The sequence below is a fragment of the Flagellimonas aequoris genome, assembly GCF_003584165.1.
GTDB classification, from domain to species: domain Bacteria; phylum Bacteroidota; class Bacteroidia; order Flavobacteriales; family Flavobacteriaceae; genus Flagellimonas; species Flagellimonas aequoris.
Genome location: NZ_QXFJ01000031.1, coordinates 1 through 57,671, shown reverse-complemented (window position 1 = coordinate 57,671; position 57,671 = coordinate 1). Strand labels below are relative to the sequence as shown.

At 42.7% G+C, this 57,671-nt stretch carries 52 protein-coding genes and 1 pseudogene (1 of these 53 running past the window's edge); 35 read left to right on the top strand and 18 right to left on the bottom strand.

Features of this window, described 5'->3' with window-relative positions:
* The 3 genes in view from tamL to accD are tightly spaced (at most 54 nt apart) and all read left to right on the top strand, a layout consistent with a single transcriptional unit that may run on beyond the window.
* Positions 1-257, top strand: partial view of a translocation and assembly module lipoprotein TamL gene (gene tamL / locus D2U88_RS17980; RefSeq protein ID WP_313782659.1) — the end only. It extends 2,275 nt beyond the left edge of the window; only the last 257 of its 2,532 coding nucleotides appear in the window; its start codon lies off the left edge, out of view; the stop codon is at positions 255-257.
* A gap of 54 nt (positions 258-311) precedes the next feature.
* Complete coding sequence (gene fbaA / locus D2U88_RS17975) at positions 312-1,379, top strand: class II fructose-bisphosphate aldolase (protein WP_119641938.1); 1,068 nt, start codon at positions 312-314, stop codon at positions 1,377-1,379.
* A 28-nt stretch (positions 1,380-1,407) separates the two neighbouring features.
* The gene (gene accD, locus D2U88_RS17970; protein ID WP_119641937.1) at positions 1,408-2,268 is read left to right on the top strand and encodes an acetyl-CoA carboxylase, carboxyltransferase subunit beta; all 861 of its coding nucleotides are present in this window, start codon (positions 1,408-1,410) and stop codon (positions 2,266-2,268) included.
* Positions 2,269-2,305: 37 nt separating this feature from the next.
* On the opposite strand, the gene D2U88_RS17965 is transcribed toward accD, so the two are convergent.
* Positions 2,306-3,184, bottom strand: coding sequence for a hypothetical protein (locus tag D2U88_RS17965; RefSeq protein ID WP_147378619.1), 879 nt, complete (start codon positions 3,182-3,184; stop codon positions 2,306-2,308).
* A gap of 151 nt (positions 3,185-3,335) precedes the next feature.
* On the opposite strand from D2U88_RS17965, the gene rpsO reads away from it, so the two are divergent.
* The 3 genes from rpsO to D2U88_RS17945 all read left to right on the top strand — a co-directional run bounded on the left by rpsO (position 3,336) and on the right by D2U88_RS17945 (position 7,066).
* Entirely contained in the window at positions 3,336-3,605 is a 270-nt protein-coding gene (rpsO, locus tag D2U88_RS17960; protein WP_119641935.1) for a 30S ribosomal protein S15, read from the top strand.
* A 213-nt stretch (positions 3,606-3,818) separates the two neighbouring features.
* Positions 3,819-6,056, top strand: coding sequence for a polyribonucleotide nucleotidyltransferase (locus D2U88_RS17950; RefSeq protein WP_119641933.1), 2,238 nt, complete (start codon positions 3,819-3,821; stop codon positions 6,054-6,056).
* A gap of 146 nt (positions 6,057-6,202) precedes the next feature.
* Positions 6,203-7,066 (top strand): sigma-70 family RNA polymerase sigma factor, encoded by an 864-nt coding sequence (locus D2U88_RS17945; RefSeq protein ID WP_119641932.1) that lies wholly within the window; start codon positions 6,203-6,205, stop codon positions 7,064-7,066.
* A gap of 287 nt (positions 7,067-7,353) precedes the next feature.
* Here the strand turns inward: D2U88_RS17945 and D2U88_RS17940 are convergent, their stop codons facing one another.
* Positions 7,354-7,905 (bottom strand): conjugal transfer protein TraO, encoded by a 552-nt coding sequence (locus D2U88_RS17940; RefSeq protein WP_119641931.1) that lies wholly within the window; start codon positions 7,903-7,905, stop codon positions 7,354-7,356.
* Positions 7,906-8,296: 391 nt separating this feature from the next.
* On the opposite strand from D2U88_RS17940, the gene D2U88_RS17935 reads away from it, so the two are divergent.
* The 5 genes from D2U88_RS17935 to D2U88_RS17915 all read left to right on the top strand — a co-directional run bounded on the left by D2U88_RS17935 (position 8,297) and on the right by D2U88_RS17915 (position 12,224).
* Positions 8,297-9,565 carry a serine hydrolase domain-containing protein gene (locus tag D2U88_RS17935; protein WP_119641930.1) on the top strand — a complete coding sequence of 423 codons (1,269 nt, stop codon included), beginning with the start codon at positions 8,297-8,299 and terminating at the stop codon, positions 9,563-9,565.
* A 75-nt stretch (positions 9,566-9,640) separates the two neighbouring features.
* Complete coding sequence (gene rpe, locus D2U88_RS17930) at positions 9,641-10,300, top strand: ribulose-phosphate 3-epimerase (RefSeq protein WP_119641929.1); 660 nt, start codon at positions 9,641-9,643, stop codon at positions 10,298-10,300.
* Positions 10,300-11,268: a YpdA family putative bacillithiol disulfide reductase gene (locus D2U88_RS17925; RefSeq protein ID WP_119641928.1), complete on the top strand. Its 969-nt coding sequence runs from the start codon at positions 10,300-10,302 to the stop codon at positions 11,266-11,268. Before rpe ends, D2U88_RS17925 begins: the two co-directional genes overlap by 1 nt.
* A gap of 63 nt (positions 11,269-11,331) precedes the next feature.
* The gene (locus D2U88_RS17920) at positions 11,332-11,721 is read left to right on the top strand and encodes a hypothetical protein (protein WP_119641927.1); all 390 of its coding nucleotides are present in this window, start codon (positions 11,332-11,334) and stop codon (positions 11,719-11,721) included.
* Positions 11,722-11,750: 29 nt separating this feature from the next.
* Positions 11,751-12,224: a glutathione peroxidase gene (locus tag D2U88_RS17915; RefSeq protein WP_119641926.1), complete on the top strand. Its 474-nt coding sequence runs from the start codon at positions 11,751-11,753 to the stop codon at positions 12,222-12,224.
* 12 nt (positions 12,225-12,236) lie between these two features.
* On the opposite strand, the gene D2U88_RS17910 is transcribed toward D2U88_RS17915, so the two are convergent.
* The 5 genes from D2U88_RS17910 to D2U88_RS17890 all read right to left on the bottom strand — a co-directional run bounded on the left by D2U88_RS17910 (position 12,237) and on the right by D2U88_RS17890 (position 15,671).
* Complete coding sequence (locus D2U88_RS17910; protein WP_119641925.1) at positions 12,237-13,280, bottom strand: ATP-grasp domain-containing protein; 1,044 nt, start codon at positions 13,278-13,280, stop codon at positions 12,237-12,239.
* 4 nt (positions 13,281-13,284) lie between these two features.
* Positions 13,285-14,001, bottom strand: coding sequence for an NRDE family protein (locus tag D2U88_RS17905; RefSeq protein ID WP_119641924.1), 717 nt, complete (start codon positions 13,999-14,001; stop codon positions 13,285-13,287).
* The gene (locus tag D2U88_RS17900) at positions 13,989-14,474 is read right to left on the bottom strand and encodes a DinB family protein (protein WP_119641923.1); all 486 of its coding nucleotides are present in this window, start codon (positions 14,472-14,474) and stop codon (positions 13,989-13,991) included. The genes D2U88_RS17905 and D2U88_RS17900 overlap by 13 nt, the downstream gene beginning before the upstream one ends.
* A 2-nt stretch (positions 14,475-14,476) precedes the next feature.
* On the bottom strand, positions 14,477-15,094 hold the full coding sequence (locus D2U88_RS17895) for a LysE family transporter (RefSeq protein ID WP_182859216.1): 618 nt from the start codon (positions 15,092-15,094) through the stop codon (positions 14,477-14,479).
* A 124-nt stretch (positions 15,095-15,218) separates the two neighbouring features.
* Entirely contained in the window at positions 15,219-15,671 is a 453-nt protein-coding gene (locus D2U88_RS17890) for a YHS domain-containing (seleno)protein (RefSeq protein ID WP_119641921.1), read from the bottom strand.
* A gap of 298 nt (positions 15,672-15,969) precedes the next feature.
* On the opposite strand from D2U88_RS17890, the gene D2U88_RS17885 reads away from it, so the two are divergent.
* The 4 genes from D2U88_RS17885 to D2U88_RS17870 all read left to right on the top strand — a co-directional run bounded on the left by D2U88_RS17885 (position 15,970) and on the right by D2U88_RS17870 (position 20,815).
* Entirely contained in the window at positions 15,970-18,363 is a 2,394-nt protein-coding gene (locus D2U88_RS17885; protein ID WP_119641920.1) for a 7TM diverse intracellular signaling domain-containing protein, read from the top strand.
* Between the two features lie 360 nt (positions 18,364-18,723).
* The gene (gene sqr, locus D2U88_RS17880) at positions 18,724-19,971 is read left to right on the top strand and encodes a type III sulfide quinone reductase, selenoprotein subtype (protein WP_119641919.1); all 1,248 of its coding nucleotides are present in this window, start codon (positions 18,724-18,726) and stop codon (positions 19,969-19,971) included.
* Positions 19,972-19,997: 26 nt separating this feature from the next.
* Entirely contained in the window at positions 19,998-20,306 is a 309-nt protein-coding gene (locus tag D2U88_RS17875) for a TusE/DsrC/DsvC family sulfur relay protein (protein ID WP_119641918.1), read from the top strand.
* 32 nt (positions 20,307-20,338) lie between these two features.
* Positions 20,339-20,815: a DsrE/DsrF/DrsH-like family protein gene (locus D2U88_RS17870; protein ID WP_119641917.1), complete on the top strand. Its 477-nt coding sequence runs from the start codon at positions 20,339-20,341 to the stop codon at positions 20,813-20,815.
* A 122-nt stretch (positions 20,816-20,937) separates the two neighbouring features.
* Here the strand turns inward: D2U88_RS17870 and D2U88_RS17865 are convergent, their stop codons facing one another.
* From D2U88_RS17865 to hypA, 6 genes are read right to left on the bottom strand one after another with little or no spacing between them, the layout of a single operon-like run.
* Positions 20,938-22,680 carry a tetratricopeptide repeat protein gene (locus tag D2U88_RS17865; RefSeq protein WP_182859215.1) on the bottom strand — a complete coding sequence of 581 codons (1,743 nt, stop codon included), beginning with the start codon at positions 22,678-22,680 and terminating at the stop codon, positions 20,938-20,940.
* Between the two features lie 22 nt (positions 22,681-22,702).
* Complete coding sequence (locus D2U88_RS17860) at positions 22,703-23,431, bottom strand: leucyl/phenylalanyl-tRNA--protein transferase (RefSeq protein WP_182859214.1); 729 nt, start codon at positions 23,429-23,431, stop codon at positions 22,703-22,705.
* Complete coding sequence (locus D2U88_RS17855) at positions 23,397-23,663, bottom strand: HypC/HybG/HupF family hydrogenase formation chaperone (RefSeq protein WP_119641914.1); 267 nt, start codon at positions 23,661-23,663, stop codon at positions 23,397-23,399. Before D2U88_RS17855 ends, D2U88_RS17860 begins: the two co-directional genes overlap by 35 nt.
* A gap of 10 nt (positions 23,664-23,673) precedes the next feature.
* A complete protein-coding gene (hypB, locus tag D2U88_RS17850; protein ID WP_235855823.1) occupies positions 23,674-24,291 on the bottom strand; it encodes a hydrogenase nickel incorporation protein HypB in 618 nt (205 codons plus the stop codon).
* Positions 24,231-24,530, bottom strand: a complete 300-nt coding sequence (locus tag D2U88_RS19740) for a hypothetical protein (RefSeq protein WP_235855822.1) — start codon at positions 24,528-24,530, stop codon at positions 24,231-24,233. Before D2U88_RS19740 ends, hypB begins: the two co-directional genes overlap by 61 nt.
* Positions 24,531-24,581: 51 nt before the next feature.
* Positions 24,582-24,923, bottom strand: a complete 342-nt coding sequence (gene hypA / locus D2U88_RS17845; protein WP_119641912.1) for a hydrogenase maturation nickel metallochaperone HypA — start codon at positions 24,921-24,923, stop codon at positions 24,582-24,584.
* Between the two features lie 160 nt (positions 24,924-25,083).
* On the opposite strand from hypA, the gene D2U88_RS17840 reads away from it, so the two are divergent.
* From D2U88_RS17840 to hypE, 7 genes are read left to right on the top strand one after another with little or no spacing between them, the layout of a single operon-like run.
* The gene (locus D2U88_RS17840; protein WP_119641911.1) at positions 25,084-26,208 is read left to right on the top strand and encodes a hydrogenase small subunit; all 1,125 of its coding nucleotides are present in this window, start codon (positions 25,084-25,086) and stop codon (positions 26,206-26,208) included.
* Between the two features lie 10 nt (positions 26,209-26,218).
* Positions 26,219-27,952: a nickel-dependent hydrogenase large subunit gene (locus D2U88_RS17835; protein WP_119641910.1), complete on the top strand. Its 1,734-nt coding sequence runs from the start codon at positions 26,219-26,221 to the stop codon at positions 27,950-27,952.
* A gap of 13 nt (positions 27,953-27,965) precedes the next feature.
* Entirely contained in the window at positions 27,966-28,718 is a 753-nt protein-coding gene (cybH, locus tag D2U88_RS17830) for a Ni/Fe-hydrogenase, b-type cytochrome subunit (RefSeq protein WP_119641909.1), read from the top strand.
* A gap of 10 nt (positions 28,719-28,728) precedes the next feature.
* Positions 28,729-29,283, top strand: a complete 555-nt coding sequence (locus D2U88_RS17825; RefSeq protein ID WP_119641908.1) for a hydrogenase maturation protease — start codon at positions 28,729-28,731, stop codon at positions 29,281-29,283.
* A 1-nt stretch (position 29,284) separates the two neighbouring features.
* The gene (gene hypF, locus D2U88_RS17820; RefSeq protein WP_182859213.1) at positions 29,285-31,540 is read left to right on the top strand and encodes a carbamoyltransferase HypF; all 2,256 of its coding nucleotides are present in this window, start codon (positions 29,285-29,287) and stop codon (positions 31,538-31,540) included.
* Positions 31,541-31,543: 3 nt separating this feature from the next.
* A complete protein-coding gene (gene hypD / locus D2U88_RS17815) occupies positions 31,544-32,632 on the top strand; it encodes a hydrogenase formation protein HypD (protein ID WP_119641906.1) in 1,089 nt (362 codons plus the stop codon).
* Positions 32,633-32,639: 7 nt separating this feature from the next.
* Positions 32,640-33,665: a hydrogenase expression/formation protein HypE gene (gene hypE / locus D2U88_RS17810; protein ID WP_119641905.1), complete on the top strand. Its 1,026-nt coding sequence runs from the start codon at positions 32,640-32,642 to the stop codon at positions 33,663-33,665.
* On the opposite strand, the gene D2U88_RS17805 is transcribed toward hypE, so the two are convergent.
* On the bottom strand, positions 33,662-34,366 hold the full coding sequence (locus D2U88_RS17805; protein ID WP_119641904.1) for an urease accessory protein UreH domain-containing protein: 705 nt from the start codon (positions 34,364-34,366) through the stop codon (positions 33,662-33,664). The genes hypE and D2U88_RS17805 overlap by 4 nt on opposite strands.
* A 153-nt stretch (positions 34,367-34,519) precedes the next feature.
* Between D2U88_RS17805 and D2U88_RS17800 the strand changes: the two genes are divergently transcribed.
* Positions 34,520-35,671 carry an amidohydrolase gene (locus tag D2U88_RS17800; RefSeq protein ID WP_119642239.1) on the top strand — a complete coding sequence of 384 codons (1,152 nt, stop codon included), beginning with the start codon at positions 34,520-34,522 and terminating at the stop codon, positions 35,669-35,671.
* A gap of 652 nt (positions 35,672-36,323) precedes the next feature.
* Here D2U88_RS17800 and D2U88_RS17795 read toward each other — a convergent pair.
* Positions 36,324-36,779: pseudogene (locus D2U88_RS17795) on the bottom strand (IS3 family transposase); the annotation flags it as partial.
* Between the two features lie 78 nt (positions 36,780-36,857).
* Here D2U88_RS17795 and D2U88_RS17790 point away from each other — a divergent pair.
* A protein-coding gene (locus D2U88_RS17790) for an IS3 family transposase (RefSeq protein ID WP_119641902.1) occupies positions 36,858-38,026 on the top strand; the annotation gives its coding sequence in 2 pieces (ribosomal slippage) (positions 36,858-37,116 and positions 37,116-38,026; 1,170 coding nt in all).
* Positions 38,027-38,084: 58 nt separating this feature from the next.
* A complete protein-coding gene (locus tag D2U88_RS17785) occupies positions 38,085-38,510 on the top strand; it encodes a hypothetical protein (protein ID WP_119641901.1) in 426 nt (141 codons plus the stop codon).
* A 259-nt stretch (positions 38,511-38,769) separates the two neighbouring features.
* On the opposite strand, the gene D2U88_RS17780 is transcribed toward D2U88_RS17785, so the two are convergent.
* Complete coding sequence (locus D2U88_RS17780; RefSeq protein ID WP_119641900.1) at positions 38,770-39,471, bottom strand: LytR/AlgR family response regulator transcription factor; 702 nt, start codon at positions 39,469-39,471, stop codon at positions 38,770-38,772.
* The gene (locus D2U88_RS17775; RefSeq protein ID WP_182859212.1) at positions 39,468-40,406 is read right to left on the bottom strand and encodes a sensor histidine kinase; all 939 of its coding nucleotides are present in this window, start codon (positions 40,404-40,406) and stop codon (positions 39,468-39,470) included. Before D2U88_RS17775 ends, D2U88_RS17780 begins: the two co-directional genes overlap by 4 nt.
* Positions 40,407-40,721: 315 nt before the next feature.
* On the opposite strand from D2U88_RS17775, the gene D2U88_RS17770 reads away from it, so the two are divergent.
* From D2U88_RS17770 to D2U88_RS17735, 8 genes are all read left to right on the top strand, one after another.
* The gene (locus D2U88_RS17770) at positions 40,722-41,681 is read left to right on the top strand and encodes a hypothetical protein (protein ID WP_147378617.1); all 960 of its coding nucleotides are present in this window, start codon (positions 40,722-40,724) and stop codon (positions 41,679-41,681) included.
* A gap of 47 nt (positions 41,682-41,728) precedes the next feature.
* Entirely contained in the window at positions 41,729-43,060 is a 1,332-nt protein-coding gene (locus tag D2U88_RS17765) for a TolC family protein (protein WP_119641897.1), read from the top strand.
* 73 nt (positions 43,061-43,133) lie between these two features.
* On the top strand, positions 43,134-44,201 hold the full coding sequence (locus D2U88_RS17760; RefSeq protein WP_119641896.1) for an efflux RND transporter periplasmic adaptor subunit: 1,068 nt from the start codon (positions 43,134-43,136) through the stop codon (positions 44,199-44,201).
* Between the two features lie 83 nt (positions 44,202-44,284).
* A complete protein-coding gene (locus tag D2U88_RS17755) occupies positions 44,285-47,464 on the top strand; it encodes an efflux RND transporter permease subunit (RefSeq protein ID WP_119641895.1) in 3,180 nt (1,059 codons plus the stop codon).
* A 31-nt stretch (positions 47,465-47,495) separates the two neighbouring features.
* Entirely contained in the window at positions 47,496-48,044 is a 549-nt protein-coding gene (locus tag D2U88_RS17750; protein WP_119641894.1) for an HdeD family acid-resistance protein, read from the top strand.
* 111 nt (positions 48,045-48,155) lie between these two features.
* Positions 48,156-49,625 carry a cardiolipin synthase gene (cls, locus tag D2U88_RS17745; RefSeq protein ID WP_119641893.1) on the top strand — a complete coding sequence of 490 codons (1,470 nt, stop codon included), beginning with the start codon at positions 48,156-48,158 and terminating at the stop codon, positions 49,623-49,625.
* 62 nt (positions 49,626-49,687) lie between these two features.
* Positions 49,688-52,699: an AsmA family protein gene (locus D2U88_RS17740; RefSeq protein ID WP_119641892.1), complete on the top strand. Its 3,012-nt coding sequence runs from the start codon at positions 49,688-49,690 to the stop codon at positions 52,697-52,699.
* Between the two features lie 822 nt (positions 52,700-53,521).
* Entirely contained in the window at positions 53,522-54,130 is a 609-nt protein-coding gene (locus tag D2U88_RS17735; protein ID WP_119641891.1) for a glutaredoxin, read from the top strand.
* 30 nt (positions 54,131-54,160) lie between these two features.
* Here D2U88_RS17735 and D2U88_RS17730 read toward each other — a convergent pair whose 3' ends face one another.
* Positions 54,161-55,270, bottom strand: coding sequence for a hypothetical protein (locus D2U88_RS17730; RefSeq protein ID WP_119641890.1), 1,110 nt, complete (start codon positions 55,268-55,270; stop codon positions 54,161-54,163).
* Positions 55,271-55,702: 432 nt separating this feature from the next.
* On the opposite strand from D2U88_RS17730, the gene D2U88_RS17725 reads away from it, so the two are divergent.
* Entirely contained in the window at positions 55,703-56,053 is a 351-nt protein-coding gene (locus D2U88_RS17725) for a hypothetical protein (RefSeq protein ID WP_147378616.1), read from the top strand.
* 1,102 nt (positions 56,054-57,155) lie between these two features.
* Positions 57,156-57,503, top strand: a complete 348-nt coding sequence (locus tag D2U88_RS17715) for a plasmid mobilization protein (protein WP_119638764.1) — start codon at positions 57,156-57,158, stop codon at positions 57,501-57,503.
* Positions 57,504-57,671: the final 168 nt, after the last annotated feature.

The following is a 57,671-nucleotide window of genomic DNA, read 5'->3' as shown; positions in this document are numbered from 1 at the left end:
TTGCCGACGCCGGTAACATTTGGAACGTATTTGACAATGAGAATAACCCCGATGCTATCTTCACAGGCTTTTCCTCCTTGGCCGATATTGCCTTGGGTACGGGACTCGGTCTACGGTATGACTTCACCTATTTTGTCTTCCGACTAGATGTAGGCTTCAAAACCTACAATCCTGCAAAAGTGGGATCAGATCGCTGGTTCAATGGCTATAACCTCGGAAACGCCGTCTTCAATATCGGGATCAATTATCCTTTCTAGAGCAAATATTTTATTACTTTTGTCCTCTATTTTAATTCGAAACCATCTATAACTATGTCCCACAATATCAAGCCGGGCGTTGCCACCGGCGATGAAGTACAAGCAATTTTTAAGCACGCAAAAGAAAACGGATATGCCCTTCCCGCAGTAAATGTGATCGGTTCGGACACCATCAATGCCGTAATGGAAACCGCAGCCACTTTGAACTCTCCAGTAATCATCCAATTCTCTAACGGAGGTGCACAGTTCAATGCGGGTAAAGGACTTTCCAACGAAGGACAGAAAGCCGCCATCCTTGGTGGTATTGCTGGAGCAAAACACATCCATCAATTGGCCGAGGCCTATGGTGCCACTGTAATTTTACATACCGACCACTGTGCCAAAAAACTGTTGCCTTGGATCGATGGCCTTTTAGATGCCAGCGAAGAACACTTCAAAGCCACGGGCAAACCATTGTTCAGCTCACACATGATCGACCTTTCCGAGGAACCCATCGAAGAGAACATTGAAATCTGCAAAGGATACTTGGAGCGCATGAGCAAAATGGGCATGACCTTGGAAATTGAATTGGGGATTACAGGTGGTGAAGAAGACGGTGTAGACAACTCCGATGTGGACGATTCCAAATTGTACACCCAACCTGAAGAGGTTGCCTATGCTTATGAAGAGCTTTCAAAAATAAGTCCTCGTTTTACCATTGCCGCCGCTTTCGGAAACGTGCACGGGGTATACAAACCAGGAAACGTAAAATTGACACCAAAGATCTTGAGAAACTCTCAAGAATACATTTCTGAGAAATATGGCGTGGAGCACAACCATATCGATTTTGTTTTCCATGGTGGATCAGGTTCCACTTTGGAAGAAATCAGGGAAGCTATTGGGTATGGTGTCATCAAAATGAATATTGACACCGACCTTCAATATGCCTTTTTGGAAGGTGTTAGGGATTATGTTCAAGGCAAATCAGCTTACCTTCAGGCTCAAATTGGGAATCCAGAAGGAGACGACCAACCCAACAAAAAATATTATGACCCAAGAGTTTGGCTTCGTGAAGGTGAAAAGACCTTTATTGCCCGTTTGAAAAAGGCTTTTGAGGACCTGAACAATGTAAACACCTTGTAAACCCTTCGTTTAACTTAAATTTGATTGCATGTCGTCTTGGTTTAAAAGAAAGGAAAAAGGAATACAGACCGCAACAGAGGAAAAAAAGGACACCCCCAAGGGGTTATGGTACAAATCCCCAACAGGTAAAATTGTAGAGTCCGAAGATCTTGCCAAAAATTTTTACGTAAGTCCGGAGGACGATTACCACGTTCGTATTGGCAGCAAGGAATATTTTGAGATTCTTTTTGATGACAACAAGTTCCGTGAACTGGATGCCAATATGACCTCCAAGGATCCTTTGAAATTTGTGGATACCAAAAAATATTCGGATCGTTTAAAAGCCGCTGAGCAAAAGACCGGTTTAAAAGATGCCGTAAGGTGCGCCGTTGGTAAGTCTATGGGGCAAGATCTTGTGGTCGCTTGTATGGATTTTGCCTTTATCGGAGGTTCCATGGGTAGTGTGGTAGGAGAAAAGATTTCGCGTGCCATTGATGTGGCCAAAAAGAAAAAGGTTCCTTTCCTGATGATTTCAAAATCAGGTGGTGCCCGTATGATGGAAGCCGCCCTGTCGTTAATGCAGTTGGCCAAAACCTCTGCCAAACTGGCCCAGCTGGCAGAAGCGCAGGTTCCTTACATATCCTTGTGTACCGACCCCACCACGGGTGGAACAACCGCTTCCTATGCCATGTTGGGGGATATCAACATTGCAGAACCAGGAGCATTGATCGGATTTGCAGGCCCCAGGGTCGTGAAGGACACCACAGGAAAAGACCTTCCGGAAGGTTTCCAGACCGCAGAATTTTTAAAGGAACATGGGTTTTTGGATTTCATTGCGCACCGCAGTGAGCTGAAAAAGAAAGTCAATCTTTATATTGACTTGATTACCAACCAGCCCATAAGAGCATAAAAAAAAGCCCCGAGTTCGGGGCTTTTCTTTTTCATAGCTAGTTCTTAAATCTGCGGAGGGAAATTTCTTCTTGTGTACCATCAGGATAAGTTAATGTTCCAATGGCGTCACAGGAACCATCACCAAAATCAAGACTTACGGTATTGCCCAATCGGGTAATATCCAAAACTCCGCTTACAATAAATCGGCAGGACATTTCCCTTCTCAATGGCGTGGTGATTTCCTTGATGAATTCATTTCCGGCCCTACTCACATACGTTCTTTTACCTGTGATCAAGAAAACATTGTCGCCCCAAAAACCGGTACCGAATCCTTCGATCCATTCCCTGGTACGGGTTCCTGTGAACGATGCCACATCACCATTGGGCCAAGTGGCCACAAAAGAGGCATTGGCAGTTCCCTGTGGATTTCCATTTTCATTGCTTCGTACCCTAACAATGCTCGATGCTCCTTCCACTGCCACGTCATTGAAGGTAAAGTTTTCCAAAATCAGCTCAATGGTGTTGGATGCCGCTTCCAAATCCAAAGCATAGCTTATATGGATGATTCCACTTAGGGTATTGCCATTGTGAAGCTCGCAACCTTCACCAAAATCCAAGGTAACATCTTTGGTGGTATCGGTGATAACCACGGTAACAGTGACACATTCTGGCAAATAATCGGAATGGTAATTCCCTTTGGACATGCTGGCAATTTCATCGGCGGCGTACAGGTCTTCGGCAATGGCAGACACTTCTTCGGAAATCATTTCCGTTTCATCACTGTACTTTAATTCCGTAGCGGAAATCACCTCGGTGGAAGACAGGTCTTCGGTATTGGCCGATTCATCACTACAGGAAGTGAAGGTCAAAAAAAGACCACCCATCAAAAAAGCGGCCATTCGGTTCAGATGCATTGATTTAGTTTTCTTTTTCATAACGATTGAATTTTAAAGGTTTGGCTCTTTGACTTCCCTCTTTTGAAAAGGTTTAATTTCTTGTTAAAATTCGTAGATTCAAAAAAAGGCTTATCTTTGCACGCTGATTGAAAGACAATCGATACATAAAAATCATTTAAATAATATTGGAATGTATTTAACAAAAGAAGTAAAGGCCGAGATTTTCAAAAAACACGGCGGCTCAGAAGGCAACACAGGTTCTACGGAAGGACAGATTGCTTTGTTCACACACCGTATCAACCATTTGACAGAACACCTTAAAAGGAACCACAAGGATTACAACACCGAGCGTTCCTTGGTTCGATTGGTAGGTAAAAGACGTAGTCTCTTGGATTACCTAAAAAATAAGGATATTGAAAAGTACCGTTCTTTGATCAAAGAATTAGGTATCAGAAAATAATAACAACGGGGAGGCTTTGGCTTCCCCTTTGTTTTAGTTGGACGGGCTCCAACGACAAGTCCCGATCAAGGTCGGGCAAACACAAAAAGCTTCATATAGTTTTTCATTGGTCAGTGCCGAGAGGCAAACACAACAACAACACAACCCGACCGCCCGGATGGCGGTAGACCAAATGTTTAACGACCCGTACCATTTACGGGTAAGACAATTTTTATGATTCCAAAAACTTTTAAAGAGGTCATTGACCTTGGTGACGGTAGGGAGATTTCCATCGAAACCGGAAAATTGGCTAAGCAGGCCCATGGTTCTGTAGTAGTCCAATCAGGCAAATGTATGTTGCTATGTACAGTTGTCTCCAATTATCAAGCTTCGGATGTGGACTTTTTGCCACTTACCGTTGATTATCGCGAAAAATTTGCCGCTGCTGGACGTTATCCAGGTGGATTCTTCAAACGTGAGGCCAGACCTAGCGATGGCGAGGTATTGACCATGCGCTTGGTGGACCGGGTATTGAGACCTTTGTTCCCGAAAGATTATCACTCCGAGACTCAGGTGATGATCCAATTGATGTCCCATGACGAAAACGTTATGCCCGACGCTATGGCGGGATTGGCTGCTTCTGCTGCCATTCAATTATCAGATTTGCCTTTTGAATGCCCCATCTCTGAAGTTAGAGTGGGTCGAGTTGATGGTGAATTGATCATCAATCCAACCATGGAACAACTTAAAAATTCCGACATCGATATGGTCATCGGAGCTTCCGAAGATTCTGTGATGATGGTGGAAGGTGAAATGGGTGAAATTTCCGAAGAGGAAATGGTGGAAGCCATCAAATTTGCCCATGAGGCCATTAAAGTACAATGTGCCGCTCAGGTAAAATTGGCCGAGGCTTTCGGTAAAAAAGAGACCAGGGAATACGAACCTGAGACTGAAGATGAAGAGCTTCAGAAAAAAATCCACGACATGGCCTATGATAAGGTATATGCCGTGGCCAAGGCCGGTTCTTCCAAAAAAGAGCGTAGTGAAGCTTTTGCCGCCATCAAAGAAGAGATCAAAGCCTCTTTTTCTGAAGAGGAATTGGAAGAGATCGGTGGATTGGTTTCCAAATACTACCACAAAGCCGAAAAAGAAGCCGTTCGTAACCTTACTTTGGAAGAAGGACTTCGTTTGGATGGTCGTAAGACTACCGATATTCGCCCTATCTGGTGTGAAATTGATTATTTGCCATCCGTTCACGGTTCTTCCATCTTTACCCGTGGGGAAACACAGGCGTTGGCAACCGTAACTTTAGGTACTTCAAGAGAGGCCAATCAAATTGACATGCCATCTTACGAAGGTGAAGAGACTTTCTATTTGCACTATAACTTCCCTCCTTTCTCCACTGGTGAAGCAAGGCCTATTCGTGGTACATCCCGTAGGGAAGTAGGACATGGAAACTTGGCACAACGTGCCCTTAAGGGCATGATTCCAGAAGATTGTCCTTATACCGTTCGTGTGGTTTCCGAAGTATTGGAATCCAACGGTTCCTCTTCCATGGCCACCGTTTGTGCCGGTACTATGGCCTTGATGGATGCCGGGGTACAGTTGAAAAAACCTGTTTCCGGTATTGCGATGGGATTGATCACCGATACCGAAACTGGCAAATATGCCGTGCTTTCCGATATCTTGGGAGATGAAGATCACTTGGGAGATATGGACTTTAAAGTAACCGGTACCGCCGATGGTATCACCGCTTGCCAAATGGACATCAAAGTAAAAGGATTGTCCTATGAAATCTTGGTAAAAGCTTTGATGCAGGCCAGGGATGGCAGAATGCACATCTTGGGCAAATTGGTAGAAACTATTGCCGAGCCAAGGCCAGAGGTGAAATCCTACGCCCCGAAAATCATTACCAGAATCATTCCTGGTGAGTTTATCGGCGCCCTTATCGGTAAGGGTGGTGAGGTTATCCAAGACCTTCAGAAAAAATCCAAGACCACCATTGTTATCAATGAGGATCCAGACACAGAAGAAGGGATCGTTGAAATTTTGGGTACTGACCAAAATGGTATCGACATGGTATTGAAGAAAATCGATTCCTTGTTGTTCAAACCAGAGGTTGGCAGTATATATGAAGTAAAGGTTATCAAGGTTTTGGATTTTGGTGCCGTAGTGGAATATATAGAAGCCCCAGGAAACGAGGTGTTGCTACACGTATCCGAATTGGCGTGGGAGCGAACAGAGAACGTAACCGATGTGGTGAACCTAGGCGACGTAATCGATGTGAAATATTTCGGTATCGATCCCAAGACCAAAAAGGAAAAAGTTTCCAGAAAGGCCTTGTTGCCCAAACCGGAAGGTTATAAGGAGAGACCTCCTAGAGATGACAGAGGTGGCGACCGAAGAGGTGGTGACCGAAGAGGTAACGATCGCAGAGGTGGTGATCGCGACAGAAAACCAAGACGTGACTAACACGATCTTTATAGATTAAAAAAGCCCCGGGATAAACTCGGGGCTTTGTTTTTAAAAAAAGTTTATCAAAATGTAACTTTTTATTTTTTTCTACGTATAACCTAATGAGCTTCGGTTCACAAACTTAATTTGAAGGGAGTATTTAGATGAGACAGTTAAAGATTACAAAACAGGTTACCAATAGGGAAACCGCTTCGTTGGACAAGTATCTACAGGAAATCGGTAAGGTGGATTTGATTACCGCCGATGAGGAAGTGGAGTTGGCACAGCGCATTAAAGCGGGCGACCAGGTAGCTCTGGAAAAATTGACAAAAGCCAACCTAAGGTTCGTCGTTTCCGTGGCCAAGCAGTACCAAAACCAAGGTTTGACCCTTCCCGATTTGATCAACGAAGGGAACTTGGGATTGATCAAGGCTGCCCAGCGTTTTGACGAAACCCGTGGTTTTAAATTTATTTCTTATGCTGTTTGGTGGATTCGTCAATCCATTCTTCAGGCATTGGCCGAACAATCCCGTATCGTGCGTTTGCCTTTGAACAAGATTGGTTCCATCAACAAGATCAACAAGACGTTTGCTTTCTTGGAGCAAGCACATGAGCGTACCCCATCTGCCGAGGAAATTGCCAAAGAATTGGACATGACCGTGGAAGATGTGAAGCAGTCCTTGAAAAACTCTGGCCGTCACGTATCCATGGATGCGCCTTTGATCGATGGTGAGGATTCCAACCTTTACGACGTATTGCGCAGTGGGGAATCCCCTAACCCGGACAGGGAACTTTTGCACGAATCACTTCGTACAGAAATTGAGCGTGCATTGGAAACGTTGACCCCACGTGAGGCAGATGTTATCAGACTTTATTTCGGTTTGGCCGGTCAGCATTCCATGACCTTGGAAGAGATCGGGGAAACCTTTGACCTGACTAGGGAAAGGGTTCGCCAAATCAAGGAGAAAGCAATCAGACGCTTGAAGCATACCTCCAGAAGTAAGATTTTAAAGACATATTTGGGTTAATTTGTAACTTTAACCCAAATTAATTACAGTTAAACTATCCTTAAATTTGATTTTTGGCAGGAAAGTTGTAATTTAGTAGATATAACAGTTTATCATGACTGTTCGTTTTTTGATTGATGAATAAACTCCGGCTGATTACCGGAGTTTTTTCATTTATATACCTAGGTCTGCAACAATATGTTCCTCTTGTCCTTCTGACCAGATTAAACACTTGTTATTGTACACATTTTCACCAATTCATTACCGGAAAGATCTATTCAAGAGGCAAACAACATGTATAAAAAACATTATTTTAAATAACATCGAATTCCTACACCAACTAACAGTATAGCATTATTCAGATTGCTATTAAGGTGATAGAACCCACTTATTGGAACGAACAACGAAAAAGAATCCGTTAGGTAAAAATCCATTTCAAAAGAAGCAAATCCACCATAGATCATCCCACTTTTGGGGATTTGGTATCCATAGACAACATCCGTTTCACCTTTGTTGATGTACTCATAACCCGTGGATGCCCCACCACCGAAATACATAAATAGACCTCTATTTGGGCGAGACAGGACAGTAGTAAAATATCCAAGGTTCAAAAGGTAATCCTCATAGGGAAACTCAACTGTTGCATCTGGTTGTTCATTTGAAAATACGGCAGTGATTGACAGATGCACATAATCTGCAGCGCTACGATAATTATTGACGCTAAAGCTTATGCCATAACCATTTGCCTTATAGCTTGGGGCCAATCCAAAGGAAAAATTACCTCTTTGCGATTGCACTTTTTGAATCGGCAAAACCAAAAGTACCCACAGAGCCAAGCGGTATAAATATTTCTTCTTCATTCTTATTTGGAGATTGGGTCACCAGATAAATGGAACAAAACATTAAATCGAAATGGAGAGCTTGGGTCAGGTGCTCTTGAGGTTGAAGTAAATCTTTGAACATATGAACTGAAACCGAACATGTTCAAGTCATGAACCAAATTAAACAAAAAATAGGACAAATGGGATTGCTTACACAAATATTCTGAAACAAGTATCTGTAATTTACATATTTGATAGGATGTTTTTTCAAAGGACAAGACCAATTTAATTGACATACCGCAGTGGATCCTTCCGAACAGATTGCCAGGATTTTTCATTTTACCCCAATCCAAACTTCACCCACATTTTCAATAAAGTTTTCCAATCCGTTTAATTTGTTAACTTTCTGGTATTCAAATGAGTTTATATCATGAAACGAATACCTCAACTTTTTTTCATTGCCTTCTTGGTCATAGAAATGGTTATGGCGCAAGAGGAAACCCCGTCCGTTATAACCGAAATATCCAAAAAACGATTGGATTCGACCCTTAAGAGCTTTGTGGACAACAGGGACGTAGCCGGAGTATCCGCACTCATCTATGAAAAAGGGGAAGAAGTTTATTACAATGCCTTTGGATATGCCGACCTAAAGAAACGAAAACCTATGGAGCGCAATACCTTGGTGCAGATCTACTCCATGACCAAGCCAATAACAGGAACTGCGTTGATGAGTTTGTACGAGAAGGGAAAGTTCAAGTTGGACGACCCATTGGAAAAATATGCACCAGAGTTTGCCAACATGCAGGTGTACAAAGGTGTCGATTCTACCGGAAAAATGATTCTGGAGCCTATCAAACGACCCGTTACCATCAGGGATATTACAAGGCATACAGGTGGTTTCACGACTAGAAATGATATTCCAAGATTGAGTACAGCCCTTCGCCTTGCAGACCCTTTTAACTGGGAAAACAATCTGGACCAAATGGCCGCAAGGTTGGGAAGGGTTCCTCTATGGTTTCAACCAGAAGAAAAATGGGAGTACGGTCCATCTGTTGATATACAGGCTTTTCTGGTGGAACGCATTTCTGGCCAACCCTATGCGGAATACCTGCAAGAGCATGTCCTGGGTCCCCTAAACATGAAGGAAACCCGATATTTTGTACCCAAATCTGACCAAAAAAGAATGTCGGCAACCTATTCCCATGATAATCTGGGTTTTCTGGACCAACAGGATGACCAGGAATCCCATGCATACAATTATGGAAAATGGAATTTTACACCGGGAGGATGGGGCCTTACCTCAACCTTGGACGATTACATGACATTTGCCCAGATGCTGGTGAATATGGGATCATTGGACGGTGTGAAAATTCTTGAACCCGAGACCGTGGAGCTGATGGCCACCAACCATTTGGATGAAAACATCAAAGATCGATCATGGCTGCCCAGCAAAGGACAGGTGGGATTTGGAATTGACTTTGCCGTCAGGTTAAGACCACCTGCCTCAACAAAGGAGAACAATGGGGTTGTCGGGGAGTTTTTCTGGGATGGGGCCGCAAGTACCCTCTTTTGGGTAGACCCCGTAAACAAGCTTACTGCTGTTTTCTTTGTTCAGATATTTCCCTTCAATGGAACTTTGCACAAAAAGTTCAGGGATGCCGTTTATGGACCGCTTTCTATGGAAAACACGGGAAATTAAGGTAAGCTACACTTCAAAAATGGGGTATTGATTTAACATTTCACTACCTTTGTACGGAACTATTTTGGTCCACTCATGAGCGAAAAAATCATAGCACCTTCCCTTCTGGCAGCAGACTTTGCCAATCTACAACATGATATTGAAATGGTGAACCAAAGTGAGGCCGATTGGTTTCATTTGGATATTATGGACGGGCTGTTCGTTCCCAATATTTCCTATGGAATGCCCATTGTGGAAGTTATTGCCAAACATGCAAAAAAACCTTTGGACACCCATTTAATGATCGTAGATCCCGACAGGTATATCAAAACCTTTGCAGATTTGGGGATCAACCATTTAACGGTACATTATGAGGCATGCCCCCATTTGCACCGCACTTTACAAGCGATAAAGGCCGAGGGGATGAAGGCAGGTGTGGCCCTCAATCCCCATACTTCCATCAATCTTTTGGAGGATACTATCCAAGATATAGACATTGTGTTGGTGATGAGCGTAAATCCAGGTTTTGGGGGACAATCCTTTATTGAAAATACCTACCAAAAGGTCACGGACCTTAAAAATTTGATCCAAAAGAGGAATTCCAAAGCTTTGATTGAAATTGACGGGGGCGTAAACGCGGACAATGCCAAGAAACTGGTGGACCTTGGTGCCGATGCCCTGGTTGCGGGCAGTTTTGTGTTCAAAAGTGAGAATCCAACGGAAACCATCAAACAATTAAAAGAAGAAATAGCGTAATGCAGGAATTTGATGTTGCCATTATTGGAGGTGGACCCATCGGAATAGCTTGTGGATTGGAAGCCAAAAAAAAGGGGTTGAGCTATATCATCATCGAGAAAGGGCCCATTGTGAATTCCCTTTTCAACTATCCGGTGAACATGCAATTTTTTTCCTCTTCCGAAAAATTGGAAATCGGTGAAATTCCTTTCATCAGCAAAGAAGCCAAGCCCAAACGCAACGAGGCCTTGGAGTATTACCGTAGGATTGTAACCTCCAACAATTTGAACATCCATCTGTTCGAGAGGGTTTTAGATGTTGAAAAGCAAGGAAGCATCTTTTTGGTAAAAACAAACAAGGAAGATTACCAAGCCAAAAATGTAGTAGTGGCCACTGGATTCTACGACCTTCCCAATAAAATGAACGTACCGGGTGAAGATTTGCCCAAGGTATCACATTATTATGACGATCCCCATTTTTATGCCAGTCAAAAGTTGGCCGTTATCGGTGCGAGCAATTCTGCCATTGATGCCGCTTTGGAATGTTGGCGCAAAGGTGCCGAGGTCACTTTGATCATCCGCGGTCCGGAAGTGGGCCAACGGGTAAAATATTGGGTGAGGCCGGATATCATCAACCGAATTGAGGAAGGCAGCATCAAAGCGTATTACCATGCAACGGTCAAGGAAATCACGCCATCCGAAATCATCATCAACACCCCGGAAGGCGAAGTGACCTTGGAAAACGACTTTGTTCTGGCCCTTACCGGCTATATGCCCAATTTCGAATTTTTGGAAAAGTTGGGCATTGAACTTTCAAAAGATGAGAAACGTCTTCCCTCCTATAACCCTGAAACCATGGAGACCAATATTCCGGGGCTTTTCTTGGCCGGTGTGATCTGCGGCGGCATGGAAACCCACAAATGGTTCATTGAAAACTCACGGATACATGCGCCTATCATTATGGAAACCATTCACCGTAGTGCACCTTAGATTATTACTGTTTTTTTTTGCTAATTTTAAGGTACTGGTGAATTTTAAAATACCAGTTAGCATATGAGGATAGCCTATAAAAAAAGACACTTGAACGTTAATCTCATCCTCGGTCTTGTTTGGGCCATTGCTTTCTTTGCACAACGATTCACAGAAGATAGCATGAAATGGACAGACTACTTTTGGTTGGTTCTTTCTTTGACCTATCTGGGAATCTATGTATATCAAAAACAATACAAATACATCCGCTTGGAAAAGGGCATCATCAAGATTTGTTCACCGTTTGGAAAGCAAATGGAGTTGGACAAGATTCAAAAGATCAAAAAATTTGCAGGCGATTATATCCTGAAAGGACAAAACAAGGAATTGACCATCAACACCCAAATTATTGATCCAAAGTCTTTGTTGGAATTGGATACCGCTTTGCAACAGTTGAATGTGGAATGGATGTAAAAATTATTTAAGATAAAAAAGATTCGAACATGACCTTTTACGATTTTGAAGCGGAACGATTGGACGGCACCATGGAATCCATGTCCATCTACAAGGGTAAGACCATTATTGTGGTGAACACCGCCAGCAAATGTGGATTGACCCCACAATATGAGGGATTGGAAAAACTTTATGAAACCTATAAAGACCAAGGATTGGTGATCTTGGGATTTCCGTGTAACCAATTTGGAGGCCAAGAACCCGGCACCGCAGATGAAATTCAGGAATTTTGCCAGTTAAATTATGGTGTGAGCTTCCCCATGTTTGCCAAAATAGAAGTGAATGGGAAGAATACCCATCCCATTTTCAAATACCTTAAATCAGAGTTGAGCGGGCTTTTGGGCAGTAATATCCAATGGAACTTTACCAAATTCGTATTGGATAAAAAGGGTGTTCCTGTAAAACGTTTTGCCCCTATCAGTACTCCAGAATCGATGGAAGATTATATTAAGGAGATTTTGTAACGGATATTTTCATCAGGTTACCCTTAACTGTGCCTGAAGCATTCCGTTTGCTTTCAACATAGCCCTACCATCCTTAAAACTTAGGTACGAATGTCCTTTTTGATGGTTGAGAATGCTCACTTCGTTCATCATACCCCAGTGTCGCGTAACTTCTCGCCAGGCCCAAAAAAGGGAATGCTTAGGGTCGTAAATATGGGTAGCCTCCGCTCCTGCCCCATTGATTTCAATCACACTGAATTTTTTTCCTTCAGACAGTTCTTCAAAGGTATTGTAAAGCACATCCAACCGACCATAATGAAAATCTTTCATCGGGCCACAAATGCCATTAATGGTCTTGACCAGATCTTCGCTGATGAGATGGCTGATGTCCACAAATTTGGCACCACGGGTGTGACTTCCGTAGGGAACCAAAACAAACTCCTCGCCATTGGCGATTACCTTGTTCAACCCATCCCCGAACTTTCTTTTTAGGGCCTTCAACTGTAAATGGCTTCTTGGGTTGCTTTTGATGAGTTCCATCAGTGTGCTTGAGCCATCGCCAACAACCGATAGAAACTCCTTGGAGACCACCCCCGTGATCTTCCCCTGCTCTTCATCCGGTTTGCGCACATAGAAAATACCCACTTCTTTCCTGTAAGGAATAAGCTCCTGCACCAAAAAATTAGAGGGGCTCCATGAAACATAGTTTCGAAACTCATCCTTGTTATAGATTTTTTCCACACCGAAAGCCTTCATACCGATATCGGGTTTTGCGATAAAGGGAAACCCAATATCCGAGTCCAATACCTTTTCCAATGCCCATTCCGGAGATTGGTCCTTGGGAATAAAAACCGTTTTGGGAATAAATTGTGGAGGAATCATCTTATAGATTTCCATTTTGGATTCCATGGCCATACCACCATTCTTCATGGCCGGATTGGCCGTATTGAAAAAGAAAAGGGAACGGGCCTTGAAGGAATAATATAACCAGACGGGAAACAAAGGGTAATATATCATCCAGAAGGGCCAATATTCCCAATTTGTAATCCTATGCCATATCAATTTTAGAGAATCCATGGATCTACAGTATCAGTTGACGGGAAGAAAAAGGAACCTCATACCTCTTATCGTTCAACAGATCCACATGACGCATCAAGGTTTCTTCCTCATCCAGAACCACTTGGGTAACACTGAATGTTTTCAGGCCAGTTTCCCGATCAATGATGAAACCGTTCTCAAAATCATCATGGTTGTTGGAATGAAAATTCAATACATCCTGTGGCTTGATCAAGGTATTCTCCTTCGTAAATCTGTCGAACAACCTAGCCCGATGTTCGATTACAGCATCCTGATAAAGGGTGGCAGAAGACCAAATATGGTTTTTGGACTTGTCCAATGGTCTGAAATATTTTTGATTGCCATCCCATCTAAACTCCAACAGCCTAGAGTTGAACAATACCAAAGTAAAAGGCTCTATCCGACAAAGATCCATCTGTTCCAGCATCTGTTCGGGTTTTTTGGAACTGATGACATCCAAAACAATGAGTCCACGGCTTTTGGCATAGTTTCCATTCGGCAAGTGCCCAACAAAAGCACCGTTCAGCAAAACGGCCACCACCCCTACTTCATTCACCGCAAACCACGTACCCCCTGCCCTGGGATCTTTAGGAAACAAGACCCTCATGGGTCCAACGGTCTCTTCCTTGGGTTCAAGGGACCTTGGCCGGGATATATGTTCATCCCTATTGGAGGTGACCAAATAGGTATCCCCCTGTGACATGAAGCTTACTGTGCACATGTCTCCCTGTATTGCATGGTAGACGGGGCCACTCCAAAAGATTCTGGAAGTTGTATACTGGTAAAATGTTCAACACCCACTTTGATGAGGGCATGATGATGAATGGTATGCTCCAGGTTGTACATCACTTCCCTAAAATAGTTGGAATCCAAACAAGTTTCGGAACCTGCCAGTTCATAACTGATCTTGATGGATTTATTGGGACGGTCCAATTGTGCCTGTATATATTCCAACTGTTTAATGGCGAAGGAAAGATCCTGTTCAATTTTCAGGTCACGCTCCCTACGGTCGTAAGAGACATCGGCCGTTTCGTAACCGTTCAACAAACAGAGGTATAGTTCAATAATATGGCGCGTATGCTGGCCAATTGTGGAATTGGAAAGTACACTACATGACTGTGAATAACAATCCTTTGGTAGTCCCTGCAGGACCTCTTTGAATTGCTCTAAGGTATCCAAGGAAGATTTGAACATGGTTATTGGATTTTGTATTTGGTTCGCTTTTTGATGAATAGGAACAAAAGATAGAAAGAAAATCCAAGGTACATACATCCCATTAAAAGATTCGTCATCCTATTGTATTGTCCGTAATTATTGAAAATATATTTTCCTGCAGTGATAAATACTCCCAGTGCCATCCAGGTACCTAGACCAATTCCAATTAAATAAAAGGTATAATGGGCTCCCTTGGATTTTAAGACACCCCTATTGTCCAGTATTTTGTTCCAAGAAAACCAAAATGGAAGCTGCAGGGGATTCAGAGCACTCAACAAGAGCCCTAAAACAAAGGTGGATTTGATCTGAGGTAAAATCGAAGCTTTTGAACTTGCCCCAGCAATATTCGATGAGTCCAAAAAACTGGATATGGAAAGGTACATCAGCAAAAGAATGCCCAAGGGCAGTAAAAGGCGCACAAACTGGTCCCCAAATTGTAACCTTTCATGGCCGTAAAGGGTAAGCCTAACCATAATGAGTTCCACAAGAACCACCGCCAGTGCAAACCAAAAGGCCGGCATTGATCCTTGTGCAGCGGAGATATCAAAGGCGGTTAGGTTCAAGGTTCCAAAAGGCAATGCCCCTAAGAAACTTATCAATAACCCAGATAAAAAAACCTTTGCGAATTGAACCATACCGGAATTATCCATGAAATATCCCTTCAAAACCAGTAATGGATTGAAGGTCACATACTTTTTTGACGTAAAATCTTCCAAAAAGTTACTAATTCTTGATTTTTTCCCAGTTTACATCTGCTTTGGCTTGCAGGTCATCAGGAGACTCCTTTAGCCAAAGATCCAGTGTATTGGTGTTCCCTGAATTATAGAACAGGTACAACTTGCCATCCCTGATCTCGAAGGTTTTGGGATTCACATTGACCTTCTTTCCGGAAACGGCCACGGCATATGCACAGTACCCACCATATTCAGGCAAATACGCTTTGGGATCCGCTTTGAATTTCATCAAATTGGTTGCGTTGGAAAACTTGTAGTTCACACCATCATACTGGGCAGTAAACTCTTTTTGGCCTTCCAAGGCCTTTCCGTCAAAATAGGAAACCACATCATACCCATTGGCTGCATAACCTTTTTTGGTATTGTAATCGATGCTTTGTGCATGGGTCAGGGCTCCTATCGCCAAGAAAAGAGCTAAAATCGTTTTTTTCGTTTTTTCCATTATCTCGTCATTACATTGAGTGGATATGGAAAATTTAGTCCCAAGAAGAAAGCGTTCCTTTCAAGTCATTTTGATTTTTTAATCCATTAATAAGGACATACAATCAAGGAAAAACTGTTTAATCCAAGTATATTCAAGGATTCAGGAACCATACCACACATCGAAATATTATGCAGAACACCTTTATTTATTCACCAAAACCCCAACATGTCCTTCCTTTAAGTTGAATTATCGAACGAACATCGTTTGACAAACCAGATGTTACTTTCCCAAAGGGTAACATCCAAATGCCTACTTGATGCGACTATCTATTTTATGGACGGCCAAATTATTTTTGCATGCCGTTATACTAATGCTACCAAAAGTAGCTTTGTCCACAACTCTCATATTGGATGACCAAACCGATGCCATTTCCCTTCGGCCCAACACCTCTATTTTTATGGCGGGAACCAAGGATTTCGATTTTGAGGATATCCGGAACAACAATAATCTATCTTTCATTCCACTTTCCAGCTTAAAAGAGAACATTGGTTTTTCCAATGAAAACTACTGGTTGAAATTTGAGATTGAGAACCCCTCATCCAAGTATGGGGAATATTACTTGGAAACCGCAAGACCTATTACCGATGTGGTGGACCTATTCATTATCGATAGCCATGGCAAGGTAAGTAAACAGACCAGCGGGGATAAAATGCCATTCAACAAAAAAACCGTTCATCATCGAAAATCCATTTTTGACCTCAAGCTGAGTCCACACCAAAAGGTAACCGCCTATATCCATATTAAGAGCGATGGAGAAGTGGTCATGTTCCCATTGCAGCTCTATAAAAAGGACCAATTTTTTGACCTCACCTATAAAGAGCAGGTTTTTTATGGCTTCTTTTATGGCATATTGGTACTGGCCTGTATCATCTATCTATTTTTCTTTTTCGCATTGAAGGATCAAGCATTCATTTACTATGGTCTATATGTGCTCTTTATCGCCTTGATGCAGTTTTCATTGGATGGTTTTTTTCATCAATACCTAACACCAAGCGGTGGTTGGCTTTCGGACAGGGCAGTTTTGCTGACGGCTTTTATTTCGTTGTTCTTTTTTGGAAGATATGGCGACAAGTTCTTGAACCTTAAAAAGAACAGCCCTGTTTTGCATCGTGCCGGTAACTTTTTGAGCATTTTAAACTTAGTAGGAACACTGCTCTTGTTCACCATTCCTGGAGGGTTTGCCTTTTGTTACCCTTTGGCCAATGTCATTGGCATATTGGTATTGATCCATATGATCAGTTCCCTAGTGGCGGTAAAGCAAAAAAAGGTCTCTGTGGACCCCTACTTTATCATCGGTATATCTTTTTTGGTATTTGGCTTCGTGATCTTTATACTCAACAACTTCAATACCATAGAAAACTCCTTCTTCACCAACAACGGGGCAAAATTTGGGATCGGGTTTGAAATTATTTTCCTGTCCATTTCCATGAGCAACAGGATCCGAGATCTTAGGATGGAGAATGAGAAGAACCAATTATTGGCACTCCAACGTGCAGAGGACATGAACGAAATAAAATCTTCGTTCCTTTCCAATATAAGCCATGAGCTTAGAACACCGTTGAATTTGATCATGGGAGTGGCCAGTGCCCTACAGCAGAACGATAAGGATGAAGATCTGGAAGAAAAGTGCAGGTTGATCCTGAGTTCTTCAAAGAATTTGTTGGGCAATATTGAGGATATTTTGGACTTTACCGTGATAGAAAAAGGGGATCACGAGCTGAAAGAGGTCTCGTTTGAATTGCCATCTACCCTTGCCAAGGTCATCGCGGCACAACAGAAAAAAGCCGAGGCCAAAAACCTGGAATTCAAGGTATCCATCCCTCATACCTTACCAAACCGTATTGTGGGCGACAAAGTAAAATTGGTCCAGATTCTTGACCACCTGTTGGACAATGCCATTAAATTCACCAATGAGGGCTATGTGGAAATAAACATTGCCACAAGTTATAACGGTTCCAATGGGGTAACCCTGGACTTTACCATCAAGGATTCAGGAATTGGGATTTCCAAAGAAAAAATGAGCACGATTTTCGAGTCCTTCACCAAAAAATCCTTTATGGATAAAAGAGAATATAGTGGTCTTGGTTTGGGATTGTACATTGTAAAGAATTATGTGGACCTCCAAGGAGGAACCATAGATATTGCAAACAACACCAACCAAGGAATCATCTGTAAGCTTGGCCTCACCTATCAAATTGATGAAGAAACTTTGGTCATGGACAAAGTACCTGCCCATACTGCTGAAGATTTTGATATGCAAGAAAGCCAAATCCTGCTGGTGGAGGACAATAAAATGAACCAGACCGTGGTAAAACTGCTGTTCAAGAAATGGGAGAACATGAACCTGACCATTGCCAACCACGGCAAAGAAGCCTTGGAAATCATGGAAAATAAATCCTTCGATTTGATTTTGATGGACTTACAAATGCCCGAAATGGACGGATTCGAAACAACCGGTATCATCCGCAGTGGAAAGGCCAATTGTCCGCCCCAAATCCCGATTATTGTTCTCACCGCGGACAATACCAGTAATACCCGCAAGGAAATATTCAGATTGGGTGCAAACGATCTTATGACCAAACCAGTGAACGGCCCATTGCTCCATACCAAAATAATTAAGAACATATCCTTAAAAACCAAGGTGGCCTGACCAATCAAAGCCGTTAATCGGATAAGTCAACATTCAGATAGGATCCATCCTTTTGGTTAAGAATAAAACAGCATTTTTTGTTCACGTAACTGGTGAAACATCCTTCTTCTTGCCCTTCATACACATACAAAAGGATATTCCCCTAACGCCCCAAATTCCGGAGCCAACCAACACAAAAAGAAGATTTGCCATGGTCAAAGGAATAGGCTCCCACATGTAATCAAAATACATATTTAACTGTTTCATAGGCACTTATGTAACTTAAGTTACACAACTTTATGCCCGAAACTGACAATTGTCATATTCGCCGATCCGCCCTTTGAGTACTTTTACCATAGTAAATCACACAATCTATATATCATGAAAAATTTGGTCATATTGGGCGCTGGAACAGCCGGAACGATGATGGCAAACCATTTGATAGGAAAGCTTCCAAAAGATGAATGGAAGATTACCATTGTAGATCAATATAAAACGCATTATTATCAACCGGGTTTTTTATTTCTTCCCTTTGATATTTATACGACCGATCAGGTCAAGAAAAAAGGATCCAAGTTCATTCCTAAGGATGCTCGTTACATTCAGGAAAAAATTGAATTGATCGTTCCTGAGGAGAATAAGGTCCAACTGGAAAAAGGCGAAGAACTTCCCTATGACATCCTCATCATTGCCACCGGAACCAAAATCGCTCCTGAGGAAGTAGAAGGAATGAAAGGCCCTGAATGGCACAAAAGCGTTTTCGATTTTTATACCTATGAAGGCGCAAAAGCCCTGCGTGACAAATTTAGGGAGTGGAAAGGCGGAAAACTGGTGGTCCATATCACCGAAATGCCCATCAAATGTCCCGTTGCCCCATTGGAATTTGCTTTCTTGGCCGATTCCTATTTCAAAAACAAAGGCATGCGGGATAAAGTGGACATCACCTTCGTGACCCCATTGGGAGGCGCCTTCACCAAGCCTAAAGCAACACAGGCACTTCACCACTTGTTGACCGATAAGGGCATCAAAGAAGTTACAGACTTCAACATTGAGCGTGTGGATTATGAGAACAATAAAATCATTGATTATGCAGAAACCGAAGTACCCTACGATATTTTGGTCACCGTTCCCACCAACATGGGCGATGCATTGATCGAACGTTCCGGTTTGGGGGATGACCTCAACTATGTGCCTACCAACAAGGCTACATTACAGACCGAGGCCCATGAAAATATTTTTGCCCTTGGTGATGCCACAAATCTACCAGCTTCCAAAGCAGGTTCCGTAGCCCACTTTGAAGCAGAGATATTGACCGAGAACATCTTGAGGTACATCAAAGGGGAACCTTTAAAAGAAGAGTTTGACGGACATGCAAACTGCTTTATCGAGACTGGTGATGGAAAAGCCCTTTTGATCGATTTCAACTACACACATGAGCCCGTTGAAGGCACGTTCCCATTCCCAGGTGTAGGCCCCTTGAACCTATTGAAAGAAAGCAGGATGAACCATATGGGAAAACTGGCCTTTAGATGGATTTATTGGAACATGCTCATCAAAGGCATCCATATCCCCTTCGTATCGGCAACCATGAGCGAAAAAGGAAAACATTTTGAAGAAACAGAAGCATAATATTTGTAAACCTAAATACTAAAGAAATGGACAAGACAATAGCACAAGCAACAGTTTCCGTGGACCAAGAAGGATATCTAACCGATTTTTCCCAATGGAACAAAGAAATTGGCACAGAGATAGCCAAAGAACAAGGCATTGAAATGACCGATAAGCATTGGGCGATAATCGATTATATCCAACAGAAGTTCAAAGAAGAAGAACCATTGTCCATCAGGGGAATCAAAAAAAGTGGTGTCATAGATATTAAGGAATTCTATGCACTGTTCCCAGGCGGACCCTTGAAAAAAGCAACAATGATTGCCGGTATTCCGAAACCAAAGAGCTGTATATAAGGCTTAAAAAATAAAAATTTAAACGCAAGGTCATGAGTGAAACAAAAGTCAAAAAAATGCTCTTTATCCTCTCCAAGGCCACCCTCGAAAATGTCTACGCGGCATTTGTGATGGCCAACGGGGCTCGAATGGAAGGCATTGAATCTGAGATATTCTTTACTTTCTTTGGATTGGAAGCCATTCAAAAGAAAAAACTGGAACATCTCCATGTGGCCACGGTAGGCAACCCTGCCATGCACATGCCCACCATGTTGGGCGGATTGCCAGGTGTTGAAGCATTCGCTTCCAACATGATGAAAAAAGAAATGGAAAAATTGGATATGCCACCTGTAGGCGAGTTTTTGGAAATCCTATCGGATTCGGGATGCAAGCTTTGGGCCTGTAAATTGGCGGTGGAAATGTTCCATTTGGAAAAAGAAGATCTTATTGATGAATTGGATGGTATCCTTACTATTGGCGATTTCTATAGTAGGGCCGATCAAGAAGGAACTCACTTGTTGTTCATCTGATCAAACACAAAAAAGATACCTTTTTCATATTTAACGGGAACTGGCCAAAAAGTGACCCTTCTGAAATAAAAAATCAGAATACACTTTTTGGTCAGTTTTTTATGTTTTGGATTTTCGAAGCCTTACGACAATAATTGCCTCACTTTTTCAAAGTCTTCATGATGGATTCCGTCCCTCTCCAGAATGTCAAAATCCTTCAGGATGATTTCTTGGTACGTCTTGCCTTCGTCATTGGTTTGGCCTTTTAATTCCTCATAAAGTGGCAAGGCCCTGTCCAATTGGTTTTGCAAAAGATAAATATGGGCCAAATTGCACTGCAGGGACCTTGGAGAGGATTGAAGGTTTGGTGCTTTTTTAATGGTGTCTTCCGCTTCATCGAACCGTTTTGACCTCAATAGGAGCCAAGCCAGATTGGCATGGGCCAGTGCAAGTTCGTTCCTTAATAGAATGTTATCAGGGTATAATTTGAATTTTCCCGTCAGGAGTTCCTTGACCTGTTGTTGAAAAACCAATTTTTCTTCGGGAACAATGGTGCTATCTATTTCTTCATTCAGTTCCTTGATTTTCCCAAAAACCAAATGCATGGTCAACGCCTCTTCATCAACAGTGTTGAAATATTCGGTATAGTGTTCACAATCGTTTTTCATGTTTTTAATGACGGGACGATCGTCGTTGTATGACCGTAAACGCATCTCAACATCGTTCAGCAATTCCAATGCCTTTGTTTTATAATCGAAATCCACTTTGGTTTCCAATTCAGCCTGATATAGTTCCACCAAATTCAATGCTGTGGCACAAAAATCTGGATCAAAATTTATGGGTTGTTCTGATGCCAATCGCCTACGTATTTCCAAAGCCTGACCAAAATAATCCATTGCAGGTTGAAGTTGCTTTATCTCAAAGTGGAAAAGCCCCAGGTTATGAAGTCCTGTGGCCAGATAATGGGTGTATTCCTGTGGTCTGGAATCAGCAAGGCCATTGTAGAGTTCAACGGCTTGCCCAATATAGGCGATCGCCTTTTCAAAATCCTTCATTTCGGCATGTACAATGCCCATACTGCTCAAAGTTGCCGCCACATAGGGTTGGAAAATATCGTAAGCTTTACCGGATAGTTCCTGGTACACTCGCAGGGCCCTATCATAATGCTCCAATGCCTTTTCAGGCTCGCCCATCGCATTGAAGGTAACCCCCAAATTATTGAGCACGGCGGCCAAATACGGTTGAAAAGACTCTTCTCCTTCACTAATCAACCCTTCAAACAGCGATAAAGCTTTCAGGTATTGCATCTTGGCATCGAACTCATAGAATTCCTCGGTATAAATGTTCCCCAACTGATAATGGGCACTGGCCCTTAATGAATGATACATGTCCTCGGGCAATCGCTCATAAAGTTTGATGGCTTCCTTGTAGTATTTTTTGGCAAAGTAGAAATCGTTCTTCTTGTTATATACCTCGGCCAATGCAAACTGGGTATTGGCCAGATGTGGTGCAACGGCTGTTTGTCCATTATCCATTAGAACAGTAAATATATCGGAGGCAGCTTTATAATTTTCGATCGCCTTTGCCGTATCCAATTGGGTATAAATGGCTGCCAAATTGTTCAACAAAGACGCTCTTTCTACTTGATTTTCTGCTTCGGGTCCATGATCGTACACTGCCAGGGCCTCTTCAAATGCGGTCAAGGCATCCTGAGGTTTTTTCATTTTTTGGTATAATCTGCCCAGCACGCTGTTCAGGTGGATTTTTTGTTGGTCATTGGTGGCCAGTTTCAGTGCTTCTTGGTAGTTGTCAATGGATTTTTCCCATTCATTTTCCTGTAAAAGCACGTTGGCATGTTGTATCTGTTCTTCAAATGAGAGGCTCATCTTCTTACTTTTTTTGTATTTCCTAAAACTCAGTGGGGACATCGCGAAACGTATTCGCGTTTTCCTTGCATAGGCCCACATATTCCAACCTGGGCATTTCATCAAATTCAATACCTGAAAAGAAAAACGTGGCCTTTTGCATATCCATCAACTCAAAATCTTGATCCTTCAGTTTTTTAATCAAGTATAGCAGGGCGGCTTCATCGGCATGTTCCACGGTGGAGAACACATATTCAACAAAGAACAGTTTTTCAATGGCGACACCGAACAATCCGCCTACTAATTTCCCATCTTTCCACGCCTCAACGGAATGGGCGTATCCTTTTTGGTGCAATTCCATGAACATACGGACCATCCGTTCTGCTAACCATCGGTTGTCCATCTGACCATCTATATTGTATACCCTCTGACAACCGCGGAGTACTTCCTCAAAATGGGAGTCGACTCGTATATCAAAATCTTTCAAAAGGGAATCCAGTCGGGATTGGGGCATTTCAAAAGCATTGGGTCTCAATACAATCCTTGGGTCTGGTGACCACCATTTGATATGTTTTAAAGGATAATGCCAATAATAAATACCACTGTTATAGGCCAACAACAATCGCTCTATGGACATGGTGCCCCCAACGGCCAACAGCCCATCTATATCCGCAAAGTATGCTGGTGGAAAAGAAATTTCATCATTTTTGAGCTCAAAATAGGGCACGGTATCAAAATTATGGATTGCTTTCCGGTGGATGGTCCAAATCATCCAATTCTCCCAATTGTGAAAGCACCTCAAAGGTTTTTTTTGCCTCTTCCTCATCCACAATACTGATGGCCGCCCCCACATGGACCATGACATAGTCATCGACCTTGGCCTCTGGGACCAAAGCTAGGCTCACTTCTTTTTTGATTCCCCCGAAGGAGACTTTCCCCATACGGAAGGTTTCATCAAGTTCCGAAGTGATTTCCAATAATTTTCCAGGTATCGCTAAACACATAACCGTTGTTTTAGTGGTCTTCGGGAACCAACTTCGCGTTGGTCTCCAACCATTCATACCATTGCTCCATACCAGTGCCTTTGGTGGCCGATACTTCAAAGAAGACCAAACCAGGGTTCACCTGACGTGCATTCTTTTTCAGCTCTTCAATATTGGTATCCAAATAAGGCGCTAGGTCAATTTTGTTGATGATGCAAATATCCGAGGTATGAAACATGTCCGGATATTTGATGGGTTTGTCATCACCCTCAGTGGTGCTCACGATGACCACCCTTTTGTGTTCGCCTAAATTGAACATGGAGGGGCATACCAAGTTGCCCACATTTTCGATCATCAATACGGAGTCATTGGCAATATTCAATTGTTTGACCGCGTCATGGATCATATCACTTTCCAAATGGCATCCTTTCCCTGTATTGATCTGCAATACGGGAACATCCAAAGCTGCAATTCGGTTGGCATCGTTCAAGGTTTGTTGATCGCCCTCTATCACATAGAAAGAAATTTTATCCTTCATATCCTTTAAGGTACGCTCCAATAGCGACGTTTTACCAGAGCCCGGCGAACTTACCAGATTAAGGGCAAAGATGCCTTTGGCATCAAAATACCCCCGGTTTCTGGCCGCCATGATCTCATTCTGTTGTAGAATGTCACGCTCCACCTCCAATACCGTTTTATGATGATGGTCATGATCATGATCGTGGTGATGGTGATGATGTCCATGATGATGGTCATGGGAGTGCTCATGGTCGTGATGGTGATGACCATGATCGTGGCCGTGGGAGTGACCGTGTGAATGGTGGTGGTGATCATGATCGTGGCCATGGGTTTCCTTACCAATGGCCGGTGCCAAAATTTTGGCTCCATTCTCTTCGCTTCCGCATCCGCAAGTACCGCACATATTTCAAGTTTTTTGATTTATACTACCTCTAGGGCTTTAACCCTCAACTCTTTACCTTGTATTATACCTTTAAAACTACTGCCACAATTTGGGCAGGAATCGTAAAAATGTTCAATTTCAAAAACCGTATCGCAATCCGCGCATTGGCCCAAACCTTCTTTTACATCAATTCTTCTTTCCGCGCTTTCGAGTACCGTATTCTTCACTGCCGCTGGCCATACAAAATCCAAGGATTCAAACTCCACACCTGCCAATTTGCCGATTTCCAACTCGATCAAGGTGACCTTTTTGGCCTTGGCCTTTTTGGTCTCATCCTCGGCAATCTTTACAATACCCATGGCTACCGACAGTTCATGCATGATATTTATTTAAGTCCTGAATAAGAGGCACATAAGACACAATATTATCCAAAATATAATTCCAACAACATGACTTTTGTCATATGAATCCCTGATTGTAATATCTACATTTAGTGCTAAATCCCTGAAAAATTAATATTTAGGTTTAAAATTTTGGGTCATGGCACTAGAAAAATCAGTAAAGGAAACCTATTACGAAAGCATCATCAAGCAGGGTTACAGCAGACGTGATTTCATGAAGTTCGCCACCTATATCGCAGCATATATGGGTTTGGAGACATCCATGATCGGTCAGGTAGCCAAATCCCTGGAAAACACGTTCCGAATCCCCGTGATTTGGGAACATTACCAAGAATGTACTTGTTGTAGTGAATCGTTCATCCGGTCCGACCACCCGATTGTTTCGGATATCATTCTGGATAAAATTTCACTGGACTATACATTGACCTTGATGGCCGCATCCGGCCATCAGGCTGAAGCCGCCAAACAGGCCACCATGGAAAAATACAAAGGGGAATACATCCTCTGCGTAGAAGGTTCCGTGCCTCTGGGCGATGATGGCAACTATTGTTGCATTGCGGGTAGGTCCGCAAAAGAACTTCTGATCGAAGCCGCCGAAGGGGCCAAAGCAATCATTGCCTGGGGCAGTTGCGCTTCCAACGGATGCGTACAAGCCGCTTACCCCAACCCAACGCAGGCCACCCCGATACATAAAATCATCAAGAACAAACCCATTATCCGGGTCCCCGGCTGTCCTCCCATTGGCGAGGTCATGGCAGGAATCATTGTTCACATGATCACTTTTGACCGATTGCCAGAGTTGGATGGTCTTGGTAGACCAAAAGCATTCTACTCCAAAAGGGTACACGACTCCTGCTACAGAAGACCCTACTACGACGCCGGTCTTTTTGCCGAAACCTTTGACGATCAAAATGCCAAAGATGGCTATTGTTTGTACAAAGTGGGATGTCGTGGTCCAATGACCTATAACTCTTGCGGTACCATCAAATGGAATAATGGCGTTAGCTATCCAATCCAATCAGGTCATGGATGCATTGGTTGTAGTGAAGAGAATTTTTGGGACAACGGACCTTTCTACGAAAGATTGACCGGTTTGGCCGGATTTGGCATTGAAAGTTCCGCCGACACTATTGGCAAAGTAGCCGCCGGGGTTGTAGCAGGTGGTTTAGCGGTGCATGCCGTTGCCGCCAATATATCTAAACGGAAAGAACTGAAAAGCAGGACTTCCCGTGGCATACAGAATGAAAAGAAACTAGAGTCTTAATAAGATCATCATGGCAAATAGAATTGTTGTTGACCCTATTACCAGGATTGAAGGGCACTTGCGAATAGAAGTAGAGGTGAAGGATGGTAAAATAACCGACGCCTATAGTTCAAGTCCCATGGTTCGGGGTCTGGAAAATATTGTAAAAGGAAGAGATCCCAGGGACGTTTGGGCATTTGTGCAACGCGCATGTGGCGTATGCACCACGGTGCACGCCTTGGCTTCCGTAAGGTCGGTTGAAGATGCCTTGGGCATAGAGATCCCACCAAATGCCGAAATGGTACGGAACATTATGGAAGGTGCCCTGTACATGCACGACCATACCGTACACTTTTACCATCTTCATGCCCTGGATTGGGTAGATGTGGTAAATGCACTGAAGGCAGATCCCGCTGAAACCTCCAAACTGGCACAGAGCATCTCCAGTTGGCCCAAGAGTTCTCCTGGTTATTTTTCCGATATCAAAAAAAGGGTCACAAGATTTGTGGAAAGTGGGCAACTGGGCATATTTGCAAACGGTTACTGGGGCCATCCCCAAATGAAATTGCCCCCTGAAGTCAACCTTTTGGCAGTTGCCCACTATCTGGAAGCCTTGGAGTGGCAGAAAGAAATCGTAAAGGTCCACACCATTTTTGGTGGTAAGAACCCCCACCCCAACTATCTGGTAGGCGGTATGGCCTGTGCCATCAATACGGAAAGTCCTGGAGGTATCAACGCTGAACGATTGGCCTATGTGGGAAGATTGCTCAAAGAAGGAAAACAGTTCATAGAACAGGTCTATATCCCAGATTTATTGGCCATTGCCTCCTTCTACAAAGATTGGGGAGCTATTGGCAAAGGATTTGGCAATTACATGGCTTATGGTGACTTCCCAACCAATGGCTATAGTGATATTTCCAGTTTTAAATTTCAGCAAGGTGTTATTTTGGATAGGGACCTATCCAAGGTATATGACGTAAATCACAGAAATGATGATATCGCTGAATTCATAAACAATTCTTGGTATGATGACTATGCTGAAGGTAAAGACCAAGGCAGACACCCATGGGATGGTGAGACCAACATCAACTATTCGGGCCCCAAACCTCCCTATGAAGAATTGGATGTCAGTCAGAAATACAGCTTTATCAAAACACCTCGTTGGCAGGGCAAACCTATGGAGGTAGGACCATTGGCCAGACTCTTGGTAGGGTATGCAAGGGGCAACAAGGAAATTCAGGAAGCAGTGAATGGTGCTTTGAGCCATTTGGACGTGCCTGTCGATGCTCTTTTCTCCACTTTGGGAAGAACAGCGGCCAGGGGTATAGAAACCCAATTGGTGGCCAATTGGACCATGGAGTTTTATGACACCTTGTTGTTGAACATCAAGAACGGGGATACCCGAATGGCCAATATGGCTAAATGGGAACCCGAGTCATGGCCAACAGAATGCAAAGGGGTAGGTTTTTCAGAAGCACCAAGGGGTGCCTTGGCCCACTGGATCAAAATCAAGGAAGGTAAGACCGAAAATTATCAATTGGTGGTTCCTTCTACTTGGAATGCCTCACCCAGAGATCCCAAAGGACAGCGTTCGGCCTATGAATCCACACTTTTGGACACCCCAGTGGCAGACCCTGAATTACCTTTGGAAATCATCAGGACCATCCACTCATTCGACCCCTGTATAGCCTGTGCAGTGCATCTATATGATGAGCACGGAAAGCATATTTCACAAGTACAAAACGTTTCGAGCTGCGAAATCTAGTAAATCATGAATCATGCAAACACGAAAATTTAGACGGGTATATGTTTGGGAGCTTCCGGTTCGGTTTTTCCATTGGATCAACGCGCTCTCCATTGTCATATTGGCCATAACAGGATTCATCATTGCCAATCCCCCGGCCATTTTGTCCAATAGGGAAGCAAGCGATATTTATTGGTTCGGCACAGTCCGCTTTATACATTTTGCCACGGCCTACGTATTCTTTTTCAATATGATACTGAGAATTTATTGGTCGTTCGTGGGTAACAGATTTTCCAGCTGGCGTGCCTTTTGGCCTTTCAATAAAAAAATGTGGCATAATTTCTTGCATGTGATTAAGGTGGATGTCCTTTTGGCCAATGAAAAAAAACCGGACATTAAGGATATCAGTATTGGGCATAATAGTGTGGCGGCCATATCCTATGTGATTTTGTTCCTTTTGGCATTGGTACAGGTGTTTACAGGGTTCGGACTGTATTCTTCCACCGCAAGCTGGTGGTTGCCCAAAATGTTCAGTTGGGTGGTACCCTTTTTAGGGGGTGATTTCATTGTAAGGACTATTCACCATACCACCACGTGGCTCTTTATATTGTTCACTTTGATTCATGTGTATTTGGTGTTCTACCACGACTGGCTCGAAGGAAGAGGCGAAGTTTCATCCATGTTCGGAGGCTATAAATTTGTCTGCGACGAAAGACTCAAACAATTGGTTGAAGATGAAGAAATAGAAGCTCCCGTGGATGAGGAAGCCATGGAAATTATAGAGTAATACCTACAACATGGAGCAATCAACAAATACCAAATCGGATTTGGCAAAAAAGCCTATTGCCATAAGCAGTGATGCCTTTTATTTTGAAAAAGATAAGTCTAGGTCCATTTTGGTATTGGGTGTTGGCAATTACTTGATGGGCGATGAAGGGGTCGGGGTCCATTTGATACAACACATGGATACGATGGAACTGCCAGACCATTTGGACATTTTGGATGGTGGAACGGGTGGATTTCTATTGTTGAACTGTTTTGAAAGCTATAACAAGATCATCTTTGTGGACGCCACCATGGATGGTCAACCAGAAGGAACCATTTCCCTCATCCGGCCCAAATTCGCCAGTGACTTTCCTTCGGCATTGAGTGTTCATGACGTGGGACTCAAGGATATGATCGAAGCGGTATACCTCATGGAAACCCAACCAGATTTGTATCTTTTCACCATATCCATAGAAAAAGTGGAACCCATGACCACAGAATTGGCACCAAAAGTAAAAACGGCTATTCCCGAGGCAATCGAACAAATTATGGACTTGGTGGATACCCTGCACCATCAAATTTCATAAGGTGTCCAAATCTTTCAAGATCATAGTGACCGGTCGCGTGCAAGGAGTTGGTTTTAGGCCCCATGTGTTCAACTTGGCTCAAAAATTTGGTTTGAAGGGTTCCGTATCCAATAATGAAGAAGGTGTAATCATTTATCTTTCTGGTGAATTCGAGAAAATCCAGCAATTTTATAAAACGCTCATACAGCAACCTCCAAAATTGGCCAAAATAAAGGACCATCATCTATCAGAAGTCACATACCGAGCATTTGATGGATTTTCCATTGTTCCGTCCCAAACCGGAGGAAAATTGAATTTACAGCTCACCCCCGATTTTGCTATTTGTGATACCTGCAAAGAAGAGATCACCGACCCGAACAACAGACGCTACCACTATCCCTTTACCACTTGCGTGAACTGCGGACCCCGCTGGGCCATTACCAACAAGTTCCCGTTTGAAAGGGACCATACCAATATGACTGTTTTTGAAATGTGTGATTCGTGTGCAACGGAATACCAAGATCCTTCGAACCGTAGGTTCCATTCCCAGACCAATTCCTGTTCCCATTGTGGTATTGAACTAAAATTGACCGATGCCAAAGGAGCTACTATTTCAGACGGGGATGTCATCCAAAAAACCGCAAGCTTTATCAAAAATGGAAACATTGTGGCCATCAAAAATACCAGCGGATATCTTTTGTGTTGTGATGCGACGAATCCTCTTGCCATTCAAAAACTACGTAAAAGAAAACGAAGACCTACCAAGCCTTTTGTTATTCTATATCCTTCCCTTTCATTATTGAAACAGCATTTGAAGGTCACCAAAATACAGGAAGAAACCTTGACCTCTCCGGAAAGTCCCATCGTGATCATTCCAAAAACCGATTTGAACGGAAACTTGGTTGTGGATGAATTGGCCCCCCAACTGAACCAATTGGGTATTATGCTCCCCTACTCTGGCATTTTGCACTTATTGGCCACCGAACTTGGAATCCCGATTGTGGCCACCAGTGGCAATATTCATGCATCGCCCATTATCAGTGATGCGGATATGGCCCACCAAGAATTGGCGGAAGTGGCCGATTATTTTTTGGACCATAATTTGGAAATCACTAATCCACAGGACGACTCCGTAGTCAAGTTTAGCAATCGTTTCCATGAAAAAGTCATTTTTAGACGATCTAGGGGGCTCAGTCCAAATTTTGATTCTGAAGTAAAGACGGACCAGAAAATATTGGCCATGGGCGGACACCTGAAAAGCACGTTGGCCTTTATCCCCAACGACTACCTATACATCAGTCAATATTTGGGAAACTTGGACCATTTTGATGTCTATGACCGCTACATGGATACCGCGGACAAGTTTACCAAACTGTTCCAGGTACTTCCCGAAGTTATCCTTGTGGATAAACATCCTACCTACAATAGCACCCTTCACGGTATGGAATTGGGAAAAAAATGGAATATCCCAGTAGCCTCCGTTCAACATCACAAGGCCCATTTTGCTTCGGTATTGGGTGAGCATGGACTCTTTGGGCAAAGCTCGCCTGTTTTGGGTGTCGTTTGGGATGGTACCGGTTACGGGGACGACGAACAGGTTTGGGGAGGCGAATTTTTCAAATACCATGATCAGTCCATGGAACGTGTCGGGCATTTTGAATATTTTGATTGGCTGGCCAGCGACAAGATGGCCAAGGAACCCCGGATATCTTTTTTCTCTTTGGCTGATGCAGCGATGAATGAAGAAATCCAGCAAAAATTTTCCAAAGAAGAAATTTCCATTTATCGTCATTTAAAGAAGAAAGAATTGCTCAAAACCTCTTCCGTAGGTCGACTTTTCGATGCCGTGGCATCCCTTTTGAACATTTGCGACTTCAACACCTATGAAGGCGAGGCAGCCATCTTGCTTGAAAATCAAATCCAACAATACTCATTGGAAAATTGTACTTGCTATATCAGTGAAATAAACGACGGAATAGTGCCCACCCATCTCCTTTTTGCAAAAATCCATCATGACTACAGAAGTGGAAGGGACAAACAAGAAATCATAGTTGACTTTCTCTTCACCTTGACCACCATGGTCATTAAAATGGCAGAACAACAGAATATCAAGGAAATTGCCATGAGCGGCGGCGTCTTTCAAAATACGGTTTTGGTTGATATGATCAAGGAACTGGCGGGAAGTGAATACAAACTCTATTTTAATCGTAACTTAAGTCCAAATGATGAAAATATCTCTTTTGGACAAGTGGCATACCATCAATATATAAAGCATTGACCAATGAAGTATTTGAGTGAGTATAGAAATCTGGAGGCCACCAAACGCTATTTGGAACTCATTGAAAAAACGGCCACCAAAACTTGGAACATCATGGAAATCTGTGGTGGGCAGACCCATGGATTGGTGAAGAACGGTATCATCAACCTGCTACCTGAAAACGTTCGGATGATCCACGGGCCTGGATGTCCCGTTTGTGTAACGCCCCTCAACCTAATTGACAAAGCGGTGGAACTTCTGGAAAACGGGGTCATAGTTTGCTCTTTTGGGGATATGGTCCGGGTACCTGGTAGCAAAAAGAGCCTTTTGGAGGCCAAGGCCAACGGTGGTGACCTTCGCATCCTCTATTCGCCATTGGAAGCCGTCAATATTGCCAAGCAAAATCCAGATAAAGAGGTCGTGTTTTTTGCTGTGGGATTTGAAACCACGGCACCTGCCAACGCACTTTCTGTTTTGCATGCCAAAAAGGAACAGGTGAAAAATTATTCCATATTGGTGTCCCACGTATTGGTGCCTCCTGCCATGGAAGGGATTTTGGGCGATGAGTTCTGTACCATCGATGCCTTTTTGGGGGCGGGGCATGTGTGTGCCATTATGGGAATGAAAGAATATTATCCTCTTGTAGAAAAATACAAAATCCCCATTGTGGTGACCGGATTTGAACCTTTAGATTTGGTTCAAGGTATTTATATGGCTTTGGTCCAATTGGAGAAAGGAGAACACAAGTTGGAAAATCAGTATGCACGGGTTGTACGGGAAGAGGGAAACTTGGAGGCCCTCAAAATCATTGCATCGGTTTTTGAGGTAGGTGACCGTGAATGGCGCGGCATTGGAACCATCCCCGACAGCGGTTATGTGCTGAAACCTAAATTCCGGGACTATGACGCGGAATCCAAGTTTGGGGTCAGCTCCATTACCACACCAGAAAACTCCGAGTGTATTGCCGGACAGATTCTAAAAGGTATTAAAAAACCGCATGAATGTCCACAATTTGGTAAGGCCTGCAATCCTTCCAACCCGTTGGGTGCGCCCATGGTTTCATCCGAAGGTGCCTGTGCCGCCTATTATCATTTTTCGAACCACTTAAACTAACAACGCCATGAACAAGATAGATTTAGGATACGACTCCATTAACCTCGGCCATGGCAGTGGTGGTTTGATGACCCGTGACCTGTTGGACAAGATTATTTTTGAAACGTTCAGCAATCCTTACCTCGATCAAAAACACGATGGTTCCATCATTCAAATGGATGGAAAAATCGCCATCTCCACCGACAGTTTTGTGGTTTCCCCCATCTTTTTTAAAGGAGGTAATATCGGAGATTTGGCGGTCAACGGCACAGTGAACGATGTGGCCATGTGCGGGGCCATCCCCGAGTTTTTATCGTTGGCCTTTATCGTGGAAGAAGGATTGGCCATTGGCGATTTCATCAAGATTGTGGAAACCATCAAAGAAACCGCCGACCGGAGCGGGGTCAAGATCATTACTGGTGACACCAAGGTGGTGGAACGTGGTAAAGGCGATAAGATTTTCATCAACACCACGGGATTTGGCAAGGTGCATCCCAAGGCGGACATCTCAGCCAAAAAAATTAAACCGGGCGACAAAATCATCATTAGTGGGCCCATTGCCCAGCATGGTATGGCCATCATGTCTCAAAGGGACGGTTTGGAATTTGAATCAAGCATAGAGAGCGATACCACCAACCTGAACTTCTTGGTAAGTAAACTTTTGGATTCCTTCGGCGACAAAATCCACTTGTTCCGAGATCCCACCAGAGGTGGTTTGGCCAGTGTCCTTTCTGAAATTGCCAGTGACATCCATATGGGAGTGAACATCACCGAGAGTGCATTACCCATAGATGACCAAGTGGCCGCTGCCTGCGAGATGCTAGGACTTGACCCCCTATTTGTGGCCAACGAAGGTATTTTTGTGTCCATCGTTGACCCGGAAATAGCATCTGAAATGATTGAATTGATGCAAAAGGATGACAAGGGAGAAAGAGCCATTTGTATTGGAGAAATTACAGAAGAACATCCGAACAAAGTGGTTATGCACAGTGTCATTGGGGGCAAGCGCATGGTAACCCCAATGATCGGGGAGCAATTGCCAAGGATTTGTTAGGTACTGAAAATCCAATAAATACCAATGACCAGGGCAAAAAGTCCGCCCGCAAAACGGATTCCATTGAAAAAAATATCGTTGTGGCCATTTTTTACCACTGAAGATACTTTCCCGATGACAAAGGCAAAAGTGATCATGGCCACCAATATTCCAATGGCAAAGCCGATGATATAGGCGAGGGAATCGGACTGTGTTTCAAAGCCCAAAACAGGCAGGAACAGCAAAAAATGGGAAATCCCGGCCAATCCGTGCAAAATTCCAATGGAAAATGAAGCAAAATTGTTTTGCTTTAATGCATCTGAATGTTGGTGATGGTGTGTAGGATTATGTTCGTGTTTGTGCTCATGGGAGTGGATGACAGGAGCATGTTCCGTATGCACATGTAAATGTTTATGGTGTCTTCGCTTTTTGAAAATCCGGTACAAGGACCAACAACCTATGCCTACCAACACCACACCCACCAATTGCTCACTGTATTGGGAAATCGTATCCACTGGAATGATTTCCTTGAAAATGGCAAACAATAACCCAATGGCAATCATGCCCACCAAGTGCCCAATACCCCAGAACAGCCCTATTTTCCAAGCCTTTCGTTTGGATTCGATGGCAAAGGGAGCGACCGCCGCCAAATGATCGGGACCAGCAATGACATGTAGCATGGAGGCTATTAAACCAGCGGTCAACGGAAAGGTTGTATCCATGTATTTTTTAGTGGAATTTACACCCTTAAATTTACGAAATTTTATATGGTTAAATATCAAAAAACGACTTCACACGACCTTCTCCAACGTCATTTTCAAAATATCATTTTGGCTATCTTTATTGAGTCAAAAATTGGTCAATTCCACATCGATATGCAACCAAACATTCCTTTGGTCCATCCAGAAATTATGAAACTGAGAAAGGAACTGCACACCTATCCTGAATTGTCCGGTCAAGAATATGAAACCGCAAAAAGGATATGGAAATTTGCAGAAAAGCATGCACATACAGCTCGAATTGAAACTTTTGGGAAAACTGCCATAGCTATCATTTATGAGTTTTCAAAAAAAGGGAAAACCATTGCCATCCGATGTGAATTGGATGCCTTGCCCATTGTAGAAGAAAACGAATTTCCACATAAATCTGCCAATACAGGGGTTTCCCATAAATGCGGGCATGACGGCCATATGGCCATGGTTTCCGGATTGGTTTTTTGGCTGGAAACACAACCTATCCAAAACGGTAAGGTCATCCTGCTCTTTCAACCTGCCGAAGAGACAGGCAAAGGAGCACAAATGTTGGTGCAGGATAAAAAATTTGAAGCCCTGGGCATCGATTACGTTTTCGCGCTCCATAACATTCCAAAGGAACCTATCAACAACATCATAATCACCCCAAAAGGATTTTCTGCGGAAGTAATAAGCGTTATCATAAAAACCAAGGGAAAAGAAGCCCATGCAGCCGAACCAGAAAACGGTATCAATCCAGCCTTGGCGATATCAAAAATCATTGGAGAAATGGCTCTCCTAAATCATACAGACCCTCATCTTGAGGATTTTGCCGTATTGACCCCTGTTCACCTACTGATGGGCGAAAAAGCTTATGGCATTTCCCCTTCAAATGCTGAATTACATTATACCATACGTACTTGGAACAGTACGCAAATGTCCGATTTGACTTCTAAAATTGAAGCATTGGTGGAACAAATCTGCCGATTGCACAAACTGGACTTTAACCTGGAATGGCTTGAATATTTCCCGGCAAGCATCAACGATACCGAATGCAGTGATCAAATCCATATGGCTGCCTTTGAAAACGGTTTGGAAATCGTACAAAAGAACCATCCATTTAAATTTGGGGAGGACTTTGGGTGGTACTCCAAAAAATACAAAACAGCCATGTTCGGGCTAGGCGCAGGAGTTGATTCCCCTGCCTTGCACCATGCCGATTATGACTTTCCTGACGAAATCATAGGTGCTGGAATCCAAATGTTCACATCTATTATCCAGAATATCTTGAAATAGGCTTATCTATTCCATCTGTCATTTTTCGAATTGCTCTAAGTCTACAAAATATCAGAAAATAAAAAAGCCCCACTTACAAATTCAAGTAACCTTGATTTGACGTGAAGCTTTTAATCTTTATGTGACCACGGCGGGACAGAATTCGAACTTTTTAAAGCAAGACATTGAAATTATTATCAATAAATCATTTCATATTAGAAGTACTTGATTTTAATTCATTAAGAGGTTTTGTGTCCAAAATAATGGAGATGTAAGGATTCCCCTAAGCCAATTTATGGAAAACATCCTTACCGGATCCTATGAATAAGGTACCGGAAAGGTCATCTAATATATCCTATGTAGGAGAAGGAAAAACCTTGCTTTCTGGCCCCTTCCAGGAATAAATACGCATTTCCATCCTTTGCCACATCACTTAGTCTATGGCTACTCCGTATCTGTAGTGATAATGTGTACTATAGTCAGAATTGGTGTCTACCAAAAATCCCGCATAACCCCGATAATGACATCCACGACACTCTTGGTATGAATATTCAGCAACAATGGGGTTTCCAAATAGTGCAATTGACTTAGGCACTTTGTAAAAATTTCCAACATCAATAAATGTAGATACCCCAATCTTTAGGACAGTTTCTCTACAAAACTAATATAATTATCAAGCCGCTCTTTTAAATAGATCAATGGGTCTTTCATAGTCAATGGACTGATGTCTTCTCTCATGGTTGTAATAATCAAAGTACTCTGCCAATAACAGATAAAGGTCCATACCGTCCCTTGGTGGGTTCAGGTATATCTTCTCGTATTTCACGTTTCTCCATAGCCTTTCGATAAAGGCATTGTCCGTGGCCCTTCCCTTACCGTCCATGCTCAGGCGTATTCCCTGGCCCAAAACATAGTTGGCGAACTCCTCGGCGGTGAACTGGCTCCCCTGGTCCGTATTGAGGATCTCAGGTGTCCCGTGCCCGCCTATTGCCTCTTCCAATGTTTCCCTGCACCATTGGGCATCCATGGAATTGGACACGCTCCAGTTCAGGACATAGCGGCTGTGCAGGTCGATGATGGCCACCAGATAGAGATATCCCTGTTGCATGGGGATATAGGTGATATCTGTGGCCCATACCTGGACTTACTACATTTGACTGGACATTGAGATAGGAGCATGTTGACTGTTTGAATTAACTTTGAAAACATGTCAAAACCAAAAAGAGAGTACACAACGGAGTCCGAGCAAAAGGCCGTCGAACTGAGCTATGCCAGGGGCAATGCCGCAGAGGTATGTAGGGAACTGGGGCTGAACCCCTCGGTATTGGGACGCTGGCGCAGGGAGGCCAAAAAATACGGGGAGAACAGTTTTCCCGGAAAGGGCAACCCCAAGCTTACCGAAGAACAAAGGGAGATAGCCGAGCTCAAGAAAAAACTGAGGGACGTGGAGATCGAGCGTGATATCCTAAAAAAGGCGATGGCCATCTTCTCCTAGGGCGACAGGAAAAATATAGGTTCATAAAACACCACAGGTTCAAATTTCCTGTCGGGAAGATGTGCAAAATGTTCAAGGTAAGCAAAAGTGGGTATTACAATTGGTTGGACCGGGGGCCTTCCAAAAGGTGGTCAGAGAACGAGGCCCTGACGGTGGCCATACGTGGTATTTTCAAGGACAGCTTCGGGAGTTACGGGGCTCCAAGGATCAGGGAGGAGCTCTTGAAAAGGGGATATCGGGCCTCAAGACCGAGGGTTGCCAGGATAATGAGGGCCAACAGGCTTTTCGCCAAAAGAAAGAGAAAGTCCGGGGCCACCACGGACAGCAAACACGATTATCCGATAGCGCCCAATATATTGGACCGGGACTTTACGGTACACAGGAGAAACCAGGTCTGGGTATCCGACATGACCTATATAAGGACCGGTGAGGGATGGATGTACCTAACGGTGATCATGGACCTGTTCCACAGAAAGGTCGTTGGGTGGTCTATGGGCAAGACCTTGGCCACTGCCGACACCATAATACCCGCTTGGAAGATGGCGGTAAGGTCGAACAATATCACGGACAGGCTTGTTTTCCATTCTGATAGGGGCTCACAATATGCCAGTTACGAGTTCACCGATATCCTTAAAGGATATGTACAATCAATGGGCAGAAAAGGGAATTGCTGGGACAATGCAGTGGCGGAATCTTTCTCCAAGAGCTTGAAGGTCGAATGGGTGTACCATCAAAACTATAACTTCAGGTCCGAAGCGGAACTATCTATATTCCAGTGGATAGGGACTTGGTACAATAGGAAGAGGATACACCCGACATTGCATTATAAAACCATAGGGGAATTTGAAAACGAAATGTATAACCAAAAATCAGCTGCATGACTCTTATCTCATTGTCCATTTTTTTGTTGCAAGTCCACTCGGCCAACTTAAAGAAAGGATGGACACATTGGAAAGAAGATATGTCGTGCTGAACGAGATCACAAAGTCCCAGTACGACCTTTTCATGCCGGAACTGAAAGCCGAACAAAGGGAACTGGAGATGAAATTGGAAAATGGGGGAATAAATAGTTCGAACCTCAAAAAGTCCGTAAAATTGGCACTTGATTATGCCTGTAACCTACCATCACTGTGGAAGTTAGGGGATTTGGAAACCAAAAGGGCCATACAATATATGGTCTTCCCCGACGGGATTGGGTATGACTTCAAAAACAAGCGAGTTCGAACTTTTCGGGTCAATGAGATTTTTGGCGCAATCTCTTTGTTCACAGGGGATTTGAAGGGCAAAGGAAAAGGGGACTTCCACTCGATCTGTAGAAAATCCCCTTTAGTGACCCCCCAACGGGACAGAGTTCAAACTTTTTGAAGGAGGATATTGAAATTATTATCAATAAATCATTTCATATAAGGAGTGTGTAGATACCCAAAAATTAGGGCAGTAAGTTTAAGTAAGATCAACCATTATAAGATATGTAGGCTTCATCAATTCGGTCGTCCCAATCTAAAGAAACCGTTTTACATACTACGTCCCTCACCATTCCTGAAGTGTGAATTTGTCAAGACTTTTGGGTAATTGCTACTTTTTACTATTTAGAGCGAAACCTGTAGTTGTTATCACGTTGAAATTAAGATTTTGATATATAAGAATTATAAAAATCTTCCTGATATACTTTGCTTAAGGGGATTTCATGCTCCCTAATATATATGGTGTAATGGTCAAAAGAGTCTATGGCCGACTCATTGACAATATAGGATTTGCTCACACGCAAAAAATGTTTTTTCGGCAATTTTTCATGGATTGCTTTAAGGTTCAATGCCGTGATTACCTTATCCTTTGCCGTATGGACGACCACATAGTCCTTCAAGCCTTCTATAAAAAGGATTTTCTCATATTGAATCTTATAGTACCTACGCTCGGATTTGATGAATAGAAAGTCAGTCGACATTTCATTTCTTTTGGAACCACCCTCTTCAATTAGCTTATGAAAGGTGAAAGCCTTGTCCACGGCCTTTTCAAACTGGCTTCTTAGAATAGGTTTCAACAAATAGCCTATTGCATCGACAGCATAGCTATCAATCGCATACTCTTTGTAAGCTGTGGCAAAAATAACCATGGAATCCTCAATGGTCTTGGCAAATTCAAGACCATTTATGCCAGGCATTTCAATGTCCAGAAATATGAGGTCGACCGTATTACTGTTTAAAAATAATTTGGCCTGCGAGATATTTTTGAAGGCACCGAGTAACTTTAGATCATTGCGTGATGACACCATGTCGACCATTCCTTCCCGTGCCAAGGGCTCATCGTCTATTATGATACATTTCATAAAGGAAGTCTTAGATCTATAGAGTAGCTGGCCCTGCGGTCCTCGATAAGGAAAGTATATGTAGTGCCATATAGCAGATCCAACCTACGTTTTACATTTTGAAGGCCCAGACCTTCATTCTTTTTGACAGTGACCATATTTGGCTTTGTATTCCGGCATTTAAAAGTAATAAAACCGTTTTCCAAGTGAAAATCTATTTGTGCCTCGGAAGGCAAATCCGAATCGAGGCTATGTTTTATGGCATTTTCCACAAAAACCGATAAGATATGTGATGGGACCTTTTGATCATTTACCTCGGTCCCGGTCAGGTTGACCGCAAAGGTAAAATCATCCCGTCTTATTTTTTCAAGTTCCAAAAAGTCTCGGATAAATTTAATCTCTGACGAAAGCATGACCATCGGCCGATTCTTGTCATATAAATGGTGCCTTAGAAAATCCGATAGTTTAATGGTTACATAGGATGCCTTTTCAGGATCTTTTCCAATCAGGATATTCAAGTTGTTGAGCATATTGAAAAGAAAGTGTGGATTTATTTGATTTTTCAATGCCTGCAGTTCAACTTTGAGGGCCTTGTTTTCCAAGTCCACTATTTTCTCATTGTCCGATATCCATCGTTGAAAGAGCTTCAACGCAGTGGAACTAAGGATAAAAGGAAGCATCGTGGTCGCTACATTGAACAGTTGGGTAAAAAACCCGAATTGCCTTGAATCATGTATTGTTGGATCGGGTTCCAATATATGTTCAACAAATAACCTGATCACAAAAAACTCCAGACAAACACCTATCACCAAGGACAATAAATAGGTCACATAATATTTCTTATAAAGGATTCGAGGAATTAGGATGTACATGTTCACATAGAAAAACACCACTAGAATAAAATAGGTGAAGGACAGTAAATAATATTTGTCGGAAGAATCGAATTTATTATTCAAATCTCTTCCATCATAGTTTATAATCACAATAAACAGAAAAATCAAAATAGCGAGGTGCCGCAGCACCCTATATTTTTTTTCTGTCAAAAAGTTCAAAAAGAAATTATTGTTTCCTGTGTTCATCCCATATCTAGTCGGTGTTCCAATTTAGAGGTTTTTTATTATAGGCACTCAAAATTATACCAAAGGGGCAGAAAATTATACGAAATTGTTCAATTGGCGGATTTCGTCTAAAAAAAGTAGGGTTTGGTATAATAAAACAAAACGATTTTCCACATTGGTTAGGTTTGCCCCGTGAAAACGTAAAGTCCACCAATGGTTAAATTTATTCTTGTTTGTCTATTATTGGGTTTGTACGGGATGGCCCAAGCCCAAGACACCCTTTCGGTTACACCCGTATCTTTTTCAAAAAGTTTGGCGGAGAAATTTTCAGAAACACGGATACTGAACGTGGAGTATGGAAATTTTGGACCTTATGATTTTAAATCAAAATTGCTTGGTCAGGAATTGGGCCAAGAACGTTTGGAGGTTCAACAAAACGTTAAAACAAACATCAACATTCCGGTTCTCCAAAAACAAAAATGGCGATTCACCGTTTCGCAATTCTATCATTTTCAGAATGCAAGTGTCGAAAATTACGAACAGGGGGACGAAAAGTTGCACTACTTTAAATCAGCACTTAGTCTTACCTATTTTTCCAGTCTTTTTAAAAAGCCGGTTATCTACAACGCGAGCGTATTGGGCGATGCCAGCTCGGAGCATTTTGGTCGTTTGCAGGGTTTGGTGTCGGCGATAATGGTCTTAAAAAGAAGTAAAAAAGAAAGCTTGAACATTGGTCTATTGGGGCGCTTGGATCCAACGGCGCAAATTCCCGCATTTCCCATAGTTACATATACTAGGAGCATTTTTAACAATGCGTGGCGACTGGATGTAGTGCTGCCATCACGTCTTATGCTGCAGACACGGCTGACGCAAAACGGAAGGTTGTCCATCGGTAGCGAGTTTGAAACGTCAAACTTCTATATATACACGGGTGGGTTGGTGGACAATGCCAACGATTTTGAGTTCAGACAATTTGGGGTCAAGTCCGGCCTTGTATACGAACACCTGATTAAGGACAAGATTGTTCTCACGGGGAGATTGGGCGTTATGAACGTATTCCAATCTGGAATGACTGTAAAGGGAGAGACCTTCAAAGAGGACAACTTTGTTATGGAGTTTGAGCCAAAGCCCTCGGGTTACTTTAGCCTTGGAATTTCATTCAATCCTTTTTAAACGATAAACAATTTGATACAAAGCACATGATGATAAAACAGTCACCCATGAAACTTTTTGTTCTTTTTATTTTGGTTCCCTTCCTTGCTTTTTCCCAGAAGGAGGAACTATCATTGAAAGCTGCGATTACCTATGCACTCCAGCATAAGGCCGATGCAAAAAAGGCACAGTTGCAAATTGAAAATGCGGAGTACCAAATCCAGGAAACCAGATCCCAATTGTTACCACAGATTTCAGGTAATGGAAATCTCACCAATAATCCGCTGTTACAGCAAAGCGCATTGCCCGGGGATCTGGTCGGGCAGCCAGGGACGACCATTTTGGCCACCTTTGGCCAGGAATGGGGCTCTTCCATAGGAGCAAAACTTACCCAGAATATTTTTAACCAAGCCGTTTTTACAGGATTAAGGGCCGCTAAGACCACTCGGGAGTTTTACCAGATCAATGCACAACTCACCAATGAGGAACTCATTCAAAAAGTGGCCGAAAACTATTATAACGTTTATATGGAACGAGAAAAGCTTAATGTGGTGGACAGCAGCATTATCAACACAAGTAAAGTACGTGACGTGCTTCAAGGTCAGTTTGACAATGGTCTGGCCAAAAAAATCGATGTGGACCGATTGGAGGTGAAACTTTCCAATTTAAGGGCCCAACGCCAGCAAGCGATAAATGCATTGGAAACCCAAGAAAACACGCTGAAGTTTTTTATGGGCATGCCAATTGAAAGCAAGGTGTATTTACCGGAATCGGAATTTGAGATTTCGACCATGGTCCAAGAGGATGAAATCGTAAACGTTGAAAACCTTACGGAATATCGACTCATGGAAGCGGAGAAACAATTGCTGACCTTTCAAAAGAAATCCATTCAGGCCGAGTATTACCCTACGCTTTCCTTGGATGGAAACTATAGCTACCAAGGGCTAGGAAATGATTTTCCAATTTTTGCGGATACTGGGAGTGATGCCAACTGGTTTGAGGTCGCATCCATTGGGGTTTCGATGAAAATACCCATATTCACTGGGTTTTCAACACGATCCAGGGTAAGACAGGCAGATATCGAGATCCAGACGGCATCAGAAAACATAAAGGATGCCAAACTATCCCTTGAATTGGATTTTCAAAACGCCAAAAGCAAACTTACCAATAATGCCATTACCATAAACAACCAGCGGGAAAATGCCATTTTGGCGCAAAGAGTGTTGGATGATACCTCCAACAATTACTACAATGGCCTTGCCAGTTTGACAGATCTATTGGATGCGCAAAACTCCTTGATAGAATCACAGAACAACCTGAGCCAGGCCATACTGGAATATAAACTTGCATCCATTCAGCTTTTAAAGGCGAAAGGACAATTAAACCAACTTTTAGACTAGTTTCTTTAAATAATAGCATACCACCAAGTAAGGTATTGTGTCATCCAAGTGAAAACATATTAAAGTAAAACCGATGAAAAAGACTTCCAAGATTGTCGTTCCTACCCTTGTTATTGTCATTGTTTTTGTGGCAATAGCATTTATTTTGAACAGTAATAAGAAAAAAAATGAAGCGGAAACCGCCATTGTTTCAAAAATGAACAACAGCGTAAATGTCCAAGTGGACACCGTAAAGCTATCGGCTCTAAATGTGGAATACACAAATAATGGATTGTTCGAGCCTTTTCAGGAATTGGAATTTTCCGCTGAACAATCCGGACGTGTTTCCAAGGTGTATGTAGAGGAAGGGGATGAAGTGAGGGTGGGACAGCCGTTGGCCATTGTAAAAACGGATCAGCTTTCAGTGGAGCTCGAAAATGCCAAGGCAGCCTTTCGGAATGCCCAGTCCAACAATGAACGCTACCAAAATGCCTTTAAAACCGGAGGGGTGACCAAACAGCAAGTAGATCAGGCCGCATTGGACCTTCAAAATGCGAAGGCCCAACTGGACCGTGCCAGCATACAATATGGTGATGCCACCATAAAAGCTACAATCAATGGAATGGTCAACAAGCGAAGCGTTGAACCAGGAACCGTGGTAAGTCCTGGAACTGCTCTTTTTGAATTGGTGGATGTCTCTCGCTTAAAGCTCAAATCTACGCTCAACGAGATCAATGTGGCCCATTTAAATAAGGGGGACACTGTTGTCATTACGGCTAGTGCCATTCCTGGAAGACAATTTACCGGTGTAATTGGATTCATAGCACCGAAAGCGGACAGTTCGTTAAATTTTCCGGTTGAAGTAGAGGTTTTGAACACTGAAAATTTCCCCTTAAAGGCAGGAATGTATGGCTCAATGAGTTTTAAAAGTTCCCAAAGTGAAAAGCTTACGGTCAACCGTAAGGCTTTTGTGGGAAGCGTTAGCAATTACCAAGTGTTTGTAATCCAGCCCGATAGTACTGTTGTTTTAAGAAAGGTGATTCCAGGTTTGGTTTCGGAAAAGAATGTGGAGGTGATAAATGGATTGAAGAAAGGGGAATTGGTCGTGGTCAGTGGTCAAATAAACCTGGAGGATGGAACAAAAGTGAGATCGGTCAATTGATACCGTTAAAAATGACCCGCCTATCCAGTATTAAGGAAGAATGGATAGTACCTGAAGAATTTCTAATTTGAAAACATAATCTAGTGAAAATAGCAGAAATTTCCATTAAACGCCCCAGTATTGTCATAGTACTGTTTACCATCTTACTATTGGGGGGAGCATTTAGTTATATGCAATTGGGATACGATCTTATTCCGAAATTTACCATTAACGTGGTTTCTGTAACGACCGTTTATCCCGGGGCATCGCCAAGTGAAGTGGAGAATACCGTGACCCGAAAAATAGAGGACGCTGTCTCCTCCATGGAGAATATCAAAAAGCTGGAATCAAAATCGTATGAAGGAGTTTCCACTGTGACCATCACCCTTACAACCGAAGCCGATGTCAATTATTCCCTCAATGATGCACAACGTAAAATAAATGCCATTTTAAAAGACCTCCCTGAAGATACGGATCCTCCCTCATTGGCCAAATTTTCATTGAGTGACTTACCGGTAATATCCATGGGTGCCACGGCAAACATGGACGACAATGAATTTTACGATTTAATGGATAAAAAGATCCAGCCCGTATTGTCCAGGGTAAATGGAGTGGCGCAGGTCAATCTAATTGGTGGCCAGGAAAGGGAGATCCAAGTGGCCCTGAACCCTGATCTTATGGAAGCCTACGATATTTCTGTTCCCATGGTACGGCAAGCCATAACAGGCTCCAACCTTGATTTTCCGACAGGAAATATAAAAACAAGGGAACAAACAATGATCGTTCGGCTTTCGGGCAAGTTCAAAACGGTGGAGGAATTGCGAAAGCTGGTCGTTTCCTCAAAGGAGGGTATCCAAATACGATTGAACGATATTGCCGAGATTGAAGATTCACAAAAGGATATAGAAAAAATTTCAAGAATCAATCAGTCCAATTCCATTCTGGTCCAGGTCGTGAAGCAGTCGGATGCCAATGCCGTGGCGGTCAGCGAGGGTATACGTGCGGAATTGGCCAAATTGGAAACCGATTATTCAAACATTGACCTAAAACTTGATGTGGTGAGCGATTCCACCGAGTTTACCATAGCCGCAGCGGATTCCGTGATATTTGACCTTTTCCTAGCGGTTGTTCTCGTGGCATTCGTAATGCTCTTCTTTCTACACAGTATCCGAAACTCATTGATCGTAATGGTCTCCATTCCCGCTTCATTGATCGCTACTTTTATCGGTATTTATTTAATGGGATATACCCTCAACCTGATGAGTTTGTTGGCGTTGTCCCTTGTGGTGGGTATTTTGGTGGATGATGCCATCGTGGTTCTGGAAAACATATACCGACACATGGAGATGGGGAAAAATCGAGTACGCGCTTCCTATGAGGCTACCAAGGAGATCGGGTTTACCGTAACTGCCATTACCCTGGTCATTGTGGTGGTTTTCCTTCCCATAGCCATGAGCAGTGGACTGGTGACCGATATCATCGCGGAATTTTGTATGACGGTTATCATCGCCACCCTTCTTTCCCTTTTGTCATCTTTTACCATTGTACCTTGGTTGTCTTCTCGGTATGGGAAATTGGAACATATTACGGGAAAGAATATGTTCGGTAAGGTGATTTTGGGATTCGAAAGAGGGCTTAATAGGTTTACGGACAAGGTAACGGCCATCTTAAAGTGGTCGTTGACCCATAAAGTTAAGACATTGGCCATTGTTGCCATACTCTTTATAGCTTCGGTGGCCTTATTGCCCATGGGCTATGTGGGGACAGATTTCTTCCCAAAAGCGGACCGGGGCCAGTTTTTGGTGCAATTGGAACTGCCAAAAGATGCCACAGTGGAACGCACCAATATAGTGACACGTGAGGTGGAAGAATATCTGGGCAATAAAAAGGAGATTGTGAGCATGGTGACCACTGTTGGGCAAAGTAGTGACGGTGGTGCAGGTGCTACCCAGGCCACAGTGTACAAATCGGAGATAGACGTAAAACTGAACAATAAAGATGAGCGCGAGGACAATTCCTATGTCTATGCCGCAAAGATAAAAAGGGAACTGGAAAATCTATTGGTGGATGTGAAAGTAAAAACCGTCCCCGTAGGACTCATTGGGACTGCTGAAGCAGCACCCTTGGCATTGGTGATCACGGGTAATACATTGGATAGTGCGATAGTCTTTGCCGAAAATGCTGCGGACCAACTCAAAGAAATCAATGGTGCCACCGGCGTAAAGCTGTCCATAGAGACCGGAAATCCAGAAATCATGGTTGAAGTGGATCGTGATAAAATGGCATTGCTGGGTCTTTCCCTGCAAGAGGTGGGGGCCACAATGCAACTTGCCCTGAGCGGGAATGATGACACCAAGTTTCGGGAGGGTAGTTATGAATATGACATCAACATCCGTTTTGGTGATGTGAGCAGGTCCAATATCAACGATGTCCGAAACATCTCATTCATAAACGATAGGAACGAAGAGATTAAGCTCTATCAGTTTGCGACCGTAGCGGAAAGTTCAGGGCCGAGTGTACTGGAGCGTAGGGACAAAAGTGCCTCTGTCACGGTACAGGGACAAAGTGTGGGCCGTCCGACGGGAACCATAGCAACGAAGTGGGAGGAACAGTTTTCAAAACTGGAAAGACCCCAAAGTGTCAATTATACCTGGGGCGGCGATATGGAAAACCAAAGTGAGGGCTTTGGTAGTTTGGGCTTTGGACTATTGGCGGCCATCATTTTGGTGTATTTGGTGATGGTGGGCCTTTACGATAGTTTTGTACATCCATTTGTAGTGTTGTTTTCCATCCCACTTTCCTTTATCGGTGCCTTACTGGCCTTGGCACTCACCAATAACTCATTGAATGTATTTACCATTTTGGGAATCATTATGTTGATTGGTCTGGTATGTAAAAATGCCATTCTTTTAGTGGATTTCACCAACCAAAGAAAACAGGAGGGGGAGAACACCTTCAATGCATTGATACAGGCCAACCATGCGCGGTTACGCCCTATATTGATGACAACTGTGGCCATGGTCATAGGTATGGTACCCATAGCCCTGGCTTCAGGTGCGGCGGCCGAATTGAACAACGGTCTGGCTTGGGTGATCATAGGGGGCTTATTGAGTTCACTGTTCTTGACACTTATCATTGTTCCCGTGGTATATGCCATATTTGACAGTTTGATAGACCGATTCCATAAAAATAAAGAGAAGAAAACCATCGATGAGTTGATGGTGGAGGATTATGAACCGAATAAATTGAGCGACGATGGATTTAATCCAGAGCACACCTTATAATCCTATCTGATCCAACCTTTAATGTATACTTATGTTACATATTTCCCCAAAAATTGAAGAAGGAACGAACCATTGGTGGTTATTCCTCATTTCAGGATTACTATTGTTTATCATTGGTTTTTTTGCAGTGACCCATCCCATTGAAAGCTATTTGGCATTCTCCTTAGTTTTCGCGGCAATGATCTTTTTGGGCGGTGTCATCCGTTTGATGTTTGCCATAAGTAATAAGGCCATGTTGACAAGCTGGAAACGGATTTTGGCTTTCGCCGTTCTAGAAGCAATAATAGGACTAATGTTGCTCTTATATCCTGGATTATCCGGGATGATGCTTTTGTTGATCGTCGGTTTTTATATTATGCTATCGGGAGGTGCACTCATTCAATTGGGTATGCATCTTAACTCTTTTGGCAACAAAAGTTGGCACTGGATTTTGACAGGGGGTGTTTTGACAACTATATTTGGAATGCTTGTCGTTCTCAGTCCGATGGTGGGGATCACAACGGTTGTGGTTTGGATCGGATTTGGATTTTTTCTATTGGCCGTTTTTAATATCATTTTGGCCTTAAACCTCCGTCATTGATAAGGAAAATTGGACCGGATGACTTTTTGGGAATAGCCTGAAAATGGGCCAGATCTGTTGGTTTATTTGTTAGCCATACCTTGGGTCCTCGTTCTAAAATTGATAGTAGCTATGGAGTTTGGTCAAACAGAGTGGGTTTTAGGGGTTCAGTTGGCATACGTTGTCGGCATTATATCGATATGCCTGATCGTGATCTTCGATACGCGATCAGTCAGTAAAACCCTGGCTTATCTTCTCCTGGTGATTTTTGTTCCCATTGCCGGCGCCATTTTTTATTTCTCCTTTGGCATAAATTATAGGAAACGTAAAATTTACAGCAAAAAACTCATCGCTGATGGAATATTGGCCCAAGAAGCTAGTGAAAAACTGAAGGCGTCCAATCATAAATTATTCAGTTCTGGTAACTTGTCCATCGACCAAAATAGGGAAATGATCCAATTGCTTTCCAACAAAAAAGCAGGTGGAAATCCCATATTGCCAAACAATGAAGTGGAGATTTTGCTAAATGGGGAAGCGTTCTTTCCCTTGTTGATGGAAGAACTGAAAAAAGCAAAACACCACATCCATATTCAATATTACATCTATGAAAACGATACTATTGGAAACCAACTCAAAGACCTGCTCATACGAAAAGCATCGGAAGGCGTTGTTGTCCGGTTCATATATGATGATTTTGGAAGCAAGAACATTCGTGGGAACATAGTTAAGGAATTAAACCGTTCAGGCGTTCGGGCAGTCCCTTTCAACAAAATAAAACTCCTTTTTTTGGCCAATAGGCTAAACTACCGCAATCATAGGAAAATTGTGGTCATCGACGGCAAGGTGGCGTTTACAGGCGGTATCAACGTTTGTGATAAATATATCAACAATGGAAAAAACGACTTGTTTTGGAGAGATACCAATGTTGTGATAAAGGGACCGGCCATTTTTGGACTGCAACAAGTGTTTTTGTCCGATTGGAATTTTTGCAGCAAAGAAAATCTGGGGATTGACAGGGAACTGTTCCCGATCATCCCCAATAATGCACAGGCAAATGCAGCCGTACAAGTCGTTTCAAATGGCCCCGATTCTGATTTGCCCAACATTTTATATGCCATCATCCAAGCCATTCAATTGGCCAAGAGGGAAGTACTCATTACTACACCTTATTACATACCGGATGGAAGCTTGCAGCAATCCCTGATCATTGCTGCTTTGAGTGGTGTCGATGTGAAATTGCTCGTGCCCAAAAAAGGGGATTCAAAATTGGTAAATAGGGCGACACAGGCTTATTTTGATGAATTGCTGGAGGCAGGTGTCAAAATCTATTTGTATGAAAAGGGATTTGTGCATGCCAAAACATTTGTGACCGATCGAAGATTGGCATCCATAGGAACAGCGAACCTGGACTTGAGGAGCTTTGACCTCAATTTTGAAGTGAATGCCATCATTTATGACGAAAAAACAGCAATCAAGCTTGCCGAGAGCTTCGATGATGATCTATTGGTATCAGAAGAAATAACATCCGAAAATTGGAACAACAGGCCTAGATTGAGGAAGTTGACAGAACGCTTGGTACGGTTGATTTCCCCTTTTTTATGACTATAAAGTATGGGGCAATAGATTCCCATAGCTATTTTTGAACCCCCAAATAAGTATTCAATATGACCAAAGAAACTGAACCTACAAAAAGAACCAAACCTTGGAAAAAATGGCTCAAAACAACATTGATCGTTGTTTTTGGTCTGCTGTTGGTCCTTGTTTTGGCCATTTCATTACTTATCAATTTTGTGTTCACACCTGAAAAGCTAACGCCCGAACTGGTCAATATCATCAATCGGAATATAGATGGGGAGTTTTATAGCCAAAGCACCGAACTCACCTTTTTCTCATCCTTTCCAAATTTTGGGGTGGCCATAAAAGAAGGCAAACTCACATCTGCCGGGGACACCTTATTGCTGTTTGGTTCTTGCCATGCGGAATTCAATTTAAGAAAATTGCTGGCAAAGGAAATCATCGATATCAAAAGGGTCTCATTGGAGGAAGCATCCGTAAATGTGCACATTGACCAAAATGGCAAGCTGAATTGGGACATTTTATCAAAGGGGGAAGACACTGAAGAAGGCGGTGAATCGGAATTCAAAATAAACGAACTCCACATTAAAGGGCTCTATCTGGATAAAATAAAAATTGATTATGTCAATGAGACCACCAATGATGTGTTCAGTATAGATAATCTTTCCACTGCCTTTAAAATGAGTTATGACCAAGAGAGAATCGCCTGCCAATTGGATGCGGACATCCATAAAATAAAATTTGAAAAGGAAGGGTTTGTGCTGTTGGATAACACCAGGGCAGGAATCAACACAGAAATTGAGCTCTTACGAAAGGAGCACAAGCTCATTTTTACCAAAGGCGGCATTGTCATCAATGGAGTGGATTTGTTGGTCAATGGCTTTTTACAGCGGGACACCATTACCAACAAATTGGCCACGGATTTGGATCTTAGGCTAAAAGTACCCGATTTAAAATCGCTATTGGACCTGGTTCCTGAAAAGATTGTCCAAAAAGAAAAAATAGACGTCAAGGGCGAAGTGGATTTTGTGGCCATGGTCAAAGGATTTTATGGCAAAGAAGACTACCCACTTACAGAAGTCAGCGCCAGCATTCGCAACGGGAAATTTCAGTATGTGGATTATCCAGGTTCCATCAACCACATTGAAACGGATTTGAAAGCGAGACTCGATTTTAAGGATAAAACAAGTTCCCATTTTACCATTTCAAATCTCGATTTGAAGGGATTTGGAATTGCTTTGGATGGAAATTTAAATGTGGAAAACCTCATGTTGGATCCCGTTCTTAAAACGGCCTTAAAAGGTAATGTGGACATCACAAAACTCAATGAAGTGATTCCATTTAATCCGGAAATGACGGCCCAAGGCGTTGTGGATGTGGATATTGAAACATCTTTTAACGTCAATGGGATAAAGCAACAGGACATCAGTTCATTGCAATTGAAAGGAAGGGCAATCGTCAACGATATCAATATTGCCGTTCCAAAAGAAACATTGTCACTCAAAATAAAAGAACTTGATTTTGACAGTGCGTTCGAAAAACGTGAATTATTGACCGGACTGGTCAACATCGAGCAGTTGTTCTTGGAACGTACCGCAGACCGATATCTAAGTGCAGATAGTTTGACCATGGGTTTTAGGCTTGACAGAACGTTGCCAGAAAATTCAGAACTCACCGCAGACCTAAAAACGGGAACCATTGTCTTTCAAAGTGGAGCCGACAAGAAAGCATCTTTAAAGGGAGGTGATATATCGGTAATTCTCAAGAGCAATAGGACGGACAGGGCCAAAGCATCCTTAACATCCGATTTTAAGTTGGATAGTTTGGGTATTTATTTCCATAGACGCTTTGCTGGTATCAAAGGCGGAAAATATAAAATAAAATTACAGCGCGACAGTCAAAAAAAATGGACACCCAGGGGAGGTGTGCACTTCGATAAAATGGTGGGATACTCACCTACCATTGGAATGCCTTTGCGAATGGAAAATGCGACGCTTACCCTTAAGGAAAAATTACTGGAGCTTAGAAATACAAAAATAACCTTTGGCAAATCGGATGTGGTGCTTACGGGTTCCATCGACAATGTGGGAGGACTGTTATCCGAAGAATTCAAAGATGAAAAGGTCACGGCACGACTCAGTTTAAAATCAGGATTGATTGACGCCAATGAACTGATGGCAACCTTCAATAATGTATCCGAAAAAATGGAGAAAGGCAAAAAGGAGGAAGACGTGGCCACGCCCGAGGATATTTTAAATCAACCACCGCCCACGACCACGGAAGAAAAAAGAGTGGTGGAAATCCCAAAGAATATTGATTTTGAATTTGACAGTAATATCCGAAAACTCAAATTTGGGACAATGGGGATGGATGATATTCAGGGCAATTTTATTATAAAAGATGGTAAAGTGCAACTTTCCAACACGAAGATGAAAACCTTGGCAGCTGAATTGTCCACCAATCTGACGTACATTTATCTTACTGAAAAAGAGGCCGATGTGCATTTTGAATTAAACCTTGACAAGGTGGAAATGTCCCGTTTGTCTGAAATGCTTCCCGTGTTGGATTCACTGTTCCCTATGACAAAATCTTTTGAAGGTCTGGTAGATTTCAGAATTAAGGGTATAGCAAAACTGGATGAACGGATGGAACTAAAAACGCCATCGATCAAGGGAATTGCCGCCATACAAGCAAGTGACATCATGGTATTTGATAGTGAAACATTTCGCGAGCTTGCCAAAACATTCATGTTCAAGTCAAAAGAAAAAAACCCCATAGAATCTTTAAATGTTGAAATGATTATCAGCGACAGTAAATTGGAACTATTGCCGTCCTTTTTGGCCATAGACCGCTATGAACTGGCTGTAGGAGGCATTCAGAAAATGGATATGAGTTATGACTATCATATTTCCGTCCTCAAATCGCCCATTCCATTTAAAACTGGCGTCGATGTCACTGGAAATGACTTTGATGATTACAACATCAATCTGTCCAAAGCCAAATACAAATTTTATTTTACTGATAAAGCACGCTTACAGAAAAAGGCCGACAGTAGCGTGATCAAGAAAAAAGCGGCGGTCTTAAAATTCCTTGATTTTTAGTATTAGCAATATAGTTGATAATGACCAATCCCTTCTTGAAGGATGTCAAATTATGATTAGAATAGTATGGAATGTATTTTTTGATTTGTTTTATGTTCGACCGAAAGAAAAGGAATACAGCCCATACCTAAATTATTTGTAAATACATCAAAATCAACAACCGTTTCAGTAGAAGAAGCTGTAATTTTGATTTGACCATTGATTTACCTAAAAATATGGGAGAAATAATTGAAGTGTCATTTGATTTTGACGGTTCGGGCAACTTTCAAGAAAGATGTTTCTGGCATTTTATCAACTCAAATAAAACATACATTTAAATTCGAAGGAACTCATTTTGTTATTGTAAAAGTGACATCGCAAAGAAATGGTAATAATCAAACATCCTTTACTAGAATTCACAATTTTGATAAGAACAGAGTAATAGTTTTTTGATTGCTCCAATAATTTGGTGAGTCAGTTGCGGGAAGACCCAGTTAGCGAAGAAAGGACCATAGAGGTGATTGTATTCATTATGACTGGATGAGCCGGATGGTTGACACCACCGAAAACGGAAAATATGAGTCACCTCATGTTTGGTTTTAGTGATTTGAAAATTAAGTCTTTGTTTTAGTCTATTGGATGCTCAATTTTATCCGGCGTGGGTGGTTCACTTTCACCGGCTCATACAATAAAGGAGGCTATGTAGGTGACGGGGCGCCCTATTTTTATGATGGAAGGAAGTTTACAGTTTGGTAACTGTGGGCGGAATTGATTTTTTAGTACTTTACCATAGTGCTTTATCAAGCAACCAAATTGTGTCAACCTTACTCAAACCAAACCAATATGAAAATCTTTTTTGTCCACTTTGTTTTTCTGATGTCCGGTCTTTTGTCCTTCTCACAGGTCGCCGTTGAGATTCTTGAAGAGGAGACCGCGGACCATGTGGTGTTCAAGGCAAGGAATACCTTGGACGAACCTGTGGAGATCACCTTTGAACTCAGCGATGTCAGGGGACTGGAACACGATGGCCAGCCCATTGTAAAGCTCGTGGAGCCACAAAAGACCCTATTGGTTGCCGAGCTGAAAAAGAATGGAGGTCCCATAAGCTATGCATACGGTTACAACCAGGTCCTTATGCCCGCCAAGCTCTATGACCCCGAGGATTTCAAAAAGTTTGAACAGGGCATAGTGGTCTTTAGCAGGGATGGCTGTACGCGATGTGCCTATGCGACGGATTATCTAATGCAGAACAAGGTGGACTTTACCCTGCTCAATTTTACCCAACATCCTGAATATGGCGCCTATATGTGGGACAAGCTCAGGGAACAAGGGACCATTGGTAACCAGGTGGGGACTCCCGTGATCATGGTGAACGGTCGATTGAGCCATTCCCATGAGAACCTGAAACAGTTTGTCAAGACATTGAAACAATCCCCACAGGGCGGCAAATGACCCTGTTGGGATTCCATCCTATTTCCAAACTTATGATCTGATCACATGGATTTCAAGGGAGCTTTCATCGCTGCCTATGGGATTTCTATAGAGAGTATTGAGCACATTCCAAAAGTTATCATTGATCTCAAAATCACCAGTTATCCCAAAATCGCCATATCCATCAAAGTTGGAGCCTAGGCCCAAGGCATAGCCCAGTTTGTTGACGATCATTTCTATTTCGTCCTCGTCATCACTGAATTGGCACTCCATGGTATCCAAACGAACCAAAATGAGCCCATTGATGCGACCTGCAGCATCATAATAGCCTGTTTCGATGGTTTCACCTTGAATCATAAAGTAGCCACTTTCGGCACCTGACACAGTTGCCCCAATGGCATGGCCATCCTCATTGTAAAGGGGATCGGAGTATAGCCAAGTACAAATGGCGTTGCCGTCCCCATCTAACATCAATCGATCTTCTTCCAACAAAATGCCGACAACAACATCTTCATCATTAAAAATGTAAGGTGTGCCGTCCAGAACGCTGCCCACAACATTGCCTTCGCCGTCAAAGGCCTGTCCCAATACAGGGTAGTCATATCCAATGACATTTTCATCTTCATCATATTCAAGCTCAATATCCTCGTAGAAATACTCCTGTTCAAATTGGAACGATACACCGCCACAACCATAACTGTTGTCAAAAGAATAACCAAAAGGATCGGTTTCCTCTTCTGCGGCAAAAATTATACCCCGTTCAATGTTTTCATCAGCTGTGTTGGCGATACTGGTCCGATCGAAAAGGGTCAATCCCAATCTTTCCTCAATGAGGTCAAGTGATTCGGGAACCAATGGGAGTCCATTGATCTTTACCGGTATTGGGCCTTGGTTGCCGATATCCCATCTTTTTAGCTTACCATCGGTCAAACTGACCAAGTCGCACCCATTGTCATTATCGGGTACACTGTTCCAAGGGAATGCGTCCGAATTAAGGTTGGTGCTACGGAGATTGGTCAAGATACCTGAGTCATCCACTATGGGACCGCCGCTACCACCATTGTCGTCATCGCTTCCATTTTCATTGTCACCGCTGCTACTACAGGAGGCAAAAGAGAACAACAACACAGATAGAATCAGGATAGAATGCTTTTTTTTCATTGGTTTGGAGGATTTATGCTTTTAAAATTAGGTAAATCTATAAAGGCAATGGAGAAGAGCCATTAAGGAATTGTTTAAGTATTGTTATTTTTGAACACTGTATAAAAAAGCAGTGTACCACTTGGCAAATTCATCGATCACCTGTCTATTTATTGCAATATTGATATGCCAAGATCATTGCAACTGGTTGAACTGACAGTCATTTCAGCTTTATCGTTGGTTCATGGGAATGGATGAGCCGGATGGTTGAGACCACCGAAAACGGAAAATGTGAGCCATCCCATATTTGGTTTTAGTGATTTGAAAATCAAGTCTTTATGTTGATCTATTGTGTGCTCAATTTTATCCGGCGAAGGTGGTACACTATATCCGTTTTTAGCATTTTAGGGAAAAAGTTCAATAAAACGTTGGGTTAATTTAAGCTCGATTACTTTGTTAAAAAACAGCCTTTGGGTACGCACTATGGTTCTTGAAAAGCTTTGCTCAGTGAACAAGCCTTCAAATATTGTTATGGACGGTTTTCATTATGGGGTTTCGACAACCAAACTTTTGTTCCCTATTTTATCAAAGTCCGAACAGGAACATCCACGTGCATCTGGACATGTTCCAGACCCCAAAGATATTTTAAAAGTATTCGTTTCCAGTTGGTTTCTGCGGTTTCAGGATCGAGTTTCTAAAGATGGTGTTTGGTTTAAAATATCAACACTGGCACCCTTCGGGTGCTTTTTTGTGGATAGGGAGAAAGAAAAAAAGAGTGATATTTCTCCGTATCCCTTGTCTTAAAATCGAATAATCTCGATGTGTATCATAAAAGTGGGTGCAGGTACTACTGTCCAGGATCATTCCACCCACCTTTTGAAATTAGGATTACGGTGGTGTGGCCAGACACCCTATGTCTACTGACCTATAGTCGTAACTATTCCGCACATTGCAGACAAAAGAGACAATGCTATCCCTGTAGCAACGTCCCATGTTCCCCAATTCTGAATTATCCATTGATATATTGAAAGTCCACATGTCCAATTCAAAAACATCATTAGGATAGTACAACTGATTATAAATAAACAATTGTATATCTATAGGTTTGCACGATCGTACAAATGTACGATCACACAATTGTTTATTCATATATATGTTCATTTATCCATATACTAATGTGGACATACCTCTGTACAATGGAAATAAACATGGTCCTTTGCGAAATCCACCAAATGATCGAGTATACCAATCATCCAAACTGGACCAAGGGCACTGGTGTTTGGTCTGTCCATTACTTTACTGTCAACATTGCCCACTATGATATGGAACACCCTGCTCTTAGATGGGTCATATCTTAGGGTCCATGGTGCGTTAAAGGTTTTTGAGCTCTCTGATCGGCTGATTTTGACAATTCCGTGGGGCAAGTCTTTTTGTATCAGTATGCCAAGCCACGGTTTTGGACAACGAGCAATTTTCATGTACCATTTCATCCCATTTGTATTTTTCTCCCTCACCATTTTTGGTCCATACGGGCATTAAGATCGTCTCGGACGAAACAAACATGATGGCCCCATGGTCAATCTATTCCTCCATTTGGTAGATCAAAACTAAAACCAGCACATCGGACCAATATGGCAAAACCTTTTAGATGTTCTTGTATAAGCATTTCCTATCGATGGAAATCCCTTGGTCCGTTTTCTTTAGATTTCTGATCTTCCCTTCCGAAAACACTCCTCTGATTTACCGTACAAAAAGCTATGTACGTCAAAACCCTTGCAAATAATCCATAGGCCATAGGTTTGTGATATAGTTGATCGGAGGTCACGGAGCAAGTTGTGTTTTTGTAAACAAAAACTGCGCACTTCGTTTACAAGTGACCTTTTGAACAATACCAAATTCATGGAAAATGGCAAGACCTAGAAAGGACATATCAAAACAAAGGACGATTGTCATCGCCTTCAGGGTTTCACAAAGCGAATACTTGATCATTACCAAAAATGCGGAGACAATCGGATTGTCCACGGCCGAATATATCCGGAGAAAATGTACTGGAAAATCCCTGCCGACCAAAAAGGTAAATCCAATGGACCGGAAACTTTTTGTCGAGCTGAGCAGGGTGGGAAACAACCTGAACCAGCTTGCCAGGGTCTCGAACTCAGGTATCCGTGCCCCGTTCAGTATATCCAAACAATTGGGGGAGGTAAAAATGTTGTTGCAACAGCTCAAATCAAATATCTCGAACAATGATAGGTAAGATAACTATAGGAAAAGATTTCTATGGTGTTCTGGTCTACAATGAAAAAAAGGTAAACGGAGGAATAGGATATGTCATCGATTCCAATATAGAGCATTCCACAGCGGTAAACATGACACAGGAATTCAATTTGATCAGGCAATTGCGTCCGGGACTTGGGAATGCGGT

Coding starts and splice junctions, on each gene's coding strand:
- D2U88_RS17840 (WP_119641911.1), top strand. CDS start 25,084: ATGGCACTAGAAAAATCAGTAAAGGAAACCTATTACGAAAGCATCATC.
- D2U88_RS17950 (WP_119641933.1), top strand. CDS start 3,819: ATGATTCCAAAAACTTTTAAAGAGGTCATTGACCTTGGTGACGGTAGG.
- D2U88_RS17730 (WP_119641890.1), bottom strand. CDS start 55,270: ATGAAAAAAAAGCATTCTATCCTGATTCTATCTGTGTTGTTGTTCTCT.
- cls (WP_119641893.1), top strand. CDS start 48,156: ATGGAGTTTGGTCAAACAGAGTGGGTTTTAGGGGTTCAGTTGGCATAC.
- D2U88_RS17740 (WP_119641892.1), top strand. CDS start 49,688: ATGACCAAAGAAACTGAACCTACAAAAAGAACCAAACCTTGGAAAAAA.
- hypA (WP_119641912.1), bottom strand. CDS start 24,923: ATGCATGAACTGTCGGTAGCCATGGGTATTGTAAAGATTGCCGAGGAT.
- D2U88_RS17715 (WP_119638764.1), top strand. CDS start 57,156: ATGGCAAGACCTAGAAAGGACATATCAAAACAAAGGACGATTGTCATC.
- fbaA (WP_119641938.1), top strand. CDS start 312: ATGTCCCACAATATCAAGCCGGGCGTTGCCACCGGCGATGAAGTACAA.
- D2U88_RS17890 (WP_119641921.1), bottom strand. CDS start 15,671: ATGGAAAAAACGAAAAAAACGATTTTAGCTCTTTTCTTGGCGATAGGA.
- D2U88_RS17760 (WP_119641896.1), top strand. CDS start 43,134: ATGAAAAAGACTTCCAAGATTGTCGTTCCTACCCTTGTTATTGTCATT.
- D2U88_RS17870 (WP_119641917.1), top strand. CDS start 20,339: ATGAGTGAAACAAAAGTCAAAAAAATGCTCTTTATCCTCTCCAAGGCC.
- D2U88_RS17855 (WP_119641914.1), bottom strand. CDS start 23,663: ATGTGTTTAGCGATACCTGGAAAATTATTGGAAATCACTTCGGAACTT.
- D2U88_RS17965 (WP_147378619.1), bottom strand. CDS start 3,184: ATGAAAAAGAAAACTAAATCAATGCATCTGAACCGAATGGCCGCTTTT.
- sqr (WP_119641919.1), top strand. CDS start 18,724: ATGAAAAATTTGGTCATATTGGGCGCTGGAACAGCCGGAACGATGATG.
- D2U88_RS17905 (WP_119641924.1), bottom strand. CDS start 14,001: ATGTGCACAGTAAGCTTCATGTCACAGGGGGATACCTATTTGGTCACC.
- D2U88_RS17825 (WP_119641908.1), top strand. CDS start 28,729: ATGGAGCAATCAACAAATACCAAATCGGATTTGGCAAAAAAGCCTATT.
- D2U88_RS17805 (WP_119641904.1), bottom strand. CDS start 34,366: ATGGATACAACCTTTCCGTTGACCGCTGGTTTAATAGCCTCCATGCTA.
- D2U88_RS17935 (WP_119641930.1), top strand. CDS start 8,297: ATGAAACGAATACCTCAACTTTTTTTCATTGCCTTCTTGGTCATAGAA.
- D2U88_RS17735 (WP_119641891.1), top strand. CDS start 53,522: ATGAAAATCTTTTTTGTCCACTTTGTTTTTCTGATGTCCGGTCTTTTG.
- hypB (WP_235855823.1), bottom strand. CDS start 24,291: ATGGCGGCCAGAAACCGGGGGTATTTTGATGCCAAAGGCATCTTTGCC.
- D2U88_RS17750 (WP_119641894.1), top strand. CDS start 47,496: ATGTTACATATTTCCCCAAAAATTGAAGAAGGAACGAACCATTGGTGG.
- D2U88_RS17800 (WP_119642239.1), top strand. CDS start 34,520: ATGCAACCAAACATTCCTTTGGTCCATCCAGAAATTATGAAACTGAGA.
- D2U88_RS17945 (WP_119641932.1), top strand. CDS start 6,203: ATGAGACAGTTAAAGATTACAAAACAGGTTACCAATAGGGAAACCGCT.
- D2U88_RS17885 (WP_119641920.1), top strand. CDS start 15,970: ATGCGACTATCTATTTTATGGACGGCCAAATTATTTTTGCATGCCGTT.
- rpe (WP_119641929.1), top strand. CDS start 9,641: ATGAGCGAAAAAATCATAGCACCTTCCCTTCTGGCAGCAGACTTTGCC.
- D2U88_RS17900 (WP_119641923.1), bottom strand. CDS start 14,474: ATGTTCAAATCTTCCTTGGATACCTTAGAGCAATTCAAAGAGGTCCTG.
- D2U88_RS19740 (WP_235855822.1), bottom strand. CDS start 24,530: ATGGAGCCAAAATTTTGGCACCGGCCATTGGTAAGGAAACCCATGGCC.
- accD (WP_119641937.1), top strand. CDS start 1,408: ATGTCGTCTTGGTTTAAAAGAAAGGAAAAAGGAATACAGACCGCAACA.
- hypD (WP_119641906.1), top strand. CDS start 31,544: ATGAAGTATTTGAGTGAGTATAGAAATCTGGAGGCCACCAAACGCTAT.
- D2U88_RS17925 (WP_119641928.1), top strand. CDS start 10,300: ATGCAGGAATTTGATGTTGCCATTATTGGAGGTGGACCCATCGGAATA.
- D2U88_RS17910 (WP_119641925.1), bottom strand. CDS start 13,280: ATGGATTCTCTAAAATTGATATGGCATAGGATTACAAATTGGGAATAT.
- D2U88_RS17770 (WP_147378617.1), top strand. CDS start 40,722: ATGGTTAAATTTATTCTTGTTTGTCTATTATTGGGTTTGTACGGGATG.
- D2U88_RS17915 (WP_119641926.1), top strand. CDS start 11,751: ATGACCTTTTACGATTTTGAAGCGGAACGATTGGACGGCACCATGGAA.
- D2U88_RS17940 (WP_119641931.1), bottom strand. CDS start 7,905: ATGAAGAAGAAATATTTATACCGCTTGGCTCTGTGGGTACTTTTGGTT.
- D2U88_RS17865 (WP_182859215.1), bottom strand. CDS start 22,680: ATGAGCCTCTCATTTGAAGAACAGATACAACATGCCAACGTGCTTTTA.
- cybH (WP_119641909.1), top strand. CDS start 27,966: ATGCAAACACGAAAATTTAGACGGGTATATGTTTGGGAGCTTCCGGTT.
- D2U88_RS17875 (WP_119641918.1), top strand. CDS start 19,998: ATGGACAAGACAATAGCACAAGCAACAGTTTCCGTGGACCAAGAAGGA.
- D2U88_RS17920 (WP_119641927.1), top strand. CDS start 11,332: ATGAGGATAGCCTATAAAAAAAGACACTTGAACGTTAATCTCATCCTC.
- hypE (WP_119641905.1), top strand. CDS start 32,640: ATGAACAAGATAGATTTAGGATACGACTCCATTAACCTCGGCCATGGC.
- D2U88_RS17860 (WP_182859214.1), bottom strand. CDS start 23,431: ATGATTTGGACCATCCACCGGAAAGCAATCCATAATTTTGATACCGTG.
- D2U88_RS17835 (WP_119641910.1), top strand. CDS start 26,219: ATGGCAAATAGAATTGTTGTTGACCCTATTACCAGGATTGAAGGGCAC.
- D2U88_RS17765 (WP_119641897.1), top strand. CDS start 41,729: ATGAAACTTTTTGTTCTTTTTATTTTGGTTCCCTTCCTTGCTTTTTCC.
- D2U88_RS17785 (WP_119641901.1), top strand. CDS start 38,085: ATGGACACATTGGAAAGAAGATATGTCGTGCTGAACGAGATCACAAAG.
- D2U88_RS17780 (WP_119641900.1), bottom strand. CDS start 39,471: ATGAAATGTATCATAATAGACGATGAGCCCTTGGCACGGGAAGGAATG.
- rpsO (WP_119641935.1), top strand. CDS start 3,336: ATGTATTTAACAAAAGAAGTAAAGGCCGAGATTTTCAAAAAACACGGC.